The sequence below is a fragment of the Streptomyces goshikiensis genome (assembly GCF_014650555.1).
Taxonomy (GTDB): domain Bacteria; phylum Actinomycetota; class Actinomycetes; order Streptomycetales; family Streptomycetaceae; genus Streptomyces; species Streptomyces goshikiensis.
Genome location: NZ_BMVE01000011.1, coordinates 1 through 55,544, shown reverse-complemented (window position 1 = coordinate 55,544; position 55,544 = coordinate 1). Strand labels below are relative to the sequence as shown.

Sequence of the window (55,544 nt, the reverse complement as noted above, 5' to 3'; positions counted from 1 at the left end):
AATGGCCAGCCCGGGGAGGGCGGAGAGGCGGCGGGTGGTGTGCAGGTGGAGCCGGGCGTAGTGCCCCCGCCAGGAGGCGCCGACGCCGTCGGACTTCTCGACGACCACCGCGCGCACCCCTCGGGCGCGCAGCGCGGCGGCGACGGCGAGGCCGCCGGGCCCGGCGCCGATCACGTAGACGGGGCGGGGCTGGGTGCTGCTCATGTCGGGTGCTGCGGGGACTCCGGGCATGAGGTGTGAGCGTATCGCCACGCTGGGTTGATGGGTCTCGGACGGGCGGGGAATCGATTGCGGATCGATCACGGGACCCGCGGAGGGCCGGAGGTCTTGCGGGATCGCCCGGCATCCGGTGAACTGACGTACCGTCAGATCCAAGGCTAGTGGAGGGGTGGACGCCGATGCGGACCATCTGGCTCAGCGGGGCCGAATGGCTCGCCGTGCTCCGGATAGGCCTCGGCCTGTGGTGGCTGGAGAGCTGGCGGCACAAGGACAAGAAGGGCTGGTTCGAGCGCGGCACCGGCATCGCCTGGGCGGCCGACGTCGCGGGCAAGCACCGCTGGCCGTTCGTGAAGGGCGGCTTCGAGAAGGTCGTCCGGCCGAGGCCGCGCCTGATGGCGTACGTCGTCGTCTACGCGGAACTCGCCCTCGGGCTGGGCCTGGTGCTCGGGTTCCTGACCCCGGTCGCGCTGGTGGGCGGACTGCTGCTGAACCTGCTCTACCTGGTGCTGATGATCCACGACTGGGCCGAGCAGGGGCAGAACGCGATGATGGCGCTCATCTCGCTCGTCGCGCTCTTCGCGATCGCCTGGCAGACCTGGTCGCTCGACGCCGCGATCGGACTGTTCCGGTGAGCGCCGCCGGCGGCGGCTCCGCCGCCCGCTACGACCTGCCCGAGGTGGACGAGTTCACCCGCCCCTACTGGGACGCGGCCGCCGAGGGCCGGCTGCTGCTGCGCCGCTGCGGGGAGTGCGGGCGCGCGCACCACTACCCGCGGGAGTTCTGCCCGTTCTGCTGGGCGGGGGAGGACCGGGTGACGTGGGAGGCGGCGAGCGGCCGCGCCACGCTCTACACCTGGTCGGTGATCCACCGCAACGACCTCCCGCCGTTCGGGACGCGGGTCCCCTACGTGGCGGCCGTGGTCGACCTGGCGGAAGGACCCCGGATGATGACGGAGGTCGTGGAGTGCGAGCACGCCCGCCTGAGCGTCGGCATGCCCCTGGAGGCCACCTTCCGCGAGGCGGCCCCGGGGATCGCGGTGGCGGTGTTCCGGCCGGTGTGAGCCGGGGCGGTGGGGCCACGGCGACGGCGACGGCGACGGGCTACGGCCACGGCCACGGCTACGGCCAGAGGAGGTCGCGCGTCCAGGAGCCGTCACCGCCGCGCAGGTACCGCAGCCGGACGTGCCGTCGCATCGGGTCGCCCTGGAAGAACTCCACCTCGGCGGCGTCCAGTACGTACCGCGTCCAGGTCGGAGCCGGGGCGTCCGGCTCCGCGCCGGCCCGCTCCCACGCCGCCGCCGAGGCCTCGGCCAGCTCCCGTACGGAGCCCAGCACCTCGCTCTGCCGCCCGGTCAGCGCGGCCGCGAGCGCACCCCGCGACCGCACCGCGAGGTCGGCCCGGCTCTCCCGCGGGCCACAGGCGCCGACCCGGCCCCGGATCCGCACCTGCCGCGCCACCGTCGGCCAGTAGAACCCCAGCGCGGCGTCCGGATGCCCGGCCAGCTGGCGGCCCTTGGCGCTGGTGGCGTGCGTGGCGAAGTGCCAGCCGCGGGCGTCGGCGTCGTGCAGCATCAGCGTGCGTACGTCGGGCCGCCCGTCGGAGTCGACGGTCGCCAGGCTCATCGTGTGCGGCTCCTGCTGCCCGGCCCGCGCGGCGTGCACGAACCACTCCCGGAACAGGGGGAGCGGCTCGGCGGGCGCGACGTCGGTGTCGAAGCCGGGGAGGGTCCCGTCCCAGACGCGCAGGGAGTGCAAGGTGGCGTGGAAGTCGCTGGTCATGGGGTCAGGTTAGGGTGCGGGTCCATGAAGATACGCCGAGGTGCGGGGCTCGGGCTGATCGCCCTCGCCGGCATGTGCGCGGTGGCCGCGATCGCCGGCCGGCTGTACGAACGTCCGGGCGGCCTGGCCGTCGTGGCCGAGCTGAACAGCCCGTGGCTCCTCGTCCCCCTCGCCGGCGCCGCCCTCGCCACGGGCGCCGCGCTGCGCTCGCGCGGCCCCGGCGCCGACAAGGCGGTCGCCGCCCTGGCGGGCGCGGGGCTCCTGGCCGCCCTGCTCGTCCCGCTGGGGCTGATGGCGGCCGACCCCTTCCCCGCGCAGCAGTACGACGTCACGGCCCCGGGCGGCGCGGGCGCGCCCCGCCGCCTGGTGGTGGAACGCGTCTCGCCGCTGGCGGACCCGGGCTGGGAGGTCTACGTGGACCAGGGCCCGTTCCCGGCCACCCGCCGCTGGCCGGTGGCCCGGTACGACGACGCGGACTGGTCCAAGGGCATCCTCCACGCGCAATGGCTCACCCCCGACACGATCCGCCTGATCGACCTCGACCACCGCTCCCACGACATCCCCATAGCCCCGACGGGCCGCCCCCTGGCGCGCCTGGACTGGTAACGCGCCGCCGGGGCGGGGTTCCACGTGTGCCGGGACGGGGGCGGGGGCCCGGGACGGCCGTCGGCCGGGGTGGGGGTGTGCGGGGTCCACGCGGGGCGGGGTCGAACCGTGCTGGGGGCTTCCCGCCAGTCTCACTGTCCTTCCGGTTCGGTCCGGCCCGTCAAGGGCGCTCCCTTCGGTCGCGTCGCTTCGCGATGGCCTTCGGCCACCCTTGACAGCCCGGCCCGCCCCGGAATGCCAAAGACTGTCGGGAACCCCCCAAAGAACGGTCAGGGGGAAGGGTCCAACCAGACCATCGCGAGACGCCTGGGCGGGAGCCCTGGCCTGGCGGAAACGCCGCCCTCCGGGCGGAAACCCTCCCGGACCTGCACTCCATGGCATCCAGATCAACCAGGTCAGCGTTCAGGCGCATCAGATCGCTACCCGCCTACCACTCGGCTCAGCGGCTGCGACCCGTCTGTGGCTGGACATAAGCCGCCCACGGCCCGGACATGCTTCTCGCCCCACGCGGCTGCGGCTTGTCTGGGGCTGGACATAAGCCGCCCACGCTCGCCACGCGCGTCTCGCCCACGCGGCTGCGGCCTGGCCGTGGTTGAACACAAGCCGCCCACGGCCCCGGCATGCTCCTCATCTCACGCGGCTGCGGCTTGTTGGTGGCTTCTTGTAGCCAGAAGACGAAGAGATCAGCCTGGATTGCAGTCAGAGCGACAGACAGCCCACACCCACCCACCAAACCACCCCAATCCGGACAGGATTGGGGTGGATTGGGGTCTCTGGAGGTCCGATGGCCTCCAACCTGCACGAAATGACGCATCCGACCGTCTCAGGCCACACCACCCGACTACCTGCGGCCGCCGGCCGGTCTCCGCTGCGTTCCGGTCGTGGGCGGCCTATGCCCAGCCCCAGACGGGCCGCAGCCGCCAAGCCGAGAGGCAGGCGGGTAGCGATCGTGGGCGGCTTATGTCCAGCCCAAGACGGGCCGCAGCCGCCAAGCCGAGAGGCAGGCGGGTAGCGATCTGGGGCGCCTGACCGCTGCCTTGGTTGTTCTGAACGTCGTGGGGTGCAGGTTCGGAGGGGGTTCCGCCCGGAGGGCGGCGGTCTCCGCTGGGCAGGGCGCCCGCTCAGGCGTCTCAGCACAGCTGGGTGGTCATGGTCCCCCCTGACCGTTCTTTGGGGGGTTCCCGACAGTCTTTGGCATTCCGGGGCGGGCCGGGCTGTCAAGGGTGGCCGAAGGCCATCGCGAAGCGACGCGAACGCAGTGAGCGCCCTTGACGGGCCGGACCGACACGGAAGGACAGTGAGACTGGCGGGAAGCCCCCAGCGCTGTCCTGTCCCGCCCCGCGTGGACCCCGCACACCCCCACCCCGCCCCGCAGGGATCCCGCCCGTCTTGCCCCGGTCCGCCGGCGGCGCGTCATCGGTCCGGTCCCGGCCCGCGGGTACTCCCCGGCCCCGGCCCCGCCCCTACCCCCGCCCCAATATCACCGTGCCCGATGAGCAGAACCAGCCCCCCGTGCCCGAGGCGAGGGCCACTTCCGGGAGGTGGCCGTCGGGTTTGGTGACCTGGCGGTTCGGGCCCGCTTCGCCGCGGAGTTGGCGGACGGCCTCGACCAGGAGGAAGAGGCCGCGCATGCCCGGGTGGCAGGCCGACAGGCCGCCGCCGTCCGTGTTGACCGGGAGCTCGCCGCCGCGCAGGAGCCGGCCCTTCTCGACGAAGGCGCCGCCCTCGCCCTTCCCGCAGAAGCCGAGGTCCTCCAGCGTCACCAGGGTCATGTACGTGAAGGCGTCGTAGATCTCGGCGAGGTCCACGTCCGCCGGGGTCAGGCCCGCCCGTTCGAAGGCCAGGCGGCCGGAGACCGCGGCCGGGGAGACGGTGAAGTCCTCCCACTCCGACATCGTGGTGTGCGAGACGGCGGTGCCCGAGCCCAGGACCCAGACGGGGGCCTTGGCGGTGTCCGGTACGTAGTCCTCCGCCGCGAGCAGGACCGCGCAGCCGCCGTCCGAGCGGATGCAGCAGTGCAGCTTCGTGAAGGGGTCCGCGATCATCTCGCCGGACAGGACCTCGCCGACCGTCAGCGGGTCGCGGAACATGGCGTCCGGGTTCGCCGCCGCGTTCGCCCGGGTCTGGACGGCCACTTCGGCGAGCTGCTCCAGGGTCGTCCCGTACTCGTGCATGTGGCGGCGGGCCGCCATCGCGTACTTGGAGATCAGGGTGTGCCCGTACGGCACCTCGAACTGGAGCGGTCCCCGCGCTCCGAAGGAGAGGTTCGAGGTGCGGCGCCGGGCCTTGATGTCGGCCCGGGCCGTCGAGCCGTAGACCAGGAGCACGGCGTTCGCGTGGCCGGCGGCGATCGCGTCCGCCGCGTGCGCGGCCATGACCTCCCAGGTGGCGCCGCCGACCGAGGTGGAGTCGACCCAGGCGGGGCGCAGCCCCAGGTATTCGGCGACCTCGATCGGCGCGAGCGTGCCGAGGCCCGCCGAGGCGAAGCCGTCGATGACGCGGCGGTCGAGGCCGGAGTCGGCCAGGGCGCGGCGGGCGGCCTGCGCGTGCAGGGCGTAGGGGGTGGGGCCGTCCACGCGGCCGCAGTCCGACAGGGCGACGCCGACGACCGCGACCCGGCGGCGGCGCGGCGCGGCGGCGGGTTCGGCGGTGGGGCCGTGGAGGAGTCCAGACATGGAGCGACCGTACATCTGACGCTACGTCAGTTTCTAGTGCGCGGCGACCCGTCCCGCCCCCTGTGCATCTCGCTCCGCCCGCCCTAACATGACGCCCCGTCAGATACGGGGAGGAGCCCGACGATGGACGCCGCCTTCACCGCGGAGCAGGACGAGATGCGCCGCACCCTGCGCGAGATCCTGGGCAAACGCTGCGGTCCGGACGAGGTCAAGGCCGCCGTCCGCACCGCCGCCGGATACGACCTGGAGCTGTGGCAGCAGCTCTCCCGGCGGCTCGGCCTGCCCGGCCTCGCCGTCGCCGAGGAGTACGGCGGCGTCGGCTGCGCCCCCGCCGACCTGGCCCTGGCCTGCGAGGAGACCGGGAGGGCGCTGCTGCCCTCGCCCCTGCTGGCCACCGCCGCGCTCGCCGTGCCGCTGATCACCGCGCTCGGCACCGCCGCCCAGCGGGCCGCCCTGCTGCCGCCGCTCGCCACCGGAGGGCTCACCGCGGCCCTCGCCGTCCCCGGCCCCGCCCTCGCCACCGCCCTCGCGCTGACCGGCGACAACACCCCGGGCGAATGGGCCGGCGGCGGCCGCGCCGGCGGGGTCCAGGCCCGCGCCGGCACCGCCCCGGACGGCTGGCGGCTCTACGGAGAGGCCGCCCAGGTGCTCGACGGGCACAGCGCCGGCCTGCTCCTCGTCGCCGCGCACACCGGCGGCTTCGCCCGCAGCCGGATCCTGCTGTTCCTCGTACGGGAGGACGCGCCCGGCCTCGTACGGACCCGGCAGACCACCCTCGACGAGACCCGGCCGCAGGCGCGGGTGCAGCTGCGCGACGTCCCCGCCGAGCTGCTGGGCGACCCGGAGGGCGACGTACCGGGGGCGCTCGCCGCCACCGGGCGCACCGCCGCCGCCGTACTGGCCTCCGAGGCGGTCGGCGCGGCCGGGCAGGCCCTCGCCCGGACGGTCGAGTACGTCCGGGGGCGCGAGCAGTTCGGCCGGGCCATCGGCTCCTTCCAGGCCGTCAAGCACCGGCTCGCCGACCTCTACGTCCAGGTGCAGGCGGCCCGCTCCGCGGCCTGTTACGCCGCCTGGGACCCGGAGCAGGGCGGCCTCGCGCTCGCCCAGGCGCTGGAGGCGCTGCGGACGACCGCCGGCGAGGCGATCCAGCTGCACGGCGGCATCGGCTTCACCTGGGAGCACGACGCGCACCTCTACTTCAAGCGGGCCGCCGCGGACGAGCTGCTGTTCGGCCCCGTCCACCGGCTGCGCGCGCACGCCGCCGACCGGGCGGGCCTGTTCGGCGGTCCGCCGGACCGGGGCCACCGGCCGATCCTGGAAAGGGTGGCCGTCTGATGGCTCCCGGCGTCAAGCTCATGCAGAAGATCTCCTCGACCGTGCTGTTCGCCAAGCTCGCCCCGCACTTCATCCCGGCGCTGGACAAGGCGGTGCACAAGCTGAGCCGCGGCAAGGTCATGCTCAGCGCCCAGATGCTCCCCGGCGTGATCCTCACCGCCAAGGGCGCCAGGACCGGAGAGCCGCGCACCACGCCGCTCGCCTGCATGCCGGAGGACGGCGGCAGGACCTGGCTGCTGATCGGCTCCAACTTCGGCCGCCCGGGACACCCGGCATGGACCGGGAACCTGCTCAAGAACCCCGACGCGGACGTGAGTTGGAAGGGCCGGGACATCGCCGTACGAGCCCGCCTGCTGGAGGGCGAGGAGCGCGCGGCGGCGTGGCGGGCGGTGCTGGTTTTCTGGCCGCCGTACGCGACGTACCAGGCGCGCATCGAGCGCGAGATCCGGCTGTTCCGCCTGGAGCGTCGCTGATCGCAGGCGTCTGACCGCGGCGGACCCCCGGAGGTGATCCGGGGTCCGCCGTTACTTGGTCGGCTTCTTGCCGGTGATGCCCAGGTGCACGAGCAGCGCCAGGTTCGGCTTGAGCTCGGCCTGTTTCACGCCCCAGGTCTGGAAGCCCTTCTGGTGCGAGGCGACCGCGGCCAGCATCGCGACCAGGGATCCCGCCATCGCCGCCGGGCTGAGGTCCTTGTCGACCTTGCCCTTGGCCTGGAGCTCCTTCATCGATTCCGTGAGGGAGTTGGTGACGGAGTTCAGGATCTTCATGCGGATCTTGTAGAACCGCTTGTCGCCCTCGGCCGCGCCGAGGTCGACGACCCGGAGGATCGCGTCGTTGGCCCGCCAGAAGTCCAGGAATCCCTCGACGAGCTCCTCGGCGGCCGCCCAGCCAGCCTTGCCGACCCAGTTGCGGCCCTCGACGAGCGCCGTCAACTGCGCGCCCTCGGTGGCCATTTGCTCGGCGATCTCCAGGACGGCGCCTTCGACGTCCGGGAAATACTGGTAGAAGGTCGCGGGGGAGGTACCGGCCTTGCGCGCGACGTCGATCACCTTGACGTCGCGGTACGGCGAGGAGCTGAGCATCTCGCTGAGGCAGTCGAGCAGCTTCTGCCGCGTCGCCTGGCCGCGCCGGCCGGCGACACGCCCGTCGACGGTGCGTACTTGTCCTGTCATGCCGTCAGCTTACCGAGGGGTGATCCCGGCGCGATTCGGCCGCCTGCAAATGGGGTTGTCCGGGCTCAGACCCGGGCGGGGAGCGGCTCCGGGAGGACCGAGGGGGCGGATTCCGGCCTGCCCGGAGCGCCCCGCCCGGCCCCGGCCCGGCGCCCGGCACGCCCTTCGCCCGGCCCCCGCCCGCCCTCCGCCCGGCCCCGCTCGCGCGACAGTGGCATCCGGTACGTATCGTGGCGTATCCCCCGAATAGTCTTATCAACAGGCTGTGGACAAGTTTTCGGGCACATCCTGTTTCAGGGGCACGACGGAAGGAACCGGGCTCATGGCCGCATTCGCGGAAGGCGCACCCTGCTGGGTCGACGCCTCCCTCCCGGACGTCGAGGCGGGCAAGCGCTTCTACGGTGAGCTCTTCGGGTGGACCTTCGGCCCCGGCGCGGGGCCCCGGTACGGCGGCTACACCCAGGCCTACAGCCTCGGCCGCAACGTCGCCGCCCTCGCCCCCAAGCCCGACGGCCGGATGCCCACCGTCTGGGGGGTGTACCTCTACACCTCGGACGCCTACGCGTGCGCCGCCCGCATCCGCGCCGCCGGCGGCCAGATGGTGATGGACCCCCAGCCCGTCGGCCCCTACGGCACGGCCGCCATGGCCGCCGACCCCGGCGGCGCCGTCTTCGGCCTCTGGCAGCCCGGCACCCACCACGGGTTCGACGCCCAGCAGGAGCCCTACACGTACTGCTGGTCGGAGGTCTACACCCGCGCCCGCGACGCGGTCGACGTCTTCTACTCCAAGGTCTTCGGCTACGTCCCCGAGGACCAGGACGACCCCGGGAGCGGCGTCGAGTACCGGGTCTGGTCCCCGCCCGGCAGCGTGCCCGGCTCCGACACCGCCGTCCTCGGCCGGACCATGATCACCGACGCCTTCCCGGAGATCATGCCGGCCCATTTCCTGCTCTACTTCGCCGTCCCGGACTGCGACCAGACGGTCGCCACGGCCAAGCGCCTCGGCGGCCGGGTCACCGCCGATCCCTTCGATACGCCGTACGGGCGGATCGCCGTCCTCGCCGACAATCAGGGGGCCGTCTTCGGGATCCTCTCGGAGCCTCGTGCGAAAGCGCGGCCTGAGCAGGGACCGGAGCAGGCGCGGGCCTGACAGAATCGGGGTTGCGCGACCCGGGCGGCGTCCCGGAGTGAGACGCTGCACGGGGCCGACCGCCGCGTGCCGCCGCGCGACCGGTGGAACGACGGGCCCGGCGAGGGCCCGTACGGGGAGGTGTGGAGGCGAGTGGTGGAGCAGCTGACGCAGCACGACCCGAGACGGATCGGCCCCTTCGAGGTGCTGGGACGGCTCGGCGCCGGCGGCATGGGGCTGGTCTATCTCGCACGGTCGGCGTCCGGACGCAGAGTGGCGATCAAGACGGTGCGCACCGAGCTCGCCGAGGACCAGCTGTTCCGGGTGCGCTTCACCCGCGAGGTGGAGGCCGCGCGCGCGGTGTCCGGCTTCTACACGGCGGCCGTCGTCGATGCGGACCCGCGCGCCGCCGTGCCGTGGCTGGCGACCGCGTACGTCCCGGCGCCCTCCCTGGAGGAGATCGTCAACGAGTGCGGGCCGATGCCCGCCCAGGCCGTACGGTGGCTCGCGGCCGGCATCGCCGAGGCGCTGCAGTCGATCCACGGGGCGGGGCTGGTGCACCGCGACCTGAAGCCGTCCAACGTGCTGGTCGTCGAGGACGGCCCCCGCGTGATCGACTTCGGCATCGCGAGCGGTGTCTCCAACACCCGCCTGACCATGACGAACGTCGCCGTCGGCACCCCCGCGTACATGTCGCCCGAGCAGGCGAAGGACTCGCGCAGCGTCAAGGGCGCCAGCGACGTGTTCTCGCTCGGCTCCACGCTCGTCTTCGCGGCGACCGGACACCCCCCGTACCACGGGGCGAACCCGGTGGAGACGGTGTTCATGCTGCTCCGCGAGGGCCCCAACCTGGAGGGGCTCCCGGAGGAGCTGCGGCCGCTGATCGAGTCCTGCATGCAGATGGACGCCACGCAGCGGCCCACCCCGGCCGACCTCCAGGCGCAGCTGGCCCCGCACCTCTTCGACGGCGGAGACGACAGCGGCACCGCCTCCGCGTGGCTGCCCGGCCGGGCCGTCGCGATGATCGAGGCCCGCCGGGCCGGGCAGCGCACCGCTCCGGCGATGCCCGTCCCGCGCCGCCCGTCCCCGGGATCCGGGGCCGGTTCCGGTTCCGGCTCCGAGGTCGCCACGCACCGCCGCCCGCGCGGCGTCGAGCCGTACACGGACCCGCGCACGGGGCACGCCGCCCCGCCGCGCCCGCACCACCCGCCGATGTCCCCGGCGCCCTCGGGCGTGCCCGTGCGGCTCGGCGGTTCGCCGGTGCCGATCGGGCCCGGGCCGCGGGCGGGCGCCGTGGCTCCCTCCGGGCAGGCCGCGGCGGACTCGGCGACCGGGTGGGTGCGCCCGCCAGGCGGTTCCCCGGGGGCCGCGCTGGAGGCCGCCGCCGGCGTCCCCGGCCCGGCCTCGGGCATCGACGGCCGTACCGAAGCCCGTACCGGCCCGGCCCCCGACAGCGGACGCTGGCGGCCGTGGCGCTTCCGCATGTCCAACGAGGTGTGGGGCACCCCGACCGTCGCCGGTGACCTGCTGTACGTCACCTCCTTCGAGGTGCACGCCCTCGATGTGGCCAGCGGCCGGCGCCAGTTCAAGACGCGCGACGTCGCCTGGTCCATGGCCGTCGCGGACGGCCGTATCCACGCCTCCGACGGCCCCTCGCTCTTCGCACTCGACGCCACCGACGGCTCCGAGCGGTGGCGGGTGTCCGCCGACGCCTGGGTGTACGCGCTGCGCGCCGAGCACGGCACCGTCGTGACCGCCACGCGCGGCGGCGGAGTCCAGGGCTGGGAGGCCTCGGGCGGCCACAAGCTGTGGGAGCTGACCGGCGCGCAGACGGACTTCGAGACCCCGGAGGCGGCCCCCGTCCTCCACGACGGCACGGTGTACGTGTGGCAGGACGCCCGGCTGCGGGCCCTGGACGCCCGCACCGGCCGGGAGTCCTGGTCCTACCCCGTCGGCGACGCGGCGTCCTGCGCGAACGTGCCCGTACGGGTCACCCCGGCGCCGGACGGCAACGTGTACGTCGCTGCGGGCACCCGGGTGCTGTCGGTGGACCGGGCCTCGGGCCGGGTCCGCTGGCACTTCGAGGCGCCCGCGGTGTTCCTGGCGGCCCCGGCCTTCGCGCCGGGCGCGGCGGTGACGGGCGGCGGGGTCTACCTGGCCGACCACCTGGGCACCGTCTACGCCCTGGACGCGGTCACCGGCAAGGACCGCTGGCGCATCGCGACGGAGCCGCGGCCTTCGGCGGATCCGGTGCTGGTCGTCGCCGGCAACGTCCACCTCGGGGCGGGCAGCGCCCTGTACACGCTGGACGCGGTCACCGGCACCCCGAAGTGGCGGTTCGCGGCGGGCGGGGAGATCACCGGCCCGCCGGCGGTCGCGGACGGCCGGGTGCACTTCGGCTCGGCGGACCACTGCCTGTACACCCTGGACGCGGCGGGGGGCCAGCTGCGCTGGAAGCTCGCCACGGGCGGGGAGATCGCGGGCGCCCCGGTGGCGGAGGCGGGCGTGGTGTACGCGTGCAGCAAGGACCGCTGCGTGTACGCCCTGGACGCGGCCAAGGGGACGGGCACCCGCACCAGCACCTGACCTGGGACGTCGCCCGGCCCGGGCCCAGCTCTGGCCCCGTCCGGTGCCCGGTCAGGTGCCCGGCTCGGGCGGCGCCCGGGCCCCGCTGAGTCGCGTACGGCACCGGGAGTGACAGGATGGACCCCATGAGCAACGTTTACTTCGACATCAACATCAACGGCGCCCCGGCCGGCCGCATCGTCTTCCAGCTCTTCGACGAGGTCGTTCCGCAGACCGCGAAGAACTTCCGCGAGCTGGCCACCGGCCAGCACGGCTTCGGCTACGCGGGCTCCGGCTTCCACCGCGTCATCCCGCAGTTCATGCTGCAGGGTGGCGACTTCACCAACCACAACGGCACCGGCGGCAAGAGCATCTACGGCGAGAAGTTCGCCGACGAGAACTTCCAGCTGAAGCACGACCGCCCGTACCTGCTGTCGATGGCGAACGCCGGCCGCAACACCAACGGCTCGCAGTTCTTCATCACCACCGTCGTCACCCCGTGGCTCGACGGCAAGCACGTCGTCTTCGGCGAGGTCGTCTCGGGCCAGGAGCTCGTCGACCAGATCGAGGCCCTGGGCTCCCAGTCCGGCGCCCCCAAGGGCAAGGTCGAGATCGCCGCTTCCGGCGTCGTCGAAGCCGCCTGATCACGCTTCCGCCTGTCACGACTGGCCGGCCCCGTCCCCCCGTGGGACGGGGCCGCCGTCATGTCCGGGCGCGGGACGGATCACCTGCCGGGCGCCCGGAAGGCGTGGGCGTTCTCGCGGGCCCACTGCCGGAAGGTGCGGGCGGGCGCGCCGAGCAGGGTCTCGGTGGTGTCGGCGACGGCCACAGGCGTGACGGTGGCGGCGGCCCACAGGTCGAGGAGCGAGCCGGCCATCGCGGCGGGCATGTGGGCGGCCATCTCCTCGGCGGCCCGCTCGCGGGTGATCGGCTCGACGGGGACGGCGCGGCCGATGGCGTCGGAGACGACGGCGAGCTGCTCGCGGAAGGTCAGCTGCTCCGGGCCGGTGAGGGTCAGGGCGCGGCCGGCGAGGGAGCCGCCGTCGCCGGTCAGGGCGCGTACGGCGATGTCGGCGATGTCGGCGGGGTGGATCGGCGCGAGGGTGGCCTCGGGGTGGGCGAGCCGGACCGGCAGGTCCCGGCCGATGGGGTATGCCCAGCCGAGGGCGTTCGTGGCGAACGCGTCGGGGCGCAGCAGGGTGACGGTGAAGCCGGCTCCGGCCAGGGCGCGTTCGACCCGGAGGCTGTGGGAGGCCAGCGGGTCGGTCTCGGCGCCGGGCGCGAGGACCGAGGCGGAGGACAGCAGTACGACGTGTTCGACCCCGGCGGCCTCGGCGGCCTTGACCAGCTCGTGGATGCCGGCGGGCTCGGGGTAGAGGAAGACGCTGCGGACGCCGCTGAGCGCGGCGCCGAAGGTCTCGGGCCGGTCCAGGGCGAGTGCTGCGGTTTCGACGCCGGCCGGGACGGTCAGCTCGGCGGGCCGGGCGCTGGCGGCCCGGACGCGGGTGCCGGCGGAGTGCAGGCGCTGGATGACGGCTTGGGCGACCTTGCCGCGGGCGCCGGTGATGAGAGTGGTCAAGGGAATCTCCGCTCGGACGTTCAATACATCGCTGCGTACATATGCATGCTCGCATGCACACGTTTTCAGGTCAACACATGTCTGCGCGAACTCACGCAGGTAGGGTGAGCGCATGACGAGGAACGAGCCGGCGGACGCGCCGATGACGGCCGACGAACTGCTGGACGCCGTGGGCCCCGCGTTCTCCAAGCTGCGCCGCACCTCGCTGCTGGAGGTCGAGAACCCGATCTCGGCGAAGGACCTGAGCCGGACGCTGGTCCTCAACCACGTCCTGGAGGCCGAGGCCACGCAGGATCCCGACCGGGAGATCACCGTCGGCGGCATCGCCGAACTGCTCGGAGTGGACCCCTCGGTCGCCAGCCGCATGGTCAGCGACACCATCAAGGCCGGTTACGTCATCCGTGGCGCCTCACAGCGGGACGGCCGCCGCACGGTGCTCCACCTCAGCCCGGCCGGCCGGGAGCTCATGGCCCGCTTCCGCCGCCACCAGCGCTCCGCGTTCGAGTACATCACCGCCGACTGGCCGGAGCGGGACCGCCTCGACTTCGCCCGCCTGATGCTCAAGTACACCGACTCCCTGGCGGACCTGCGCACCCGCGGCCTGGCGGCGGACCCCCCGCGCTGAGCGCCGCACCGGGGCGCGAGCGCGCGCACCCGGGCCTGATAGCGTGGCCCGCCGTTAGCCGCGGGGGAGGGATTCAGGCCATGGTGGCTGGACGTCGGATCAGGTTCGCGGCGGTGCTCGCCTTCGTCGTACTGGCGCTGACGGGCTTCTCGTCGAGCGGCGGCAACGGCAGCGGCAGCGGGAAGAGCAAGAGCAACAGCAGCAGCGGCGGCGGATGCTCCAGTTCCAAGAGCGGCAAGCCGAAGAAGAAGTCCCACGGCGGCAGCGGCGGCGGCAGCGCGACCGCCTCGGCCACCCCCACCGGCTCGCCGGCCGCGCCGCCCGCTCACGCCGAGGTCGTCACCTGCGCCGGGCAGGGCCGGACGAAGGCCACCCTCAAGGTCACCTCCGACGTGACGGGCGCCCGCACCTTCCGGGTGCCGCTCGTCTTCGAGGGCGCGGCCGGGCCCGTCGACTCCGCCTCCGTCGAGGTCGCGCTGGAGTCGCGCGAGAGCCGGACCGTGGAGGTGGCGATGACCCTCCCGGCCCGGGCCGCGGACGTACGCGGCTGCGCCGTCGGCCGGATCGACACCGTCCCGGCCGCCACCCCGAGCCCATCCGGTACGTCCGACGGCTCCGGCTCCGACTCCGGCTCCGGCACTGGCTCCGGCTCCGGCGTCGGCAAGCCGGGTTCCAAGCCCAAGCCGAAGTCCACCTCCAGGCCGAACCCCAAGCGCACCCGCTGAATCACCGCACCCTGGGCTCCGGCGCCCCGCGCCGCCCCGCGAACAGTTCGGCCTGCCGCTCCGGCGCCAGGTTCCCCAGCGTGATCAGCGCCGGCGCCTGGTCCAGGGCCTGCCGCAGCGCCGCCCGCTTCGCCGACCACAGCGCCCGTACGGTGCCCTGCACCGCCTCCGTCGGGAACCCGGCCAGCGTCCGCGCCGCCCGCAGCGCCGCCGGGAGCAGCTCCTCGGGCGCCGTCAGCTCGGAGACCAGGCCGATCTCGTGGGCCCGGCGCGCGGAGAGCCGTTCCGCCGTGCCCATCAGGGACATCCGGGCGACCTCGCCGAACGGCATCCGCTGCGCCATGTAGACGGCCTCGTAGGCGCTGACCATCCCGTACGTGGTGTGCGGGTCGAAGAAGACGGCCGTCTCCGAGGCGATCAGGAACTCCGCCTCGCCCAGGACGTAGAAGGCGCCGCCGCAGGCCATGCCGTTGACGGCGGCGATCACCGGCTTCCACAGGTCGTTGGCCTTCGGGCCGATCTCCGTCAGCGGATCGTCGACGGAGTACGGGGAGCCCGGCTGCGGAACCTCCACCGCGCGGTCGATGCCGGTGCAGAACGCGGCGCGCCCGGCGCCCGTCACCACCACCGCCCGCACCGCGTCCTCGTAGCGCAACCCCCGCCACACGGAGGCCAGTTCGGCGGCGGTCTCCAGGTCGATGGCGTTGTGCCGGCGCTCGCGGTCCAGGGTGACGACCGCGACGCCGCTCTCCCCGTCCCGCTCGACCCGTACCGTCACGACCGCTCCAGCAGCCAGCGCGGCACGGCCATCCCGCCGACCTCGGTGAACGCGACCTGGACCTTCGCCCCGATGCGCAGCCGCCCCGGGTCCACCGAGTCGAGCGGGGCGTCGGCGGCGGCCACCAGGTTCCCGGCCAGCCGGATCCCCGGCGCGTCGGCGAGCTCCACGAGGATGACGTTGTACGGGGCCTGCGCCGCGTACGCGGGCAGCAGCGGCGGGTGCGGCCGGACGTACGACCAGATCCGGCCGCGCCCGCTCATCGGGCGCCACTGGGAGTCGAAGGACCGGCAGTGCGGGCAGCACGGCCTCGGCGGGAAGCGGAGCCTGCCGCACGAGGCGCAGGCCTGGATCCGCAGTTCGCCGCGGGCGGCGTACTCCCAGAACGGGGCACCGTCCTCGTCGGGTACGGGGAGCAGCAGTTCGTCGGCAGTGGCGGTCATCGTCGCTCGCTCCTCAGGCTCGCAGCAGGATCGCGGACGTCGGGACTCCCTCGCCCGCCGTCACCAGGCAGGTCGCGGCGTCCGGCACCTGCGCGGTGGAGATGCCCCGCAGCTGTTTGACGCCCTCGTTGATCAGGTTGAAGCCGTGCACGTAGGCCTCGCTGAGACCGCCGCCGCCGGTGTTGATGGGCAGCCGGCCGCCCATTTCCAGCGCCCCGCCCTCGGTGAAGGCGGCGCCCTCGCCGCGCCCGCAGAACCCGTAGCCCTCCAGGGACAGCGGGATCAGGGGGGTGAACGCGTCGTAGATCTGGGCGACGTCCACGTCCTGCGGCCCGAAGTCGGACTGCTTCCACAGGTGCCGGGCGGCGGTCCAGGCGGGCCCGGACAGCGGGTCGTCGTTCCAGTAGTTGACCATCCCGTGGTGCTGGGCGGGCAGCCCCTGGGCCACGGAGTGCACGTACACGGGCTTGTGCCGGCAGTCCCGGGCCCGCTCGGCGGAGACGATCACGCAGGCCAGCGCCCCGTCCGTCTCCAGGCAGTTGTCGAAGAGGCAGAGCGGTTCGCTGATCATGCGGGCGGTCATGTACATCTCGCGGGTCAGCGGGCGTTCGTACATCATCGCGGCCGGGTTCTCGTTGGCCCGGTTGCGGCAGGCCATCGCGACGTTGAAGAGGTGGTCGCGGGTGGCCCCGTACTCGTGCATGTAGCGGCGGGCGAGCATGCCGATCTCGTCGGCGGGGCGCAGCAGCCCGAACGGGCGGGTCCACTGGCCGGGGGTGGGCAGTTGGACGGCGGTGTTCTTCCACGGCCGGGGCCCGGAGCCGCGCTTGCGGGAGCGCCAGGCGACGCCCACGCTCGCCTGCCCGGTGGCGACGGCGGCCGCGAGGTGGCCGACGGTGGCGCAGGAGCCGCCGCCGCCGTAGCCGACCTTGGAGAAGAAGGTGACGTCGCCGGCGCCGATGGCCTTGGCGACCTCGACCTCGTCGGTCTCCTCCATCGTGTAGGAGGCGAAGGCGTCGACCTCGGACGGGGCGATGCCGGCGTCCGCGAGGGCGGCCAGAATCGCACGGCAGGCCAATTCCTTCTCGGATTGCGGGAGCCGTTTGGCAAAGGGGGTCTGGCCGATCCCGACTATCGCCGTAGCGTCCTTGAGTGTTGCCGCCATCGCCACCTCCGGGCCCGCGCCAGTACTGACAGCCGCGAAGGCTACAGCTAATCTGACGGATAGTCAGCTACTGGGAGGGGAGCGCGATGAGCGAAGACGTGCGGGGGGATCTGCGCTGGGGCAGCGTCGCCGAACTGGTGCGCGACGCCGCCGAACGCTACGCGGAGCGCGAAGCCGTCGTCGACGGCCGCGTCCGGATCGACTACGCCCAGCTCGGCGAGCGCGTCGAACGGGCCGCGGCCGCCTGCATCGCCGCCGGGGTCGAGGCGGGCGACCGGGTCGCCGTCTGGGCGCCCAACACCCTGGAATGGATCGTCAGCGCCCTCGGAGCCGTCTCCGCCGGCGCCGTCCTCGTCCCCCTCAACACCCGTTTCAAGGGCGCCGAAGCCGCGTACGTCCTGCGGCGCAGCCGCGCCAGACTCCTCTTCGTCACCGGCACCTTCCTCGGCACCTCCTACGTCGCCTCGCTGCGCCGCGCCGCCGCCGAAGGCCCCGGCACCGGCCCGCTCCCCGGCCTGGAACACCTGGAACAGGTCGTCGTCCTCGCCGAGGACGCCCCGGCCTCCTTCCGCACCTGGAAGGACTTCCTGGCCGGCGGGGACCGCGTACCCGCCGAAGCCGTCAGCGCCCGCGCCGCCGCGATCCGCCCCGACGCCCCCTCCGACATCATCTTCACCTCGGGCACCACCGGCAGCCCCAAGGGCGCCGTCATCACCCACGCCCAGACCCTGCGCTGCTACGACGTGTGGAGCGAACTCGCCGGACTCCGCGAGGGCGACCGCTACCTGATCGTCAACCCCTTCTTCCACACCTTCGGCTACAAGGCCGGGATCATCGCCTGCCTGACCCGCGGCGCCACCATGGTCCCGCAGCCCGTCTTCGACGTGGACACCGTCCTCGCCAACGTCGCCGCCGAACGGATCTCCGTACTCCCCGGACCGCCCACCCTGCACCAGTCCCTCCTCGACCACGCCCACCGCGACCACCACGACCTCTCGGCGCTGCGCCTCGTCGTCACCGGCGCGGCCGTCGTCCCGCTGCGCCTCGTCGAGCGGCTGCGCGGCGAACTGCGGATCGCCACCGTGCTCACTGCGTACGGACTCTCCGAGGCCAGCGGCATAGTCACCATGTGCCGGCGCGGCGACCCGGCCGAGGTCATCGCCGAAACCTCCGGACGGCCCGTCCCCGGCACCGAGGTACGCATCGCGGACCCCGAAGGGGCGCCCCTGCCGGCCGGCCGGGCGGGCGAGGTCTGGGTCCGCGGCCACCACGTCATGCGGGGCTACTTCGAGGACCCCGCCGAGACCGCGCGGGCCATCACCCCCGACGGCTGGCTGCGCACCGGCGACGTCGGCGTCCTCGACGCGGACGGCAACCTGCGCATCACCGACCGGATCAAGGACATGTTCATCGTCGGCGGCTTCAACGCCTACCCCGCCGAGATCGAGCAACTCCTCGGCCTGCACCCGGACATCGCGGACGTCGCGGTCGTCGGCGTCCCCGACCCGCGGCTCGGCGAGGTCGGCAAGGCGTACGCGGTGCGCCGCCCCGGCGCCACCGTCACCGCCGACGACCTGATCGCCTGGTCGCGCCGGGAAATGGCCAACTACAAGGTGCCCAGGGAAGTGGAGTTCGTCGGCGAACTGCCGCGCAACGCCGGCGGCAAGGTCCTCAAACGGGAGCTGAGGGCGCGCTGACCGCGGCCGGAGCCGGCGTCACGGGCGCCGGGCCAGGACCAGCCGCCAGTGCGGACTGCCGTCCTCCCGGCGCCCGAAGTGCTCCAGCGGGACCGTCTCCACCGTGAACCCCGCCGCCCGCAGGTCCGCGCGGACACCGCTCAGCGGGAACGTCCGGTAGTACATGACGAACGGCGGCCGCCACACCGCGTTGCGCACCCGCATCGCCGCGTCGAAGCCCGCCAGCATCCACCAGACCCGCGAGCTCGGCGGCAGCGGAGCCCCGATCGGGAAGGCGAACAGCCCGCCGGGGCGCAGCGCCGCGCGGACCCCGGCGAACAGGGCGGGCCGCTCGGCCGGCAGGAAGTGCCCGAAGGCCCCGAAGCTGACCGCCAGGTCGTAGGAGTTCCCGAGCGCGGGCGGCAGCGCCAGCGCGTCGGCCCGTACGAAGTCCACCCCGTCCGGGTGCGCCAGCGCGGCCTGCGCCAGCATCCCGGCGCTGACGTCCACCCCGGTCACCCGGTCCCGGCACAGCCGCCGCAGCATGCCCAGCCCGGCGCCGGTGCCGCAGCACACGTCGAGCCCGGCACCGAAGGAGCCCTCCCGCCCGGCCAGGGTCTCCTCGACGGCGTCGAGCATCCGGTCCGGGGTGCGGAAGGGCGTCCGGTCGAACTTGGGCGAGAGCAGGTCGTAGCCGCGCTCGACGGAGGAGAGGGCCTGCACGGCCAGCTCGCGGGCGGTGGGTCCCTGGGAGGTGAACACGCCTCCACCCTAGGGGCTCCGCCGTGTCCGGACACGCGGATACGACGGCCGCGGTGGCTCCCCCTCCGGGCCACCGCGGTCGTCGTCTTTCCCCCGTCGCCTTCTGGTCCCTTCGGTTCCCCCCGTAGGACCCGAGGCGCTTTCCCCCGTTGGTTCTGGTGGCCCGCGGCCGGAGCCCGGACCCGGCCGGTTACGGCTTGAACGGCTCGCTGGAGGCGTGGCTGTCCATGGCCTGGAGCGGCTCGCCGGACGCGTGGCTGTCCTGCGGCCCGACCGGCTTGACCGGCGGCTTGGCCGGCGTGAGCGGAAGGTCGATCGGCTCGCTGGAGGCGTGGCTGTCCATGGTCTGGATGTCCGTGACGGCCTCCGCGCCCGAGGCGTGGCTGTCGAGCGGCTTGGACGGGTCCTTCGGCGTCTGCGGCGTGGTCGCGTCAGTCATGGCGCACTCCTGAAAAGTATGTGGTTCGTCGTCCGGAGGATCCGCCCGGCGACTCCCCCGAGGGCCGCCGGACGGATCTTCGCGGATTCGGCACCTGGGAGGTGCCCTCCTGTTGTGTCGGGCCGTCCACCCGCCGTCTGCGCGGATCGACAACTACAGAGTGCCGCCCGGCGATAAACGAATGATGAACGCGTGCGTTCACGAGGCGGCGGCGAGCGCCAGCAGCATCCTGACCTCGGACGCCTCCGGCGACCCGAGCCCCTCGTAGATCGCCAGCGCCTCGCGCCAGCAGGCGCTCGCCCGGTCCGGCTGCCCCAGTACCGTCAGCGCCTTGCCGAGGACCTGGAGGACGGTACCGCGCCGCCACACCCCGCCGATGCCGCGCAGCGCGATGGCCTGTTCCGCGTGGGAGGCGGCCAGGGTGGCCCGGCCGGCGGCCAGGTGCACCTCGGCCAGCCGGAAGTGTGTCACGCCCTCCCACAGGGGCTGGCGGTTGTCGCGGAAGATCTCCAGCGCCTGTGTGAACTCGGCCAGCGCCTCCAGGAAGCGGCCGGCCTGGCTCAGCGCCAGACCCAGCGCGTACCGGCCGTTGGCGAGCCGCAGTTCCAGGCCGAGTTCGGCGTATATCTCGATGCCCTGCCGGGCCAGCTCCACGGCGCTGCCCGTGCGGTCCTGGGCGAGGTGGATCCGCGACAGGTTGCACAGGGCGCTGGCCTCGCCGGGGCGGTTCCCGTCGGCGCGGAAGGCCTCCCGGGCCTGGCTCAGGGCCTCCTCGCCGGCGGAGTGCTCCTTGCGGTAGATCGCGATGATGCCCCGCTCGTTGGGGGCGTTCCCGCTGGTCCAGGGGTCTTCGGCGAGCCGGCCGAGCTCCATGGCGGTATTGGCCTCGGTGGCGGCGGCGTCGAAGCGGCCGGCCGTGATCTGGGCCTGCGCCAGCGTGGTGCGGGCCCGGCCCTCGGCGCGGGCGTTGCCGAGGGAGCGGGCGGCGTCGCGGACCATGACGGCGGCGTTCTCGTACATGCGGGAACTGGCCCCGGACTCGGCGAGGTCCTTGGCGGCCATCAGCAGGCCGACGGAGCGGTCGAGCTGCCCCCGGCCCACGGACTGCTGGACGCAGGCGAGGAGGCAGTCGGCCTCGCCGTAGAGCCAGTCGAGCGCGGCGGGGCGGCCGGCGAAGACCAGCCCGGCGCGGTCGGTGGGCGGCAGGTGGTCCACCGTACGGTCGCCGGGGCGCTCCAGCGCGTACACCCGGGAGGCGGTGGCCAGGTAGAAGTCCAGCAGCCGGGACAGGGCGGTGTCGCGCTCGCTGGGCGGCTGCTCGTCGCGTTCGGCGCAGGCGCGGGCGTAGAGGCGTACGAGGTCGTGGAAGCGGTAGCGGCCGGGCGCGGCGGATTCGATGAGGGAGCAGTCGACGAGGGCCTCCAGGAGGTCCTCGGTGTCGTGCTCGGGCCGGTCCAGTACGGCGGCCGCGGCGGCGAGGGAGATGTCGGGGCCGTCGGCGAGGCCGAGGAGGCGGAACGCGCGCTGCTGGGCGGGTTCCAGCTGGCCGTAGCCGAGCTCGAAGGTGGCCTTGACGGCGAGGTCGCCGGACTGGAGCTCGTCGAGGCGCCGGCGTTCGTCGGCGAGCTTGGCGGCCAGGACGGAGACGGTCCAGGTGCGGCGGGCGGCGAGCCGGGAGGCGGCGATGCGGATGGCGAGCGGCAGGAACCCGCAGGCGCCGACGACGTCGAGGGCGGCCTGGCGTTCGGCGGCGACGCGCTCGGTGCCGACGATCCGGGTGAACAGCTGCAGGGCCTCCTCGGGGCTCATCACGTCGAGGTCGACGAGATGGGCCCCGGCGAGGCCCGACATGCGGACCCGGCTGGTGACGAGGGCGGCGCAGCCCGCGGTGCCCGGCAGCAGCGGCCGTACCTGGGCGGCGTCGCGGGCGTTGTCGAGCAGGACCAGGACGCGGCGGCCGTCGAGGGCGGAGCGGTAGAGCGCGGCGCGTTCGGCGGGGGAGTCGGGGATCGCGGTGTCGGGGGTGCCGAGGGCCCGCAGGAAGGAGCCGAGGACGGCCTCGGGTTCGGCGGGGCGCGGCTCGGTGCCCTGGAGGTCCACGTAGAGCTGGCCGTCGGGGAAGTGCGGGCGGGCGGCGTGCGCGACGTGCACGGCGAGGGTGGTCTTGCCGACGCCGCCGATGCCGGCGAGCGCGGAGACGGCCATGACCTGGCCCTCGGCGCCCGACAGGATCGCGCCGAGCTCGCTGACGAACGGGGTGCGTCCGGTGAAGTCGGGCACGGTGGCGGGCAGTTGGGCGGGCTTCATGTGGACGGCGGCCGCGGCCGGCGCGGGGTCCTCGGCGCGGGCGAGTTCGGCGTCGGCGCGCAGGATGCGCTGCTGGAGGGCGGAGAGCTCTGGGCGCGGGTCGACGCCGAGTTCCTCGGCGAGGAGCCGGCGGGTGTCGGCGTAGACGGCGAGGGCCTCGGCCTGGCGGCCGCTGCGGTAGAGGGCGAGCATCAGCAGCTCGCGCAGCCGCTCGCGCAGCGGGTGGGCGGCGGTCAGCGCGGTGAGCTCGGAGACGGCCTCGGCGTGGTGGCCGACCTCCAGGTCGAGGTCCAGACGGGTCTCCAGCAGCTGGACGCGCCATTCGGCGAGCCGGGTCCGCTCGGTCTCGGCGTGCGGGCCGGGGACTCCGGCGAGGGGTTCGCCGTCCCAGAGGTCCAGGGTGCGGGCGAGGAGGGTGCGGGCGAGGGCGCGGTCCCCGGCGGCGCGGGCCTTCTCGGCGTCGGCGGCCAGAGCGCGGGCGACGCCGAGGTCGAGGGCCTCCATGTGGCGCAGCCGGATGGCGTACCCGCCGGACTCGCTGACGAGCAGCCCGGGGTCGAGGACCTTGCGCAGCCGGGACGCGTAGGTGCGGATGGTGGCGAGGGCCTGCTGGGGCGGGTCCTCGCCCCAGATCGCGTCGATGAGCTCGGGCGCGGTGGCGGTCCGGCCGCCCCGGAGCAGGAGCACGGCGAGCAGGGCGCGCTGCTGGGGGCTGCCGGAGGGCAGGGCCTCGCGGCCGCGCCAGGCCCGGATGGGTCCGAGGACGGCGAACCGGGCGCCGCCGGGGGTGAGTTCGGCGGCCGCGGCCGGTTGGTGGGTGTCCGCGCGTACGGCCTGTACGGCCTGTGCCGCCTGTACTGCCTGGGGGGCTGCCTCGGGGTGGTTCCGCTGGTGCGGGATGGCCGGTATGCCGTCCATCTGTCGTCCCCCCTGCCTTCCGTCGGTGTAAGGGTCAGTCTGCCCTGTCTTGCGCGTACCCGTCAGCCCGTGGCGGAGCGATCCCTTCCCAACTAGCTGACGGTTCGTCAGATCGGCGCTACCGTAGACCACATGGAGACCTTCCCGAAGATCATCTCGGTGGATGACCACACGGTGGAACCGCCCCACGTCTGGCGGGACCGGCTCCCGTCCAGATACCGGGACACCGGACCCCGCGTCGTCCGCGCCCCCCTGAAGGAAATGACCTTCCTCGGCGGCAAGTTCGCCCCCGTCATGGGGGCCAAGGGCGACGACGGACCGATCGGCGACTGGTGGGTCTACGAGGACCTGCACCGCCCGCTCACCCGGCTGGACACCGCGGTCGGGTACGACCGCGACGAGATCAGGCTGGAGGTCATCACGTACGAGCAGATGCGCCCCGGGTCCTTCTCGGTTCCCGAGCGCCTCGCGGACATGGACGTCAACCACGTCCAGTCGGCGCTCTGCTTCCCGACCTTCCCGCGCTTTTGCGGCCAGACCTTCACCGAGGCCCGGGACCGCGAGCTGGGACTGCTCGGCGTACGGGCCTACAACGACTGGATGGTCGAGGAGTGGTGCGGCCCCGACGCGGCGGGCCGGCTGATCCCGCTCACCCTGATCCCGCTCTGGGACGCCGACCTCGCCGCCGCCGAGGTCCGCCGCAACGCGGCCCGCGGCGTGCGCGCGGTGGCCTTCTCCGAGATACCCCCGCACCTGGGCCTGCCCTCCGTCCACACGGACGAGTGGGACCCCTTCCTGCGGGCCTGCGACGAGACCGGCACGGTCATCGCCATGCACATCGGCTCCTCCTCGCGCATGCCGTCCACCTCGGCGGACGCCCCGCCGGCCGTCGGCTCCACCATCACCTTCGCCAACTGCTGCTTCTCGATGGTCGACTGGCTGATGAGCGGCAAGTTCGAGCGCTTCCCGAACCTGAGGATCATGTACGCGGAGGGCCAGATCGGCTGGATCCCGTACATCCTGGAACGGGCGAACGTGGTCTGGGAGGAGAACCGCGGCTGGGGCGGCGTCGCGGACAAGGTGCTGCGCCCGCCGTCGGAACTCTTCGCCGAGCACGTCTTCGGCTGCTTCTTCGACGACGCCTTCGGGCTGCGGAACCTGGACGCGATCGGCGTCGGGAACGTCCTCTACGAGACGGACTACCCGCACTCCGACTCGACCTGGCCGAAGTCCCGCGAGGTCGGCGAGGCCCAGATGGCCCACCTCCCGCCCGACGTCGTCGACCGCATCGTCCGCGGCAACGCCATCGACCTCCTGGGCCTGACCCCGGACGGCCTGTGGGCGGGGGCACGGCGACCCGGCGGGGTGTGACGGCCCCTACGCCGTCGCGGCGGGGCGGGCGGAGGCGGGGGCCGGGGGCGGGGTCAGGGCCGTGACCGGGGTCAGTGCCGGTGCCTGGGCCGGCGCCTGGGCCGGGGGCGTGATCGCCGGGAGGACGTGGGTCAGGAGGAGGTCCAGGAACACCTCCGGGTGGCGCAGGGCCGCCCAGTGGCTGGCGTCCTCGATCAGCGCGAACCCCTTGACCGGGGCCTCCACGTCCTCGAAGAACGCCCGGGCGCGCTCCGTCGGGGTGATCACGTCACTGTCGCCCTGGAAGAGGAAGAACGGCACCTCGAAGACCGTGCCGTCGGCCCAGTCGTCGAACCCGGCGGTCCCCGGGGTGATCCGCTCGGAGAAGGACTGACCGCGGAAGAAGTCCCGCAGGTCCCGCAGCGAGTGCAGCGGCGACAGCCACATCGACCCCAGGACCACCTTCTTGAGCGTGTCCAGGGTCAGCGGGTCGCTCGCCGTGCAGAGCTTGTCGTACGCCGCCCGCTGCCTCGCCGTCCAGCGGCGCCGGTCGGGACCCATCGCCGCCACCACCGCGGCGTCCTTCGTCCGGCCCGCCGCGCGCAGCCGCTCCAGCAGCGCCCGGTGGCCGCCGGTGTCGCGGCCGCCGTCGTGGACGTTCTGGTCGGTGCCGACGTACGCCGAGTACAGCTCGGGGTGGTCGCGGGCCAGGCGCAGCCCGAGGGTGGTGCCGAAGGAGTTGGCGAGCAGCACGACCCGCGCCACGCCCAGCCGCTCGCACGCGTGGCGGGTGACCTCCAGGGCGTCCTCGTAGAGCCGCTCGAAGGTGGTCTCGCCCTGCCCCTCGGGGCCGCCCCGGCCGAAGGTCTTGCCCGCGCCGCGCATGTCCCAGCGGACGATCGTGAAGTGCCGCTCCCAGGAGCGGGTGCGTATCCCGTAAGGGGAGTTGGTGGCGCCGGGCCCGCCGTGCACCTCCACGACGACCGGGTTGGAGCGGTCCTCGCCGCGCACCGAAACCCACTGCTCGATGCCGCCGATCCGGACGAAGCCCTGCTCGTCGATGCCGTCGGGGGAGTCGATCCGCATCAGGGCCGCGTTCCCCGACCGGCGCAGCGCCCGGTGCCCGAACAGCCCGGCACCGGGGACGGCGAGGGCGCCCGCGACGGTGGCGGCGGTGGTGAGGACGGTCCCGAGCATGGTCTCCCCTAAAACTGTGTCCGGTGTATGCGGTTTATTGTCGAGCCGGGGTCGCGGTCTGTCAACGCCTGTGCGTGAAGGGTGAGATGGGGGGTGTCCGGCGGCCGGCGCCCGCTCTGGCCTGACTGAGCCTTGCGGCGGAAGTGCCGCCGGGGCATGCTTCGCCAGAGCAAAGGTGGAGGGGTGTCTGTGGTGGACAAGCGGACCGTGGTGACCGCGGTGTTGTGCGTGGCGGCGGCGCTGGGGGCGTCGGCGGCCATGACGAAGGTGGTGCCACCGGTGGAGAGCCGGGTCACGGCCCAGTCGAAGACCGGCCCGAAGGGTACGCCCACCCCCACGGCATCTTCGCCATCGCAACCACCGAAACAGCCTCAACTCGCAGGCACGCCGAGCACCTCCCCGACGGCCTCCCCGGGCGCCTCTGTCACCCCGGGCTCGCCCGCCCCGGGAGCCGCCGCCACCTTCACCGGCGCGCTGTTCGCGGGCGGCCTGGAGGGCGACCACTTCTGCACGGCCACCGTCGTACGCAGCCCCGGGCGCAACCTGATCGTCACCGCCGGGCACTGCCTGCTCTCCGGCACCTCGGGCGTCGGCGGAGCCGTCTTCGCACCCGCATACGCGAACGGGAAGGCGCCGTTCGGTACCTGGAAGCTGGAGGAGGTCTACGAGGACTCCCGCTGGTCCTCCGGCGGCGACGAGGACTACGACCTCGCCTTCGCCCGCCTCGCCCCCGACGCCTCGGGCCGCAACATAGAGGACCTCACCGGCGGGGCGGACCTCGACACCTCGGGCCGCGCGGGCGAGGAGGTCACGGTGACGGGCTACCCCGCCGACCGCAAGGTCCCCCGCACCTGCACGGCCGTCGCGGTCCGCCAAGGGGCGAAGGAACAGCGCTTCGACTGCGCGGACTTCCCGGGCGGCACCAGCGGCAGCGCCTGGATAGCCCGCGACGGCAAAATCATCGGCATCCTCACGGGCGGCGACACCGACGACGTCTCCACCAGCACGATCCTGGGCCCGTACGCAGCCGACCTGTACAAAAAAGCATCAGCGGGCCCCCGCCCCTGACACCCGCCGGGCTTCGGCGCCGCCTGCTTGACGCCCGCCGGGCACCTGGCGCTGGCGGACGGGCGCCGGCCAGCTGCTGGCGGCCGCCCGTCCGCCGCTGACGGCCGCCGGGCTACGTTACGAGCCCCAGGTGCACCGGCTCCACTGGCGGCCCGGCGAGCAGGTCGGCGAGCCGCGGCGGCCAGATCGGCTCGCCGAGCCCGGCGAGCGCCTCGGGGGAGAGCCACCGCCAGTGCGCGTCGGGCGACTCCGGCACGGGGTCGCGCTCGGGGCCGCTGGTGACGTAGATGTGCTCGTGCTGACGTATGGGCACGCCCTGGTGGGTGAAGTCGTGCTCCCAGGTGCACAGCAGTCGCTGCGGGGCGAGATCGGTCCACCCGGTCTCCTCCCGCAGCTCCCGCCGCACGCACTGCTCGGGGCTCTCCCCGGGATCGATCCCGCCGCCGGGAGGCAGCCAGTGCACGCCGACCTCGATGTTGTTCTCCCGGAACAGGAACACGGCCCCACTGGGCGACAGCACGACAAGTCGTGCCGCCTGACGGGGAGTCCGGGAACGCGGGCGCAGGAATTTCGGTCGCATCACCGCAGCGTACGACGCCGCCCGGGGTGGCCGGGCGGCAGTTTCCCGGACCGGAATCGGCCAGTGTCGGAAACTCCCCCGAAGAAACGGTCAGGGGGGCCGCGTACGCCACCCGCCCCGCGTACGGCCTGCTCCCTCAGCCTGGCCTTGGCTCGTTCCCTCAGGGCGAGCGGAGGTGCGGGGTTGACGTCGTAGGCGGTCGGTGCCGTCGGCGAGCCGTCTACGGGGCCGGTGGCTGGCAGCCCAGCAGCCGTCCGCTGGTCACCAGCTCCGGAAACGCCCAGGGCGCCGTTGTCGGCAAGACGTTCATCGACGACGACGCCGGTGCCACCGGGGTGTCTGCTCTTCTATCCTGGCGGCGCCACCACTCATCGCAAGCCGCTGAAGGTGGGCAACAGCGGCTGGAGTTACTCCATCACCAGTCTCTCCTGAGGGTTCTTGATGCGAGATGGCCCGTGGCCCCGCTTGGCCGTGGGGGCCGCGGGCCGTTTCGTCGGGCTTCGGCCGCGGGTTTCGGCACCTCAGAACGACAGGCTCCCCATGGGGCGCCTTACCGGAAAGTCAGGTCTCGTTGAACAGAAGTTTCCGCAGAGCGGCGTCGATAGCCACGGCGACGGCGGCCGTGGCGGCCGGCCTCGCGGCGGTGGCCACCCCTGCGCTGGCCGTTGACTCCAACCCCGTGTTCGCCACGCCCGGGGAAGAGGTGCTGGCGCCCGGCCAGGGGTGGAACACGGGGGCCGCGCTCATCTCCGGCATCGCCCGGGGAAAGATGATCTACGCGTTCTCCACGAAGCCGCTGACGGGTCCGGTGGCCGCGGCTGACGGGCTGCCCGCCTCGCTGCGGCGGAAGTCGGACACGTGCGAGGAGGTCGAGGGGGCGGTCTCCGTCTACGTCTGTGACGTGCGGGACGGGTACCCTCCCAGCTTCGCCGTCGCCCAGGACGCCGCGGACATGACGACGGCCTACGAGGGCTACGCCTACGTGCCGCGCGACGGGGATCTGAAGGCCGCGGTCGCGATGGCGCAGAGCGCCGGTACCCGGCCCGGTGACGCGACCAGCGGGTCGTCCAAGGTGACGGTGAAGACGCTGGAGCGGGCCGCCCGCAACACGGTGTCGTTCGAGCTGCCCGACGTCGCGGCGGGCGCCTCCGTGCGCCAGCGTGTCCGTCTCCACGCCACGGATGCCGGGGAGCAGCACTTCGTGTTCCTGCAGGGCCAGGGGGCGCCGTACTGGTCGTACGGCCCGATGGCCCGCGTGAGTGAGGTGACCACCAGCGCCGGCATGTCCTGCAAGATCGAAGATCCGAAGGTCACGCTCTACACGGGCAACATGAGCTGCAAGAACACCGTCCCCGGTGAGCACTGGATGGAGTACACCTTCACCGTGCCGGCGGGCACCGGTGTGTCGAACCTGTCGCTGCACTCCACCAGCACCATCTACACCGGTACCCCCAACGAGGGCTGGCAGCGGGCCAAGGCGACCTTCAGCACGGGCAGCGGGGCGCCGCGCCGGTTGTACGACCTCCTGGCCCGTGATGCCAGTGGTCAGCTGTTCCAGTACTGGGGGGACGGGGAAGGCTCGCTGGCCGGTGACCGGGTTCTGATCGGGGGCGGCTGGAACACGTACGACCAGCTCACCAAGCTGACTTCGGTCAGCCAGTCCCTGAACTACGGGGTCGGGACTCCGGCGAGTGCGATGACCGGGCTGGGTGAGCTCGTGGGCCGGGACAGCGCCGGTGTGCTGTGGCACTACCAGCGGCAGTTCTCCAACGTCAGCGGCTACGCGGACCGCACCCGGGTCGGCGGCGGCTGGGACATCTACGACCAGCTGATCGGCGCCGGTGACATCTACCGGGACGGGAAGCCGGACCTGCTGGCGCGTGACAAGGCCGGTGTGCTGTGGCTGTACAAGGGCACCGGCAACCCGGGCAGCCCGTTCCAGGACCGTGTCCGCGTCGCGGGCGGCTGGAACGTGTACGACCAGCTGATCGGCTCCGCCGACGTTACGGGCGATGGCCGCCCCGACCTGCTGGCCCGTGACAAGGCCGGTGTGCTGTGGCTCTACAAGGGCAACGACAACCCGACGGTCCCGTTCGACGACCGCACCCGTATCGCCGGTGGCTGGAACGTCTACGACCAGTTCAGCCTCGTCGGTGACATCACGGGTGACAACCGCGCCGACCTCGTCGCTCGCGACGCGGCGGGCGTGCTGTGGCTCTACAAGGGCAACGGCAACCAGCCCGTCCCCTTCGACGACCGCACCCGCGTCGGCTCCGGCTGGAACACCTACCAGCAGCTCCTCTGAGCGGTGGGGGGTGGCGGTGCGGTGCGCGCCGCCGCCCACCCCGTCCGGAGCGCCGGCGTCGGGGAGGGGCCGGGCCCTCGCGCCGCTGACCGTGACCGGCGGCCGCGCGCTGCTGGGCCATCTGGTGGGAAGCTGCCGGCCGGCGCGCGGTACGCCACAACCGCCCGGGCGGCCGGATCGGGCCGGCCGCCTCCGCTGACGGAGTGCCGGCCGTGGTCCCGCTTCGGTTGAATCGCGGGTTCGCGACACCCGGGAGTTCGCGCCCACCGGGGAACTGGGGATCGGCTGTGTACGGTCGGAACAATGAGCCAGCACGTCCGAGCCCGCTCCCGTACGTCGAAGCGCGTCGCCGTCGCGGCCGCGCTCGGCCTGCTCGCCGCCACGGCGGCCTGGGTCAACGCCCCGCACGACAAGCCGGACGGTGCGCGCGGCTCCCGCGCGCTCGACGACCGCCCGACGGCGGCCGCGGCGTCGGTGGCCGCGGCCGACCGCGCGGCCGCCCGCACCGCGCGCGACCCCTCCCAGGGCCTGACCGGCGTCAGTGACGAGACCCTGGCCAGGATCCCGGGGAACGCCCGCCAGCTGGTCCTGGTCACCGGAAAGGCGGAGGACTCCTCGGAGTCCACCCTGACCCTGTACAGCCGGCCCGGGCCGGGCTCCGACTGGGCCCCGGACGCGACCTGGCCGGCCCGCAACGGGGCCCACGGATGGTCCCCGCCCGCCGAGCGCACGCAGGGGGACCTGACGACCCCGATGGGCGTGTTCTCCCTGACCGACGCGGGCGGCCTGCTGCCGAAGCCGCCCGGTACGAAGTTCCCGTACGACCGCAGCCGCCTCTTCGTCCCCTCGGGGCAGGGCGTGAACGGCGAGTCCCTGGCCGGTGCCTTCGACTACGTCGTCGCGATCGACTTCAACCGTGAGCGCGGGGTGTCCCCGCTCGACCCGAGGCAGCCGGACGGCGAGGACAAGGGCGGCAACATCTGGCTCCACGTCGACCACGACGGCCCCTCGCAGGGCTGCGTCGGCATTCCGAAGGAGGCCATGAAGGCCCTTCTGCAGTCCCTGGACCCGGCGGCCCACCCGGTCATCGCGATGGGACCGGCCGGCTTCTGAGCGGGGCTCAGGGGGTGGGGGCCGGGATGATCAGGACCCGTCCCCCCGCCTCTCCCGCCCCCCGCCTCTCCCACCTCTCCCGTCTCTCCCGCCCATCCCCCCGGGCCGGTCCGGGGCGGGGGCGACGCCGCGTTCCCCCAGCGCGGTCCGTCGGCCCCCTTGCCTGACGGACCGTCAGCTACGACGATGGCCCCCGGAGCCGATGGGACGAATCGGCGGACGCAGGCGACGGGACCGGCGACGGCGGAAGCGGGGCGGGGACGGCATGGCGCGCGTGTTTGCGGAAGGCCGGCTGGAGTACGGGATGCAGCTCCCGATCCAGTCGCAGAGCACCATCTACGCCGAGCCCTGGGAGGCGACGGCCACCGCCGCCGACCTCGCCGGGGTGGCCAGGGCCGCCGACCGGGCCGGGTTCGGATACCTGGCCACCTGCGACCACGTGGCCATCCCGCGCCGCCTCGCCGGCCCCATGAGCACCGTCTGGTATGACCCGGTCGCCACCCTCTCCTTCCTCGCCGGGATCACCGAGCGCGTCCGGCTGCTGAGCCACGTCGCGATCGTCGGCCTGCGCCACCCGCTGATCAGCGCCAAGCAGTACGCCACCCTCGACCACCTCAGCGGCGGCCGCCTGATCCTCGGCGTCGGCGCCGGGCACGTCCAGGAGGAGTTCGAGGTCCTCGGCATCGACTTCGCCCGCCGCGGCGCCCTCCTCGACGAGACCCTCGACGCGCTGCGCGCCGCCCTCGGGCCCGAGGAGTACCCGCGGTTCGAGGGCGAGCTGTTCGCGTTCCGCGACCTCGGCCAGCTGCCCCGCCCCGCCCAGCCGCGGATCCCCGTCTGGGTCGGCGGCTCCTCGCCCGCCGCCCTGCGCCGGGCCGCCGTCCGCGGCGACGGCTGGCTCCCGCAGGGCGACCCGCGCGAGCGGATCCCGGCACAGATCGCCCGTATCAGGGAGCTGCGGCAGGCCGCCGGGGTCACCGCCCCGATCGAGATCGGGGCGATCACCGAGCCGCTCTACGTGGGCGAGCCCGGCTGGGACACCGGCCGCCGGGCCCTCACCGGGAAGGCGGAGGCGCTCGCCGAGTCCCTGCGCGCGTACAAGGCGCTCGGCGTGGACCAGATCCAGGTCCGCTTCCGCAGCCGCGACCGCGCCGAACTCACCGACCAGATCACCGCTTTCGGAGACGGGGTCGCCCCGCTTCTCAACGACTAGGAGCAGGGGGCAGGGCCATGGGCAAGCTGGACGGGCGCGTCGTCGTCATCACCGGTGCGGCGCGCGGCCAGGGCGAGCAGGAGGCCCGCCTCTTCGCCGCCGAGGGCGCCAGGGTGCTGCTCGGCGACGTACTGGACGAGCGGGGAGCCGCCGTCGCCAAGGACATCGGGGAGGACCGCGCCCGGTACGTACGGCTGGACGTGAGCCGCGAGGAGGACTGGGCCGCCGCCGTCGCCACCGCGAAGGAGGCGTTCGGGGGGTCGGTCGACGGCCTGGTCAACAACGCCGGCATCCTCCGGTTCAACGAGCTGACCGCGACGCCGCTGGCGGAGTTCCAGCAGGTCGTGCAGGTCAACCAGGTCGGTGCCTTCCTCGGCATCAAGGCGGTCGCGCCCGAGATCGAGGCGGCGGGCGGCGGCACGATCGTCAACACCTCCTCCTACACGGGGCTCACGGGCATGGCGTACGTCGGCGCGTACGCGGCCACCAAGGCGGCGATCCTCGGGCTGACCCGGGTCGCCGCGCTGGAGCTGGCCGCGAAGAACATCCGGGTCAACGCGATGTGCCCCGGCGCCGTCGACACCCCGATGGCCAATCCGGGGCTGCTGGATCCGGCCGGGCCGACCGCCGAGTCCCGGGACGCCATGGCGGAGCTCTACCGGCGGGTGGTGCCGATGGGCCGGGTCGGGCGGCCGGAGGAGATCGCCCGCCTCGCCCTGTTCCTGACCAGCGAGGACTCCTCGTACATCACGGGGCAGCCGTTCGTGATCGACGGCGGCTGGATGGCGGGCGTCAGCATCCTCTGACCCGACCAGATCTGATGAGGCGTCAGGTATTGACGCTCCCGCCCCGGCGGTGGAACAGTCGGGGCATCAAATCTGACGACACGTCAGAAACCTAAGGACGGTGAACCCCTTGGAATTCGGGCTCTTCGTGCAGGGATACGTGCCTGAGGCGCGGTCCAAGGTCGACCCCGAGGCGGAGCACAAGGCGCTCGTCGAGGAGACCGAGTACGTCATCCAGGCCGACAAGTCCGGCTTCAAGTACGCCTGGGCCTCCGAGCACCACTTCCTGGAGGAGTACTCGCACCTGTCGGCGAACGAGGTGTTCCTCGCCTACCTCGCCCACGCCACCGAGCGCATCCACCTCGGCTCCGGCATCTTCAACCCGCTCGCCCCCGTCAACCACCCGGTGAAGGTGGCCGAGAAGGTCACCATGCTCGACCACCTCTCCCGGGGGCGCTTCGAGTTCGGCACCGGGCGCGGCGCCGGCAGCCACGAGATCCTCGGCTTCATGCCCGGCATCACGGACATGAACCACACCAAGGAGATCTGGGAGGAGACCATCGCGGAGTTCCCCAAGATGTTCCTCCAGGAGGAATACGAGGGGTTCCAGGGCAAGCACTGGTCGCTCCCGCCGCGGAAGATCTTCCCCAAGCCGTACGGCAAGGCCCACCCGGCCATGTGGTACGCCGCCGGGTCGCCCTCCTCGTACGCGATGGCGGCGAAGAAGGGCCTCGGGGTCCTGGGGTTCAGCGTCCAGAAGGTCTCCGACATGGAGTGGGTGCTGGAGCAGTACAAGACGGCCATCCAGGAGGCCAAGGCGATCGGGGCGTTCGTCAACGACAACGTCATGGTCACCTCGACGGCGATCTGTGCGGAGACGCACGACAAGGCGGTCGAGATCGCGGTCAACGCGAACATGAACCGCTTCCAGTCGCTGGTCTTCCGCTACCACGACACGTTTCCGCGGCCGGAGGCGATCCCGCAGTGGCCGGAGATCCTGCCGGAGTACAACGCGGAGATCATCGAACTCCTCATCGCCGAGGAGCTGCTGATCTGCGGCGATCCGTCCGAGGTCAAGGCCCAGTGCAAGCGGTGGGAGCAGGCGGGCGCGGACCAGCTGTCCTTCGGCCTGCCGACGGGGGTGTCGTACGAGGACACGATGACGACGATCAGGCTGATCGGGGAGCACGTCATCCCGGAGATCGACACGGATCCGGTGCACCGCACCACGCGCTTCCGCCAGGCCGTCTGAGCCGGCGGGGGAACGGGGGCGGCGGTTTCCCGGACCGCCGTACCCGGACCGGCCGGAGGCGCGGGCAGCGGCCTGCCCGTGCCTCCGGCCGGACCACCCTTGGCCTGGCCGGCCCCTTCAGCCGTGCCGACACCCTCGGGCGTGCCGGCAACCCCGGCCGTGCCGGAGCCCCCGCCTGGCCGGCGCCCCCCAGCCTCGCCGGGGCAAGTTCAGCCTCGCCGGCGTTTGAGGCGCGGGGGTTTGGGGGCTGGCCCCCAACAGCGGCGCCGCACCCGCCCCTAGCCTCGCCGGCGTTTGAGGCGCGGGGTCTGGGGCGGCACCCCAGGGAACCCGGCTCCGCCGGGCACCGGGCTCCGCCCGGACCCTCCCCCAGACTCCGTCCGGGGGGACCCCCACTCAAACGCCGGCGAGGCTGGAATTGGCCCCGGCCGGACCGGATGGTGCGGGCAGGGCAGGGGCGCCGGCGAGGCTGAACTTGGCCCCGGCGGGACCGGAAGGCGCCGGGAGCCGGGAGCCGGGCGGCTGGGGGTGGCGCAGGGGTGCGGAGGCGTCGGGGTTTCTTGAGGAGCAGCGGTAGCGGAGCGGTAGTGGAGGAGGAAGGGACGTCATGCTCGACCACCTGATCAAGGGAGCCACCGTCGTGGACGGGACCGGCGCGGCCGGGTACGTCGCCGACGTCGGGATCCGGGACGGGCGGATCGCCGTCATCGCCGGGCCCGGCACCGTCACCGAGGGGGCGCGGACCGTCGAGGACGCCACCGGTCTCGTCCTGGCCCCCGGGTTCGTCGACCCCCACACCCACTACGACGCCCAGCTGTTCTGGGACCCGTACGCCACCCCCTCCATGAACCACGGCGTCACCACCGTCGCCGCCGGCAACTGCGGCTTCACCCTCGCGCCCCTCAATCCGGCCCGCCCCGAGGACGCCGACTACACCCGCCGGATGATGAGCAAGGTCGAGGGCATGGCCCTCAAGGCCCTGGAGGAGGGCGTCGACTGGTCCTGGTCCACCTTCGGGGAGTACCTCGACGCCCTCGACGGCCGGATCGCCGTCAACGCCGGTTTCATGGTCGGCCACTGCGCGCTGCGCCGGCACGTGATGGGCGAGGACGCCATCGGCGGGCAGCCGACCCCCGAGCAGCTCCGGGCGATGCTCGACCTGTTCCACGACGCCATGAACGCCGGCGCCTGGGGCCTGTCCACCACCCAGTCGGCCACCCACTCCGACGGCGCCGGCGCCCCCGTCGCCTCCCGCCACGCCCGGCCCGCCGAACTCCTCGCCCTGTCGAGGGCCGTCGGCGAACACGAGGGCACCCAGCTGGAGGCGATCGTCGCCGGCTGTCTCGACCAGTTCTCCGACGAGGAGATCGACCTGTTCGTCGAGATGAGCGCGGCCGCCGGGCGCCCCCTGAACTGGAACGTCCTCACCATCGACGCCTCCGTCCCCGAACGCGTCCCGCGCCAGCTGACACCGAGCGAGCGCGCCCGCGCCCGCGGCGGCCGGATCGTCGCGCTGACCATGCCGATCCTGACCCCCATGAACATGTCCCTCGGCACGTTCTGCGCGCTCAACCTGATCCCCGGCTGGGGCGAGGTCCTGGCCCTGCCCGTGCCCGAGCGGATCGAGAAGCTCCGCGACCCCGCCATCCGGGCCGAGATGCTGCGCCGTGCCGACAGCAAGGAGGCCGGGGTGTTCCGCCGCCTCGCCAACTTCGGGCGCTACGTCATCGGTGACACGTACAGCAAGGAGAACGAGGGCCTCTCCGGCCGCGTCGTGAACGACATCGCCGCCGAACGCGGCCAGGACGCCTTCCACTGCCTCGTCGAGATCTGCGCCAACGACGACCTGCGCACCGTCCTGTGGCCGATGCCGACCGACAACGACCCCGCCAGCTGGGCCCTGCGCGCCGAGACCTGGCAGCACGAGGACGTCATGCTCGGCGGCTCCGACGCCGGCGCGCACCTGGACCGCATGTGCGGCGCCCCGTACACGACCCGCTTCCTCGGGGACTGCCTGCGCGGCCGCAAGCTGGTGCCGCTGGAGCAGGCGGTACGGATGCTCACCGACGACCCGGCGCGGCTGTTCGGCCTGCGCGAGCGCGGCCGGATCGCCGAGGGGTTCCACGCGGACCTGGTGCTCTTCGACCCGGAGCGGATAGAGGCCGGCCCGGCGACGCTCGTGCACGACCTCCCCGGGGACAGCCCCCGGCTCGACGCGCGGGCGATCGGCATCGTCTCCGTACGCGTCAACGGCGTGGAGACCATCCGCGACGACGAGGTGACGGGCGCGGTCCCCGGGATCGTGCTCCGCTCGGGCCGCGACACGAGGACGGTGAGCACCCGATGACCACGCAGGAACCGCAGGAACCGCAGCGACCGCAGCGGCTGTACATCGGCGGGGAGTGGGTGGAGCCCGCCGGCGGGCACTACGAGGTGGTCAACCCGGCCGACGAATCGGTGGTGGGCCTGGCCCCCGAGGCCTCCCGCGACCAGGTGGCGGAGGCCGCCCGCGCCGCCGCCGAGGCGTTCGAGGGCTGGTCCCGTACGAGTCCCGGGGCGCGGGCCGCGATCCTCGACCGGGCGGCCGACGTCATGCAGCGCGAGTTCGAGCCGTGGGCCGCCCTCGCCCAGGCCGAGACGGGCGCGCCGCCGGGCATCGCCCGCGGGATGCAGGTCGGCGTCGGGGTCTCGCGGTTCCGGCGCTACGCCAGGGGCGCCCTGGAGCCGGTGGAGCGGGGCCTCGCGCCGCAGGTCACCGAGGCCGGCCCGATGGGGAGGGCGAGCATCCTGGGCGCGCTGGAGGTGCGCCAGCCGGTCGGTGTCGTCACCTGCGTGACCTCGTACAACAACCCGTGGGCGAACCCGGCGGGCAAGGTGGCCCCGGCGCTGGCCATGGGCAACACGGTGGTGGTCAAGCCGGCCCCGCAGGACCCGCTGTCGGTGTTCCGGATGGCGCAGGCGCTGCACGAGGCGGGTGTCCCGGCGGGCGTGGTGAACGTGGTGTCCGGCGCCTCGGTCGAGGTGGGCGAGGCGGCCGTGGCCTCCCCGTACGTGGACATGGTGTCGTTCACCGGCTCCACGGGCGTCGGCCAGCGCATCGCCGAGGTCTGCGGCCGGACCATGAAGCGGCAGCTGATGGAGCTGGGCGGCAAGGGCGCGGCGATCGTCTTCGAGGACGCGGACCTGGACGCGGCGGTGCTGGGGATCGGGACGACCTTCTCCTTCTACAGCGGCCAGATCTGCACCGCCCCGACCCGGGTGATCGTCCACCGGGCGGTCTACGAGCGGCTGGTGGAGAAGCTGACGGGCTACCTGGCCTTCATGAAGGTCGGGGACCCGGCCGTGCGCGGCACGGTGGTCGGCCCGGTGATCTCGGCGGCGCACCGGGACCGGGTGGAGTCGTACGTGGAGCTGGGGCGGAAGGAGGGCGCGCGGATCGCGTACGGCGGCGAGCGCCCGGTGGTGGGGGAGGCGGGCAAGGGGTTCTACGTCGCCCCGACGCTCCTCGTGGACTGCACGAACGAGATGCGGGTGGTCCGGGAGGAGATCTTCGGCCCGGTCGTGGTGGTGGTCCCCTTCGAGGGCGGCGAGGACGAGGCGGTGGCCCTCGCCAACGACAGCGATTTCGGCCTGCTGAGCTACGTCTGGTCCGGGGACTCGGCGCGCGCGTTCCGCGTGGCGCGGCGGCTGCGGGCGGGCGGGGTCGGGATCAACACGATCGGCCGGAACATGGAGGCGCCGTTCGGCGGCTTCAAGCGGTCGGGGGTCGGCCGGGACGTGGGCTCGTACGCCCTGCACGCCTACAGCGAGCTCCAGTCGATCGTCTGGCCGGGCTGACCGCCCCGCCCCGGCCGCGCCTCGGCCGCGCCCTGGCCCGCGCCGCCGTCGGCCGGGTTGCTGCCGACGCCGCTGCCACCGCTACCGCAGGCGGTCAGGGATGGTGATCCCCCATGTCCACTGCAAGATCGTCAGAAATTGGCGCGGGAAAGTTTGGAAACGCCCAAAACGGACATGAGTGCGGTTTCCGTATAACGGAACCGCTTGTCCGGCGCCTGTCGAATCGTGGCCGGATCCCGAAACGAACCTTGCATTAAGTGCGTGTGAACTCCCTCAACCCTCAAGATTCAAGGCACTTGGCCGCGTCACGATTCGGACTAAAGCCGTCCGGATGTGGAAACCGCACCGTCTACCGTCCATACCCATGACTCAGCTGGACGTTCGGCCTCAGGTCGCAGACACGGTAATCGGCGCGGCCGAGGGCGACGTCCGGGGCAAGGGCCTCGGCAAAGGGTCCGTCGGCCTGGTCGGAAGCGCGGTCATCGGCATCTCCACCGTCGCCCCCGTCTACTGCCTGACCTCGACCCTCGGCTCCACCGCCGGCGAGGTCGGCCTCCAGATGCCGGCCGTCTTCCTCGCCGGGTTCCTCCCGATGCTCCTGGTCGCCTTCGCCTACCGCGAGCTCAACAAGGCCGTGCCGGACTGCGGCACCTCCTTCACCTGGACCGTCAAGGCCTTCGGCCCCCGGGTCGGCTGGATGTGCGGCTGGGGCCTGGTGATCGCCACGATCATCGTCCTCTCCAACCTGGCGGGCGTCGCCACCTCCTACTTCTGGCTGCTGGCCGGCGAGATCACGAACAACCCCTCGATCTCCGCGCTGGACGACAACAAGCTCGTCCACATCGCCACCTGCCTCACCCTGATCGCCGCCGCCACCGCCATCAGCTACCGCGGCATGACCGCCACCAAGGGCGTCCAGTACGCGCTGGTCGGCCTCCAGCTCGCCGTCCTCGGCCTCTTCGTCGCGATGGCCTTCCAGAAGGCCTCGGCCGGCAGCTTCGACACCGGCCTGGACTTCTCCTGGCAGTGGATGAACCCCTTCGCGGTCGAGTCCATGGCGGCCTTCACCGCCGGACTCTCGCTCTCGATCTTCATGTACTGGGGCTGGGACGCCTGCCTCGCCACCAACGAGGAGACCACCGGCTCCGCCAAGACCCCCGGCCGCGCCTCGCTCATCGCGATGGTCGTCCTGGTCGGCTCGTACCTGGCCACCGGCGTCGCCGCGCAGATGGCCGTCGGCTCCGGGGTCGACGGCCTCGGCCTCGGCAACCCGGAGACCTCCGACAACGTCTTCGCCGCCCTCGCCGGCCCCGTCATGGGCCCGCTCCTAGGCATCCTGCTCTTCGTCGCCGTCCTGGCCTCCGCGACCGCGTCGCTCCAGACCACCTTCATCCCGGTCGCCCGCACGGTGCTCGCGATGTCCACGTACGAGGCGCTGCCGTCCTCCTACGCCAAGGTCCACCCGCGCTTCAAGACGCCCGGCCGCGCCACCGTCATGGCGGGCGTCGCCACCGGCGTCTTCTACACCGTGATGACCCTGGTCAGCGAGAACGTCCTCACCGACACGATCTTCGCGCTCGGCCTGATGATCTGCTTCTACTACTCGCTGACGGCCTTCGCCTGCGCCTGGTACTTCCGCGGCGAGCTGCGCCGCTCCGCCCGCGACCTGTTCTTCAAGGGCGTCTTCCCGGTGCTGGGTGGACTGCTGCTGGCCACCGTCTTCCTCAAGACCCTCATCGACATGTGGAATCCGTCGTACGGCTCCGGCTCCACCGTCCTCGGCGTCGGCAGCGTCTTCGTGATCGGCGTCGGCCTGCTGGCCCTCGGCCTGGTGATCATGTTCGTCACCGAGCGCCGCAGCCCCGCCTTCTTCCGCGGCCAGGTCCTGACGAAGTCCACCCCGGCCCTGGTGGTCGAGGACTGACCCCCGCCGTCCCCCGATCCGGGGCCGGCGCCGTTCCCCCGGTGACCCCCGGGGCGGGCGGGTCGTTGGGCCGGGCATGAATCCCATCAAGCGCGGCCTCGCCGCCCTGGTCCTGTCCGGCGGCGCCGCCCTCGCCCTGACCCCCGTCGCCGCGCACGCCGCCGACGCGCCCGCCATCGAGGGGCCCCCGATCACCGCGCGCGTCGGCGACATCGTCGACCACCCCGGCTCCGCCATCCACGACACCAAGACCGCCGTGGGCACGGCCTCGACGGCCGTCGGCTCCGCCGCGCAGGCCACGGGCTCCTCCCTCACGGGCGCCGCCCCGGCCCTCGGCTCCGGCCTCCCCCACGCCCCCAAGGTCGGCTAGGGCCTGCTGCGAAATCGTGTGCGGCGGCGGGTGTGCCGTAGTACTTGTGGAGGGTTCGCAGGCATGTCCGTTCTCACCTGGAGTCGTCGATGGCCGCTCGCCGTGTCGTGCCCAACGTTCAGTCAGCGGCTGTGCAGGAGAGCCGGGAGTTCTACGGTCTGCTGGGCTTCGAGGAGGTCATGAACCACGGCTGGATCATGACGCTCGCCTCCCCGTCCAGTCCGGCGGCGCAAGTCAGCTTGATGACCAGGGACAAGACTGCTCCCGTCGCGCCCGACATGAGTGTCGAAGTGGACGACGTGGACGCGGCCTACGCGGCCGTGCGGGACAGCGGCGCGGAGATCGTCCACCCCTTGCAGGACGAGGAGTGGGGTGTGCGGCGGTTCTTCGTCCGCGACCCCAACGGCCGGGTGGTCAACGTGCTCGGCCACCTCTGAGGCCGCTCCCGCACGACCGTTCTTACTCGCGGGCCAGCATGGCCTCGGCCTCGCGTTCGAGGTCGATGTACGGTTCGCCGCTGACGTCGACCGCGACCCGGTGCAGGGTGCCGCCGGTGAAGGCCCAGGGGGCGGTCCCGGGGTAGTCGGCGGTGACGGCGTCGCCGCTGTCCTTGCCGACGTTGAGGCCTTCGCCGGCCAGGGTGAACCGGCCGGGCTGGGTCCTGATCCGGCCTTCGCCGACCTTCCTGTCCCCGTGGTGCAGGCTGAGGATGCCGGTGGCGAGGCCGGGGGACACCTCGCCGTCCTTCTCGAACGACGCGGCCAGGATCAGCTTCTCCCCGACGGGCAGGGGCTCGGTCGCGGTGATCCGCTGTTCCTCGCTGCCCAGGAAGTTGTACGCGTACGTCAGCCGCCCGTCCTTGACGTACAGCGCGTGCCCGCCGAAGCGGCCGCCGTGCGAGAACAGCACTCCGGACGCGCCGGGGCCGGGCAGGTCGACGAGGGCGCCGATGGAGTAGGAGCGGTTGCGGATGTTGACCGCGACGGACTCGGGGACCTCGGAGCCGCCCGGCCGGTACACGTACCGGTTGCGGGCCGGGGTGAGCTCGGGCCGGGGGGTGGAGAGGATCTCCAGGGCGGAGCGGTCGTCGAGGGGGAAGGCCTGGTTGACGCCGGCCTCGTAGAACCACAGGCCGATCAGCTGCTGGAGCCGCTCCGGCTCCTGCCCGGCGAGGTCGGTGAGCTCGGCCCGGTCGGTGTCGGTGTGGTAGAGCTCCCAGGTGTCCTTGTGGAAGTCGCTCCAGCCGCTGATGGCGGGGTGGGTGGTGACCGCCTTCCAGCCCTGGTGCCAGATGCCGCGGGTGCCGAGCATCGAGTAGAACTGGGTGGTCTTCGCGGACGGCAGCGAGGCGGAGTCGAAGCTGTAGCGCATGCTCAGGCCCTGGAGCGGGGTCTGCGGGTAGCCCTTGACGGTGGCCGGGAGTTCGAGGCCGAGGCAGTCGAGGACGGTGGGGACGATGTCGACGGCGTGGTGGTACTGGTCGCGGACCTCGCCGCGGGCGGCGATCCCGGCCGGCCAGGAGATGACGCAGGGGTCGCAGGTGCCGCCGTTGAAGGAGTACCGCTTCCACATCTTGAACGGCGTGTTGAAGGCCATGGCCCAGCCGTTCGGGTAGTGCCCGTACGTCTCCACACCGCCCAGCTCGTCGAGCATGGCGAGGTTCTCGGCGAGGTCGTCGGCGACGTTGTTGAAGAACTTGTTCTCGTTGACCGAGCCGTTGGGGCCGCCCTCTCCGCTGGCGCCGTTGTCGGACACCACGACGAAGATCGTGTTGTCGAGCTGGCCGATGTCCTCCAGGTAGTCGACGATCCGGCCGATCTGGTCGTCGCAGTGGGACAGGAACCCCGCGTACACCTCGGCCATGCGCGCGAACAGCCGCTGCTCGTCCGCGCCCAGGTCCGCCCAGGGGCGGGTGAAGTCGAGCGGCGGGAACGGCAGGCCGCCGGGACCGGTGCGGGTGTCAGGGGTGCCGATCGGGTTGACCGGGGGGAGCTCGGTGTTCTCGGGGACGAGCCCGAGCGCCTTCTGGCGCGCCAGGATCTCCTCGCGCATCGCCTCGTACCCGGCGTCGAACCGGCCCCGGTAGCGTTCGATCCACTCCGGCGGCGCCTGGTGCGGGGCGTGCGCGCAGCCGGGCGCGTAGTAGAGGAAGACGGGCCGCTCGGGGGCGATGGCCTTGACGTCGTCGATGTACTGGATGGCCCGGTCCGTGATGTCGACGCCGAAGTGGTAGCCCGCCTCCGGCGGGGCCGGCTGTTCCACGGGGTGCTGGTCGTGGACCAGGTCGGGGTACCACTGGCTGGTCTCGGCGCCGAGGAATCCGTAGAAACGCTCGAAGCCGCGGCCGGTGGGCCAGTTCCGCTTCGTGGAGGCGAGGTTCATCTCGCCCTCCGGGCACAGGTGCCACTTCCCCGTCAGGGCCGTGCTGTACCCCTTCTCGACGAGGATCTCGGCGAGCGTGGCGCACTCGGAGGGGATGTGTCCGTTCGCCCCGGGGAACCCGATCGCCGCCTCGCTGATGCAGGCCATCCCGTTGGTGGTGTGGTTCCTCCCGGTCAGCAGCGCCGAGCGGGTCGGCGAGCACAGGGCCGTGGTGTGCCACTGGGAGTAGCGCAGGCCGTTCGCGGCGATCCTGTCGATGTTCGGCGTCTCGATCGGGCCGCCGTAGCAGCTCATCGCGCCGAACCCGACGTCGTCCAGGACGACGTACACGACGTTGGGAGATCCCTCCGGGGCCTTCGGCTGCTCGTAGGGGGCCCAGTCGGGCACCGAGTCGCGGACGTCGAGATTGATCACACCACGGAACGTGTCGGACATGGACCGGCCCCTCGCGAGTGGAAGTCGTGCCCGCCCGCAGCAGGACTTCGGGCGCCTCCTCGCAGTCTGTGCCCGGATCCGCGCGGCGGCCCGCCCTGTCGTCCGGACAGGTGACCGGCGACCGTCAGCGGACGACGCAGCGGAAGCCGAGGTGGCAGGTGGCGGTGTCCTCGCTCTGCCCGGTCCGGGCGGCGGGGCGGTAGCGCAGGCAGTAGTTCGGGGCGCACAGGTGCGAACCGCCCTTGGTGACCCGGCGGGGAAAACGCTCCCCGCCGGCGCGCGCGTCGCCCGGCGCGCAGCAGGCCCCCGGCGCCGGATCGGGACGCCGATCGGCGTAGGCGTCGCAGGTCCACTCCCACACGTTGCCCGCCATGTCGTACAGGCCGTATCCGTTGGCCGGGTAGGAGCGGACCGCACTGGTACCCGGGCGCGGGGACTTCGCGGAGGCGCGCAGGTACTCCCAGGGGAAGGCGCCGTGCCAGGTGTTGGCCATCCGGCGCCCCCTCGGGGTGAACTCGTCGCCCCACACGAACACCGCGCCCTCAAGGCCGCCGCGGGCGGCGAACTCCCACTCCGCCTCCGTGGGCAGCTCCTTGCCCGCCCACGCCGCGTACGCGACGGCGTCCTCGAACGCCACCTGCGTCACCGGATGGAGCTCCCGGCCGTGCGTCGTGCTGCCCCCGCCCAGGGGCCGGCGCCAGCAGGCCCCGGGCTCGTACGACCACCAGCGGCGCCAGTCGTCCAGATCCACCGGCCCCGGCGTCATCGTGAACACCAGCGCCCCGGGCACCAGCGCGCCGCGCTCCGCGCCGGGAAAGTCCCGCGGGTCGAGTTCCCGCTCGGCGACCGTGACGTGGCCCGTCGCCTTCGTGAACCGCCGGAACTCCGCGACCGTCACCGGGTGCGCGTCCATCCAGAACCCGTCGACCGTCACCGGGCGCACGGGCCGCTCCTCCGGATAGAACGCCTCCGACCCCATCCGGAACGTCCCGCCCGGAACACGGACCATGCCGTGGGGAGGAGCCGTCGTCCGGGCCCGAACCGTGCCGCTCATGCCACCACGTTGCACCACTCCCGCCCGCGCCGTGCGCAACGACGCGTCGCGTCACGCACGATCGACCGGGCGGGCCCTCCGGCCACGGAGATCGTTGAACAGCGCATGACCCTCTGGCTGCTCAACCACCTCAGCACCTTCACGCTCGGCCTCGTCCTCGTCGGCGGCTTCGTCGCCCTCGCCGTCCTCGGCAGCCTCGCCGCCCGCCGCCGCTTCCCGCACCTCGCGGGCGGCGAGCACAACGAGATGGTCGGCGTCGCCCTCGGCATGTTCGGCGCGATCTACGGCATCATCCTCGCGTTCGTCGTCGTCACCCTGTGGACGCAGCTGGAGAACACCCAGACCGTCGTGGCCACCGAGGCCACCGACCTGGCCCTCGTCGTGCGCAGCTCCGAGGCGTTCCCGCCCGCCGACCGCGCCCGCGTCGAAAGGGCCGTCGGGGACTACGCCCACGCCGTCGTCGAGGTCCAGTGGCCGCTGATGCGCCAGGGCGAGCCGAGCTACGAGGCGACCGCCCGGCAGACGCACGCCATGTACACCGCCCTCCAGGCGTACGAACCCGTCGGCGCGCGCAGCGAGACCTTCTACCAGGAGGCCGCCACGCACCTCAACGACGTCGCCGCGCAGCGCCGGGCCCGCATCACGATGGCCGAAACGTCCCTGCCCGTGCTGTTGCAGGTGCTGGTGTACGGGGGCGCGCTGGTGATCCTGCCGCTGACGTTCCTGTTCGGGCTGCGGAGCCTGCGGATGCAGCTGCTGTTCGTGTCGGCGGTGGCCGGGCTGATCGGCTTCAGCCTGCTGCTGGTGATGGTGCTGGACCGCCCCTTCGCGGGCGAACTGAGCGTCACCCCGGCCCCGTACAAGGAGGCGGCGCTGGCCCAGTTCTGGCCGGCGTCGTAGCCGGATTCCGTGAACCGCCCGGAACCGCTGATCGAAAAGCAGGTGCGGGTGCGGGCGGACGCGGCCTAGCTTGAGGCCGTGAGCAGCGACTATCCATTCGCCGACGGGTACAACCTCGTCTGGGACCTGACCGGCTTCGGCGCGGACGAGGAGATAGCGCAGTCCCTCTCGTTGGACCGGGACCAGTTCCTGGAGATCCGGCACCTGTTCGTGCTGGGCGACGATCCCTGGATGGTGGCCGGCGAGTACCACGTGGGGCCGAGCATCTGGCCCCACCTGTGCCGGGCCGTCCCGGGTCTCGTGTTCCAGCGCGATGTGGACTACTTCCTCGGCGCCCGTCAGGCTCTGCCCGACGGGCGCTTTTGGCGTCCGGCGCCCGGTGCGACCTCCCCGGGGCCGGTTCCGCCGCCCTAGCGGGTGACGCCGCCCAGGAACGCGGTCCAGGAGCCGGGCCGGACGGCCAGCTCGGGGCTCGCGGTGAGCTTGGAGTCACGGACGTGGACGGTGTCGGCGCAGGAGGCGACCTCGACGCAGTCGTCGCCATCGCCACTGCTGTACGTCGACTTGTGCCAGGAGAGGGCCACCTCGACGCAGTTGTCGCCCTCGCTGCTGCTGTAACTGCTCTTGAACCACCGGAGCCGGGAGTCGTTCACAGTCTTCCTCGCATTCGCATCAACAGGCCCACGCTGTCCGCAGGATTGAGGGCCTGGATGCGAAGTTTGGCATACCGCTGGTCGAGGATGCTGATGTCCCGCACGTCGGTGATCACCTTGCCGGACTGCTGCCCCTCGCTGTAGGCGACCCATTCGTGTTCCTCGGTGACGAGGAGGCGAAAGGGGCCGCCGAGACCCGCATGCTGGGGGCTGGCCGTCGGCATGATCTGAATGTCGACGTTGGGTAACCGGGAGCATTCCAACAGGTGGTCGATCAGCTCAAGAGTCACCTCGCGGCCGCCGGTCTGCCGCTCGATCACGGACTGTTCGATGATGAAGCTGAAGACCGTGTACGGAGTACGAGTCAGCAGTCGCTGCCGACCCAGGCGGGCGACGATCCGGGCTTCCGCTTCCTCTGGCGTGGGCGGCGGCAGAACGCTCTCGATCAAGGCTCGCGCATACGCCTCCGTCTGTAACAACCCGGGGACCGAGCGGGACTCGTACGTGTTGAGCGTGACGGCACCCTCCTCCAGCTCCGCCCATCTCTGGAACCACGAAGCCAAGCCACGCCGTCGGTTCAAGTGTCGCGCCGCGATCCGGATCACGCTGAACGAGTCCAGGTGTTCTTCGGCCCGGTCGACAAACCTCTTGGACGGATGGCGGCGGCCCTGCTCAACAGAACCCACGTACTGCACCGAGTACCCGACCAGGGGCGCGAGTTGCTCCTGTGTGAACCCTGCCCGTTTACGGAACGCCTTGACGGTCTCCCCGAAATTCCGGAGATTCTCGTCGGGCCTGACCTCGCCGTCGCCGCTGTCGTCGCTCATTATGGCGGTCACCTCCCCGGCGGAAATTCTCACTGACAGTGACTCCGCCTGTCCAGGGAGTGAACTCGTACAGTTGGAAAGTAGTAGTTGGGGTGCTGGCAACTCGACAGGTCAGGCGGGACGTTGGGCGCCATGACCGCACCCGCCGGCCCCTCCCGGCCCCTCGTACGCGTGTTCACTCAGCGTTTCAGCGCCACCCGTCGGGGTGCCCGGCTCGCCCGGCAGCTGGTGCTCGTCGAGCTGCACGACTGGGGGATCCCGGAGCGGACCCGGGTCTGCGACGACGCCGGGCTGATCGTCGCCGAGCTCGCCGCCAACGCCGTCGTCCACGGCTGGGTTCCCGGGCGGGACTTCGAGCTGCGGATGACGCTCCTGGAGGGGACGCTGCGCATCGAGGTCTCCGACGCCTGCCAGGAGCGGCGCCCGGAGGTCGCGCCGCGCGCGTACCAGGCGGAGTCGGGGTACGGGCTGCGGCTCGTCGACGCGGTCGCCGCCTGCTGGGGCGTCCGCGACCGCGTCGTCGGCAAGACGGTGTGGGCGGAGCTCACCCTCGGGTGAACTCCGGCCCCCCGGTCAGGAACTCGGCAGCGCCGTCGGCAGCTTGCCCGCGTCGCTCTTCTGGAAGGTGTCGGTGCCGGCGCCCTCCCAGGTGATCTTCAGGCTGGTGGCGTCGACGGAGTCCACGGTGCCCTTGGTGCGCTTGCCGCCGGACGGGCAGACCAGGGTCAGGTCCTTCCCGCTGACGGCGCCCTTGCAGGTCTTGCCGCCGTCGATGACGATCGCCACCGGGCTCTTGACCGTGAGGATGACGATCTCCCCCGGGTTGGCCGCCGAAACCCAGGCGCCGTCCAGGCTGCCGGCCTTCGCCGCGCCGCCCGCGCCGGAGGCGCTCGGCGTGCCGGCCGCCGGGGTCGCGGCGGGCTTCTTGTCCGGCGCGGCGCCGTCGGAGTCACCGCCGCTGCCGCAGCCCGTCAGGGCGAGGGCGGCCGCCACCCCGGCGGCGGTGACGCAGACGGCACGGATGTTCTTGAGCACGGGAAGTCCCCCTGGTGGAGCGAGTTGATCAGCGGAGCGCAAAGTACCAGGGGGCCGCCGCGCGAGGGGTCAGAGGTACTGCGCGAAGCCGTCCAGCACCGGCAGCAGTTCGTCCTCGGTCGCCGACGGCAGCTGGAGGACGACCTCCTCGATGCCGAGCTCCGCGTAGTGCGCCAGCTTGCCCGGGCTCGGCTGGACGGCGTACGGGACCACCTGGAGGGACTTGGGGTCGCGGCCCGCCGTCTCCCAGACCTGCCGCAGCGCCGGCAGGGACTCGCTCAGGCCGCCCCCGCCGATCGGGAGCCAGCCGTCGCCGTGGTCGGCGATCGCGGCGAACAGCTTCGGGCCGGCCGCGCCGCCGAGCAGCGTGCGCGGGCCGTGCAGGGCGAGCCCGCCGCCGAGGTCGCGCGGGGCCTGCACCGGCTTGGGGTACGCCGAGCTCGCCTGGACGGAGGAGAACTGGCCCACGTACGCGGTGGGTTCCGGAGCCCACAGCGCCCGCATCAGCGCCATCTTGTCCCGGACCAGTTCGCGGCGGGTGCGCCACTCGACGCCGTGGTCGGCGGCCTCCTCGACGTTCCAGCCGTAGCCGATGCCGAGGGTGAGGCGGCCGCCGGAGAGGTGGTCCAGCGTGGCGGCCTGCTTCGCGAGGCCGATCGGGTCGTGCTGCGCGACCAGCGTGATGCCGGTGCCCAGCCCCAGCCGCTCGGTCACGGCGGCGGCCTGCCCGAGGGCGACGAAGGGGTCGAGGGTGCGCCCGTACATCTGCGGCAGCTCGCCGCCCATGGGGGCGGGCGTCTCGCGGGAGACGGGGATGTGCGTGTGCTCGGGCAGGTAGAGGCCGCAGAAGCCGCGCTCTTCGAGCGTCCGGGCGAGGCCGATGGGGGAGATGGTGCGGTCGGTGAGGAAGATGGTCGCGGCGATCCGCATGGGCGATGGCACCTCCGATACGTGGAGCGGCCAACGTACGGCGTTCCGCCTACGGGTGACAGGGGGCGAGCGAGGGAGTGGCGGGCATGGGTGACAGGACGGACGCGAAGACCATCACGGTGCCGGAGCGGCTGCACGGCTATCCGGGCGTGGCGTTCGGCGGGTACGTGGCCGGGGTCCTGGCGGCCCGGGTGGACGCGGCGGCGGTACGGGTGGACTTCCGCCGGCCGGTGCCGACCGGGACGGCGGTGTCGTTCGCCGACGCCCCGGACGGCGGCAGCGCGCTGATGGACGGGGAGCTGCTGCTGGCCGCCGCCGCCCCGGCGCCGTGGGAGGCCGGGGAACTGCCCGGGATGCCGTCCTGGGAGGAGGCGTCGGCGGCGGCCGAGGCGTACCGGGCGGCGCCGCCCGAGGGGCAGGTCGACTGCTTCGGGTGCGGGCTGGACCGGACCCCGGGGACGGGGCTGCGGCTGCACTGCGGACAGGTGGCCGGGCGGGACCTGGTCGCCACGGCGTGGACGCCGGGCGCGGAACTCGCCACGGCCGAGGGCGTGCTGCCGGACGAGCTGGTGTGGGGGGCGCTGGACTGCCCGGGGAACGCGGCCGGCCGGCTGCTCGACGGACGGCCCGCCGGGGCGGTGACGGCGGCGCTGACCGCGCGGCTGCTGCGGCCGGTGCCGGTCCTCGCGGGGGCGGGGCTGGTCTCGTACTCCTGGATGCGGGAGAGCGGCGGCCGCAAGTACGGCGTGGGGACGGCGCTGGCCACCGCGGCGGGGGAACTCTGCGCTGTGGGCGAGGCGCTGTGGGTGGTGCCGCGCGGGTAGCGCCCCGTACGGCGGGCGCGCGGCGGTCAGCCGCGGGGGTAGCGGGCGAGCCAGGCCGGGGTGACGAGGGCCGGGCCGTGGAGGGCGGGGCCCTGGGTCATCTCCAGGGCGAGGTCGTCGGCCAGTTCCAGGACGGCGGCGCGGCCTTCGAGCGCGGTGAGCCAGGCGGGCGGCAGGGCGGTCTCGCCGTGCAGCGCGCCGAGCAGGGCCCCGCAGAGCGCGCCGGTGGCGGTGGAGTCGCCGCCCTGGTTCACGGCGAGGCGCAGGCCGTGCGGGACGTCCTCGGCGACGAGGGCGCAGTAGACGGCGACGGCGAGGGCGTCCTCGGCGCCCCGGCCGTCGCCCGAGGTGAGGGAGGCGACGGTCTCGGGCCCGGGGGCGGCGCCGGTGACGGCGGAGGCCGCGCGAAGGAGGGCGTCCGTGACGGGCTGGTGCCCCGGGCGGGCGCCGAGCAGGCCGAGGGCGCGCCGGACGGCGGCGTCGAGGGACTCGCCCCGGGTCAGGCCGTGCACGATCACGGCGAAGGCCCCGGCGGAGAGGTACGCGGTGGGGTGGCCGTGGCTCTGGACGGCGCACTCCACGGCGAGCTGGAGCACCAGGGCGGGCTCCCAGCCCACCAGCAGCCCGAACGGCGCCGAGCGGGCGGCGGCGGCCGCGTCGCGGGCGGTGGGGTTCTTCGGCTGGTCCAGGGTGGCGAGGGTGTCGTCGGCGAAGCCGGTCAGGCAGGGCCGGCCGGGGCCGCGGCGGGCGTAGAGCCACTCCTCGCGGGCCAGCCAGCCGTTGTCCGCGCGCCGCTCGTCGGGGCCCCAGTCGCGCTGGGTCGCGGCCCAGCGGAGGTAGGCGCGGTGGACGTCGGTGGGCGGGTGCCAGGTGCCGGTGTCGCGGCGTACGTGGGCGCGGATGAGGCCGTCGACGGTGAAGAGGGTGAGCTGGGTGGCGGCGGTGACGGCGCCGAGGCGGCCGTAGGCGGGGGCGAGTTCGGTCAGGCCCCGAGGACCGTGGGTCTCGCGGATGCCGTTCAGGGAGAGGCCGGCGACGGGCGCGCCGAGGGCGTCGCCGATGGCGGAGCCGAGGAGGGCGCCGCGGACACGGCTACGGAAGTCCTGCTGCTCGGCCCGCCCCCAGAGCACAAGCGCGGAACCCCCCGCGGCGCCCGCCGTACGCCCCGCCGCCGGTGCGCTCGCCGCGCCTGTCGCCGGTGCGCCCGCTGTACCTGCCGCCGGTGCGCTCGCCGCGCCCGCCGCCGGTGCCCCCGCCGCGCCTGCCGCGGTGCTCGCCGGGCCCGCCGTCGTCGCCGGGCCCGCCGAGCCTGCCGCCGGTACGCCCGCCGCCGTGCTTGCCGTCGCGCCCGTCGCCGGTGCGCCTGCCGCGCTCGCCGTCGTCGCCACGCCCGCCGGTACGCCTGCCGCGCCAGCGGCCTGTGCTCCCGCCACGTTCGCCGTCGTCGCCGGTGCGCCTGCCGCGCTCGCCGTCGTCGCCACGCCCGCCGGTACGCCTGTCGCGCCAGCGGCCTGTGTTCCCGCCACGTTCGCCGCCGCCGCCGGTGCGCCCGCCGCGCCCGCCGCGCCTGCCGCGCCCGCCGCGCTCGCCGCGCCTACCGCGCTGGCCGTCGCCGTCGTGTCCATGCCGATCCTCCCCCGCTGGCTCTGGCGCGCACTGTAGTGGACATGCCTGATCAGATCCGGAAGGAGAACGACACGCCGACCAATTCTCGTCACGTAATGATCAAGTGGCACGTTTTGCCACTGTCCGTCGATCCGGTTGTTTTCGGCCACGCCTCGTTCACGTGAGGTTTCCCCCGGGGGCCCAGCCTCATCGGCATGAAGAAGGCACTCCTCGCCGCGACCGCCGTCGCCTCCGCGCTCACCGCATCCCTGGTCGCGGCCCCCGCCGCCACGGCCGCCACCGCCTCCGGCCGGGACGGCCGGCCCGCCATCCCGTTCACGGAGGCCACCGTCACCGCCGGATCCGACGGCTCCTACACGCTGACCTGGAAGGCCAAGGGCACCGCGCGCGTCGCGATCAAGGCGAACGGCAAGGTCGTCGCCAAGGGCGGAGCCCAGGGCCGGGCCGTGGTCAAGGGGCTGCCCGCCGCCGACCGCCAGTGGTTCGACTTCACACCCGAGCGCGGCCAGCGCCTGCGCCTCGCCGACCGGCTCATCACGCTGGAGGGCACCGCCAACTTCCGTGACGCGGGCGGCTACCGCACCACCGACGGCCAGTGGGTCAAGATGGGCCGGATCTACCGCTCGGACGCCCTGAACAAGCTCACCGCGAACGACCTCGCCAAGCTCCGGCGGCTGCGCGTCAAGACCGTCTTCGACCTGCGCATGCAGGACGAGCGGACCAAGGACGCCGACAAGGTCCCGGCCGGCGCGCGGTACGTCGTCGCCGACGTCTTCGCGGGCTCCCCGTCCTTCCAGACCCTGCCGAAGTCCCCGGACGAGGCCGTCAAGAGCATGATCGACGCCGAGAAGACCATGGTCAGCGGCGACGGCGGCAAGAAGGCGTACACGCGGGTCTTCGAGGGCGTCCAGAGCGACCGCGGCCGCGCCGCCCTCTTCCACTGCACCGCCGGCAAGGACCGCACGGGCTGGGCGAACGCCACCCTGCTGACCGCCCTCGGCGTCCCGCAGGAGACCGTCATGGCCGACTACCTGGCCAGCAACGACTACCGCAAGGCCGCCAACGAGGCGATCCTCTCGCACCTCCCCGCCGCCCAGGCCGCCGTCTACAAGCCGCTCCTCGACGTCCGCCCCGAGTACCTGAACTCCGGCTACGACGAGGTCAAGGCCACGTACGGCACCTTCGACCGCTACCTGAAGGACGGGCTCGGCATCGACGCCCGCGAGCTGAAGGAGCTGAAGCGGGACCTGCTCGCCGGCTGACGCCGCTCGAAGCGGGCGAGGACCCGGCCGGACACACCCGGCCGGGCCCCCCGCCCGTCAGTCCAGGACGGGCAGCAGCTCCGGCAGGTGCCCGTCCGAGGCCGCGGCCGCCCGCTGCCGCTCCTGCGGCACCTCCCCGTACAGCGTCGTACGGGCCTTCGCGGGCCGCCCGGCCGCCTCGGCGACCGCGATCAGGTCCCGCACCGACTTGTACGAGCCGTAACTCGATCCGGCCATCCGCGAGATGGTCTCCTCCATCAGCGTCCCGCCCAGGTCGTTCGCACCCGACCGCAGCATCTCCGCCGCGCCCTCCGCGCCCAGCTTCACCCAGCTCGTCTGGATGTTGGTGATGTGCGGGTGCAGCAGGATCCGGGCCATCGCCGTCACCGCCCGGTTGTCGCGGACCGTCGGGCCCGGGCGGGCGATGCCCGCGAGGTAGACCGGGGCGTTGGTGTGGATGAACGGGAGCGTCACGAACTCCGTGAACCCGCCCGTCCGCTCCTGGATCCGGGCCAGCGTACGGAAATGGCCGAGCCAGTGCCGGGGCTGGTCCACGTGCCCGTACATCATGGTGGACGAGGAGCGGATGCCCAGCTCGTGCGCCGTGGTGATCACGTCGATCCAGTCCGCCGTGGGCAGCTTGCCCTTGGTCAGCACCCAGCGGACCTCGTCGTCCAGGATCTCCGCCGCCGTCCCCGGGATCGAGTCCAGCCCGGCCTCCTTCGCCGCCGTCAGCCAGTCCCGTACCGACATGCCCGTCCGCGTCGCGCCGTTGACGACCTCCATCGGCGAGAACGCGTGCACGTGCATCCCCGGGACCCGCTCCTTCACCGCCCGCGCGATGTCGAAGTACGCCGTGCCCGGCAGGTCCGGATGGATGCCGCCCTGCATGCAGACCTCGACCGCGCCCACGTCCCACGCCTGGGCCGCGCGGTCCGCGACCTGGTCCAGGGAGAGGGTGTACGCGTCGGCGTCCGTACGGCGCTGCGCGAACGCGCAGAACCGGCAGCCGGTGTAACAGACGTTGGTGAAGTTGATGTTCCGCGTGACGATGTAGGTGACCTCGTCGCCCACCACCGACTTGCGCAGGTCGTCCGCGATCTTGCACAGCGCGTCCAGCGCCGGGCCGTCCGCGTGCAGCAGGGCGAGGGCCTGGTCGTCGCTCAGCTTCGTCGGATCGTCCGCGGCCTGCGCGAGGGCCGCCCGCACGTCGGTGTCGATGCGCTGCGCCACCATGCCGGGGGCCGCCGCCTCGCGCAGCGCCTCCCAGTCGCCGTAGACGTGGTCGAAGTCCTCGCGGCGGTCACCGGTGCGGCCCTCGGTGTCGATGGCGCTGTGCAGGTCGGTGCGCCCGTACGCGGTGAAACCCTCGTCGGGCTCCTGCCACGGACGGCCCTCCACGGCCGCCGACTCGTCCGCCAGAGCGGTTTCCGGGTCGGCCAGCGCGCGTACGTGCGGCAGCAGACGGGGATCCAGCCAGGGCTCACCGCGCTGGAGGAACTCCGGGTAGATGGTGAGCCGCTCGCGCAGCGCGAAGCCCGCGGCGGCGGTGCGCTCCGCCAGCTCCTCGATGTGCGGCCAGGGCCGCTCCGGGTTGACGTGGTCGGGGGTGAGCGGCGAGACCCCGCCCCAGTCGTCGATGCCGGCGCCGATCAGCAGCGCGTACTCGGCGTCGACCAGGTTCGGCGGGGCCTGGATGCGGGCCGACGGGCCGAGGATGTGGCGGGCCACGGCGATGGCGGCGGCCAGCTCCTCCAGCTCGGCGTCCGGCATGCCGCGCATCGCGGTGTCGGGCTTGGCCCGGAAGTTCTGGACGATGACTTCCTGGATGCCGTGGTAGCTGCGCTGGATCCGGCGCAGCTCGAAGAAGGCGTCGGCGCGCTCCTCGTAGGACTCGCCGATGCCGATCAGGACCCCGGTGGTGAACGGCACGTTGGAGCGGCCCGCGTCCTCCAGGACGCGCAGCCGGACGGCCGGGTCCTTGTCGGGCGAGCCGTGGTGGGGGCCGCCGGGCTCGGACCACAGGCGGGTGGCGGTGGTCTCCAGCATCATCCCCATCGAGGGCGCGACGGGCTTGAGGCGCTGGAGCTCGGACCAGGACAGCACCCCGGGGTTGAGGTGGGGGAGCAGCCCCGTCTCCTCCAGGACCCGGATGGCCATGGCCCGTACGTAGGCGAGGGTGTCGTCGTAGCCGTGCGCGTCGAGCCACTCGCGGGCCTCGGGCCAGCGGTCCTCGGGGCGGTCGCCGAGGGTGAACAGGGCCTCCTTGCAGCCCATGGCCGCGCCCTGGCGGGCGATGTCGAGGACCTCGTCCGGGGAGAGGTACATGCCGTGGCCGGCCTTGCGGAGCTTGCCGGGGACGGTGACGAAGGTGCAGTAGTGGCACTTGTCGCGACAGAGGCGGGTGAGCGGGATGAAGACCTTGCGCGAGTACGTGATGACGCCGGGCCGCCCGGCGGCCGCCAGGCCCGCGTCGCGCACCCGGGCGGCCGAGGCGGCGAGGTCGGTGAGGGCCTCGCCGCGCGCCCGCAGGAGCACGGCCGCCTCGGTCGCGTCGAGCGCGACGCCGTCGCGGGCCCGCCGGAGCGCGCGGCGCATCGCGTTGTCGGTCGGAGCGTCACTCGGAGTGGTCATGGGCCGAGCATACGATCCGCTCGTGCGGGGGCGGAGCGGGTCACCGCATCAGCTCACCGGCGTTGACCAGCAGCGACTGGCCGGTTATCGCCCTGGCCCGGTCCGAGGCGAGGAACACGGCGGCGTCGGCGACGTCCCCGTCGGTGGCGAGGTCGGGCAGCGCCATCCGCTCGGTGAGACGGGCGTGCACCTCGGCCTCGGGGACGCCCTCGGTGTGGGCGGTGAAGGTGACGAACGCCTGTACCGGCGGCCCCCACATCCAGCCGGGCAGCACGGTGTTGACCCGGATCCGGTGCGGGCCGAGCTCGCGGGCCATCGAGTACATCGCGGAGGTCAGCGCGCCCTTGGAGGCGGCGTAGGCGGCCTGCCACACCTCGTTGGGGGCGGCCACGGCGGACTGGGTGCCGATGATCACGACGGACCCGCCGCCGGCGTCCTTGAGCGCGGGCAGGCAGGCGCGGGTCATCCTCAGCGTGCCGAGCAGGTTGACGTCGATGATCTGCTGCCAGGTCCCGAAGTCGGCGTCTTCGAGCCCGCCGAAGTACGAGTCCCAGGCCGCGACGTGCACGACGGCGTCGACCCCGCCGAAGCGCTCCCGCGCGAGGGCGACCAGGGCCTCGCACTGCGCCTCGTCGGCGATGTCGGTGGGCAGGTGGGCGGTGTGGGCCCCGTCGGGGTCGATCTCGGTGGCGGACTTCACCAGGTTCGCCTCGGTCCGCGCCCCGAGCACGGCGTTCCCCCCGTCCCGCACGACGGCGGCGGCCACCTGATGCCCGAGCCCGGCCCCGACGCCGGAGACGATGACGGTCTTCCCTCGCAACAACGGCATGACGGTGCCTCCGATGGGCGGAATCAACAGATCTGACGGCGCGTCAGAATATGGCGTCGACGAAAAGGAGGGAAGGGGCGAGCGGCGTGGGGGCGTGCGGGGTCCACGCGGGGCGGGGGTGGGGCGGGGGTGGCGGCGCCCGTCGGGCCGGGGTGCGTGCGGGCCGGTGGCGCCCGTCGGGCGGGGTGGGGGTGTGCGGGGTCCACGCGGGGCGGGGTCGAACCGTGCTGGGGGCTTCCCGCCAGTCTCACTGTCCTTCCGGT

At 73.0% G+C, this 55,544-nt stretch carries 52 protein-coding genes (1 of these 52 running past the window's edge); 30 read left to right on the top strand and 22 right to left on the bottom strand.

Annotated features, from left to right (window positions below; genetic code table 11):
- Positions 1-204: the start of a flavin-containing monooxygenase gene (locus tag IE248_RS26860; protein WP_229895555.1), read on the bottom strand. Its footprint begins 1,068 nt before the window's first position; 204 of the gene's 1,272 nt are visible here — the first part of the coding sequence; the start codon lies at positions 202-204; its stop codon lies beyond the left edge, outside the window.
- A gap of 194 nt (positions 205-398) precedes the next feature.
- Here IE248_RS26860 and IE248_RS26855 point away from each other — a divergent pair, with 194 nt between their 5' ends.
- Positions 399-851, top strand: a complete 453-nt coding sequence (locus tag IE248_RS26855; RefSeq protein ID WP_190031978.1) for a DoxX family membrane protein — start codon at positions 399-401, stop codon at positions 849-851.
- Positions 848-1,279, top strand: coding sequence for a Zn-ribbon domain-containing OB-fold protein (locus IE248_RS26850; protein WP_107419613.1), 432 nt, complete (start codon positions 848-850; stop codon positions 1,277-1,279). Before IE248_RS26855 ends, IE248_RS26850 begins: the two co-directional genes overlap by 4 nt.
- Before the next feature lie 58 nt (positions 1,280-1,337).
- Here IE248_RS26850 and IE248_RS26845 read toward each other — a convergent pair whose 3' ends face one another.
- The gene (locus tag IE248_RS26845) at positions 1,338-1,997 is read right to left on the bottom strand and encodes a pyridoxine/pyridoxamine 5'-phosphate oxidase (protein WP_037797781.1); all 660 of its coding nucleotides are present in this window, start codon (positions 1,995-1,997) and stop codon (positions 1,338-1,340) included.
- Between the two features lie 24 nt (positions 1,998-2,021).
- On the opposite strand from IE248_RS26845, the gene IE248_RS26840 reads away from it, so the two are divergent.
- Positions 2,022-2,603, top strand: coding sequence for a hypothetical protein (locus tag IE248_RS26840; protein WP_190031977.1), 582 nt, complete (start codon positions 2,022-2,024; stop codon positions 2,601-2,603).
- Between the two features lie 1,463 nt (positions 2,604-4,066).
- Here IE248_RS26840 and IE248_RS26835 read toward each other — a convergent pair.
- Positions 4,067-5,278, bottom strand: a complete 1,212-nt coding sequence (locus tag IE248_RS26835) for a thiolase C-terminal domain-containing protein (protein WP_073799682.1) — start codon at positions 5,276-5,278, stop codon at positions 4,067-4,069.
- A 123-nt stretch (positions 5,279-5,401) separates the two neighbouring features.
- Between IE248_RS26835 and IE248_RS26830 the strand changes: the two genes are divergently transcribed.
- Both IE248_RS26830 and IE248_RS26825 read left to right on the top strand, forming a co-directional pair.
- Entirely contained in the window at positions 5,402-6,613 is a 1,212-nt protein-coding gene (locus IE248_RS26830; protein WP_100582892.1) for an acyl-CoA dehydrogenase family protein, read from the top strand.
- Positions 6,613-7,086 (top strand): nitroreductase family deazaflavin-dependent oxidoreductase, encoded by a 474-nt coding sequence (locus tag IE248_RS26825; protein WP_100582893.1) that lies wholly within the window; start codon positions 6,613-6,615, stop codon positions 7,084-7,086. Before IE248_RS26830 ends, IE248_RS26825 begins: the two co-directional genes overlap by 1 nt.
- Positions 7,087-7,137: 51 nt before the next feature.
- Here IE248_RS26825 and IE248_RS26820 read toward each other — a convergent pair whose 3' ends face one another.
- Entirely contained in the window at positions 7,138-7,785 is a 648-nt protein-coding gene (locus tag IE248_RS26820; protein ID WP_037797775.1) for a TetR family transcriptional regulator, read from the bottom strand.
- A gap of 322 nt (positions 7,786-8,107) precedes the next feature.
- Here IE248_RS26820 and IE248_RS26815 point away from each other — a divergent pair, with 322 nt between their 5' ends.
- From IE248_RS26815 to IE248_RS26805, 3 genes are all read left to right on the top strand, one after another.
- Entirely contained in the window at positions 8,108-8,935 is an 828-nt protein-coding gene (locus tag IE248_RS26815; protein WP_037797773.1) for a VOC family protein, read from the top strand.
- Between the two features lie 135 nt (positions 8,936-9,070).
- Positions 9,071-11,500, top strand: coding sequence for a protein serine/threonine kinase AfsK (gene afsK / locus IE248_RS26810; protein WP_190031976.1), 2,430 nt, complete (start codon positions 9,071-9,073; stop codon positions 11,498-11,500).
- A gap of 125 nt (positions 11,501-11,625) precedes the next feature.
- Positions 11,626-12,123 (top strand): peptidylprolyl isomerase, encoded by a 498-nt coding sequence (locus IE248_RS26805; protein ID WP_037797770.1) that lies wholly within the window; start codon positions 11,626-11,628, stop codon positions 12,121-12,123.
- Between the two features lie 80 nt (positions 12,124-12,203).
- Here the strand turns inward: IE248_RS26805 and IE248_RS26800 are convergent, their stop codons facing one another.
- Entirely contained in the window at positions 12,204-13,058 is an 855-nt protein-coding gene (locus IE248_RS26800; RefSeq protein ID WP_190031975.1) for an NAD(P)H-binding protein, read from the bottom strand.
- 112 nt (positions 13,059-13,170) lie between these two features.
- On the opposite strand from IE248_RS26800, the gene IE248_RS26795 reads away from it, so the two are divergent.
- Positions 13,171-13,683 (top strand): MarR family winged helix-turn-helix transcriptional regulator, encoded by a 513-nt coding sequence (locus tag IE248_RS26795; protein WP_073799567.1) that lies wholly within the window; start codon positions 13,171-13,173, stop codon positions 13,681-13,683.
- Positions 13,684-13,763: 80 nt separating this feature from the next.
- Positions 13,764-14,408, top strand: a complete 645-nt coding sequence (locus IE248_RS26790) for a hypothetical protein (RefSeq protein ID WP_190031974.1) — start codon at positions 13,764-13,766, stop codon at positions 14,406-14,408.
- Position 14,409: 1 nt separating this feature from the next.
- On the opposite strand, the gene IE248_RS26785 is transcribed toward IE248_RS26790, so the two are convergent.
- The 3 genes from IE248_RS26785 to IE248_RS26775 are packed head-to-tail and all read right to left on the bottom strand — an operon-like array spanning position 14,410 to position 16,794.
- A complete protein-coding gene (locus IE248_RS26785; RefSeq protein ID WP_037797767.1) occupies positions 14,410-15,186 on the bottom strand; it encodes an enoyl-CoA hydratase/isomerase family protein in 777 nt (258 codons plus the stop codon).
- Positions 15,183-15,629, bottom strand: a complete 447-nt coding sequence (locus tag IE248_RS26780; RefSeq protein WP_190031973.1) for a Zn-ribbon domain-containing OB-fold protein — start codon at positions 15,627-15,629, stop codon at positions 15,183-15,185. Before IE248_RS26780 ends, IE248_RS26785 begins: the two co-directional genes overlap by 4 nt.
- 13 nt (positions 15,630-15,642) lie before the next feature.
- Positions 15,643-16,794 carry a lipid-transfer protein gene (locus IE248_RS26775; RefSeq protein ID WP_037797762.1) on the bottom strand — a complete coding sequence of 384 codons (1,152 nt, stop codon included), beginning with the start codon at positions 16,792-16,794 and terminating at the stop codon, positions 15,643-15,645.
- 86 nt (positions 16,795-16,880) lie between these two features.
- Between IE248_RS26775 and IE248_RS26770 the strand changes: the two genes are divergently transcribed.
- Positions 16,881-18,491, top strand: a complete 1,611-nt coding sequence (locus IE248_RS26770) for a FadD3 family acyl-CoA ligase (RefSeq protein ID WP_190031972.1) — start codon at positions 16,881-16,883, stop codon at positions 18,489-18,491.
- 18 nt (positions 18,492-18,509) lie between these two features.
- On the opposite strand, the gene IE248_RS26765 is transcribed toward IE248_RS26770, so the two are convergent.
- The 3 genes from IE248_RS26765 to afsR form a co-directional block, all read right to left on the bottom strand.
- Positions 18,510-19,232 carry a class I SAM-dependent methyltransferase gene (locus IE248_RS26765; protein ID WP_190031971.1) on the bottom strand — a complete coding sequence of 241 codons (723 nt, stop codon included), beginning with the start codon at positions 19,230-19,232 and terminating at the stop codon, positions 18,510-18,512.
- A 190-nt stretch (positions 19,233-19,422) separates the two neighbouring features.
- Positions 19,423-19,671, bottom strand: coding sequence for a hypothetical protein (locus tag IE248_RS26760; RefSeq protein WP_073799562.1), 249 nt, complete (start codon positions 19,669-19,671; stop codon positions 19,423-19,425).
- Positions 19,672-19,869: 198 nt separating this feature from the next.
- Positions 19,870-22,896 carry an SARP-family global regulator AfsR gene (gene afsR / locus IE248_RS26755; RefSeq protein WP_190031970.1) on the bottom strand — a complete coding sequence of 1,009 codons (3,027 nt, stop codon included), beginning with the start codon at positions 22,894-22,896 and terminating at the stop codon, positions 19,870-19,872.
- A gap of 132 nt (positions 22,897-23,028) precedes the next feature.
- Here afsR and IE248_RS26750 point away from each other — a divergent pair, with 132 nt between their 5' ends.
- Positions 23,029-24,267 (top strand): amidohydrolase family protein, encoded by a 1,239-nt coding sequence (locus IE248_RS26750; RefSeq protein ID WP_190031969.1) that lies wholly within the window; start codon positions 23,029-23,031, stop codon positions 24,265-24,267.
- Positions 24,268-24,273: 6 nt separating this feature from the next.
- Here IE248_RS26750 and IE248_RS26745 read toward each other — a convergent pair whose 3' ends face one another.
- Positions 24,274-25,443, bottom strand: coding sequence for an alpha/beta fold hydrolase (locus tag IE248_RS26745; RefSeq protein ID WP_229895554.1), 1,170 nt, complete (start codon positions 25,441-25,443; stop codon positions 24,274-24,276).
- Between the two features lie 183 nt (positions 25,444-25,626).
- Between IE248_RS26745 and IE248_RS26740 the strand changes: the two genes are divergently transcribed.
- Positions 25,627-26,511 carry a trypsin-like serine peptidase gene (locus IE248_RS26740; RefSeq protein WP_229895553.1) on the top strand — a complete coding sequence of 295 codons (885 nt, stop codon included), beginning with the start codon at positions 25,627-25,629 and terminating at the stop codon, positions 26,509-26,511.
- 112 nt (positions 26,512-26,623) lie between these two features.
- Here the strand turns inward: IE248_RS26740 and IE248_RS26735 are convergent, their stop codons facing one another.
- Complete coding sequence (locus IE248_RS26735; RefSeq protein ID WP_190031967.1) at positions 26,624-27,091, bottom strand: NUDIX hydrolase; 468 nt, start codon at positions 27,089-27,091, stop codon at positions 26,624-26,626.
- 571 nt (positions 27,092-27,662) lie between these two features.
- Here IE248_RS26735 and IE248_RS26730 point away from each other — a divergent pair.
- The 10 genes from IE248_RS26730 to IE248_RS26685 all read left to right on the top strand — a co-directional run bounded on the left by IE248_RS26730 (position 27,663) and on the right by IE248_RS26685 (position 40,327).
- Positions 27,663-29,396, top strand: coding sequence for an FG-GAP-like repeat-containing protein (locus IE248_RS26730; protein ID WP_190031966.1), 1,734 nt, complete (start codon positions 27,663-27,665; stop codon positions 29,394-29,396).
- 303 nt (positions 29,397-29,699) lie between these two features.
- A complete protein-coding gene (locus IE248_RS26725) occupies positions 29,700-30,509 on the top strand; it encodes a L,D-transpeptidase family protein (protein WP_073799557.1) in 810 nt (269 codons plus the stop codon).
- A gap of 265 nt (positions 30,510-30,774) precedes the next feature.
- Positions 30,775-31,722 carry an LLM class F420-dependent oxidoreductase gene (locus IE248_RS26720; protein ID WP_190031965.1) on the top strand — a complete coding sequence of 316 codons (948 nt, stop codon included), beginning with the start codon at positions 30,775-30,777 and terminating at the stop codon, positions 31,720-31,722.
- Between the two features lie 17 nt (positions 31,723-31,739).
- A complete protein-coding gene (locus IE248_RS26715) occupies positions 31,740-32,528 on the top strand; it encodes an SDR family NAD(P)-dependent oxidoreductase (protein ID WP_190031964.1) in 789 nt (262 codons plus the stop codon).
- A 109-nt stretch (positions 32,529-32,637) separates the two neighbouring features.
- Positions 32,638-33,759 carry an LLM class flavin-dependent oxidoreductase gene (locus IE248_RS26710; RefSeq protein ID WP_037792459.1) on the top strand — a complete coding sequence of 374 codons (1,122 nt, stop codon included), beginning with the start codon at positions 32,638-32,640 and terminating at the stop codon, positions 33,757-33,759.
- A gap of 607 nt (positions 33,760-34,366) precedes the next feature.
- Entirely contained in the window at positions 34,367-36,106 is a 1,740-nt protein-coding gene (locus tag IE248_RS26705; RefSeq protein WP_190031963.1) for an N-acyl-D-amino-acid deacylase family protein, read from the top strand.
- Complete coding sequence (locus IE248_RS26700; protein WP_190031962.1) at positions 36,103-37,596, top strand: aldehyde dehydrogenase family protein; 1,494 nt, start codon at positions 36,103-36,105, stop codon at positions 37,594-37,596. The genes IE248_RS26705 and IE248_RS26700 overlap by 4 nt, the downstream gene beginning before the upstream one ends.
- 364 nt (positions 37,597-37,960) lie before the next feature.
- Positions 37,961-39,520: an APC family permease gene (locus IE248_RS26695; RefSeq protein WP_190031961.1), complete on the top strand. Its 1,560-nt coding sequence runs from the start codon at positions 37,961-37,963 to the stop codon at positions 39,518-39,520.
- Between the two features lie 76 nt (positions 39,521-39,596).
- Positions 39,597-39,890 carry a hypothetical protein gene (locus IE248_RS26690; protein WP_008740705.1) on the top strand — a complete coding sequence of 98 codons (294 nt, stop codon included), beginning with the start codon at positions 39,597-39,599 and terminating at the stop codon, positions 39,888-39,890.
- 89 nt (positions 39,891-39,979) lie between these two features.
- Complete coding sequence (locus tag IE248_RS26685) at positions 39,980-40,327, top strand: VOC family protein (protein WP_100582909.1); 348 nt, start codon at positions 39,980-39,982, stop codon at positions 40,325-40,327.
- 22 nt (positions 40,328-40,349) lie between these two features.
- Here IE248_RS26685 and IE248_RS26680 read toward each other — a convergent pair whose 3' ends face one another.
- Both IE248_RS26680 and IE248_RS26675 read right to left on the bottom strand, forming a co-directional pair.
- Positions 40,350-42,707: an arylsulfatase gene (locus IE248_RS26680; protein WP_190031960.1), complete on the bottom strand. Its 2,358-nt coding sequence runs from the start codon at positions 42,705-42,707 to the stop codon at positions 40,350-40,352.
- Between the two features lie 124 nt (positions 42,708-42,831).
- Complete coding sequence (locus IE248_RS26675) at positions 42,832-43,761, bottom strand: formylglycine-generating enzyme family protein (protein ID WP_190031959.1); 930 nt, start codon at positions 43,759-43,761, stop codon at positions 42,832-42,834.
- Positions 43,762-43,866: 105 nt separating this feature from the next.
- On the opposite strand from IE248_RS26675, the gene IE248_RS26670 reads away from it, so the two are divergent.
- Both IE248_RS26670 and IE248_RS26665 read left to right on the top strand, forming a co-directional pair.
- Positions 43,867-44,661, top strand: a complete 795-nt coding sequence (locus IE248_RS26670) for a bestrophin-like domain (RefSeq protein ID WP_073799550.1) — start codon at positions 43,867-43,869, stop codon at positions 44,659-44,661.
- Between the two features lie 78 nt (positions 44,662-44,739).
- Positions 44,740-45,075, top strand: coding sequence for a hypothetical protein (locus tag IE248_RS26665; protein ID WP_008740696.1), 336 nt, complete (start codon positions 44,740-44,742; stop codon positions 45,073-45,075).
- Here IE248_RS26665 and IE248_RS26660 read toward each other — a convergent pair.
- Complete coding sequence (locus IE248_RS26660) at positions 45,072-45,314, bottom strand: DUF397 domain-containing protein (RefSeq protein WP_190031958.1); 243 nt, start codon at positions 45,312-45,314, stop codon at positions 45,072-45,074. The genes IE248_RS26665 and IE248_RS26660 overlap by 4 nt on opposite strands.
- On the bottom strand, positions 45,311-46,141 hold the full coding sequence (locus tag IE248_RS26655) for a helix-turn-helix domain-containing protein (RefSeq protein ID WP_190031957.1): 831 nt from the start codon (positions 46,139-46,141) through the stop codon (positions 45,311-45,313). Before IE248_RS26655 ends, IE248_RS26660 begins: the two co-directional genes overlap by 4 nt.
- A gap of 132 nt (positions 46,142-46,273) precedes the next feature.
- On the opposite strand from IE248_RS26655, the gene IE248_RS26650 reads away from it, so the two are divergent.
- Complete coding sequence (locus IE248_RS26650) at positions 46,274-46,699, top strand: ATP-binding protein (protein WP_073799548.1); 426 nt, start codon at positions 46,274-46,276, stop codon at positions 46,697-46,699.
- A 15-nt stretch (positions 46,700-46,714) separates the two neighbouring features.
- Here IE248_RS26650 and IE248_RS26645 read toward each other — a convergent pair whose 3' ends face one another.
- Positions 46,715-47,176, bottom strand: a complete 462-nt coding sequence (locus tag IE248_RS26645; protein WP_229895552.1) for a hypothetical protein — start codon at positions 47,174-47,176, stop codon at positions 46,715-46,717.
- Positions 47,177-47,245: 69 nt separating this feature from the next.
- The gene (locus IE248_RS26640; RefSeq protein WP_008740691.1) at positions 47,246-48,106 is read right to left on the bottom strand and encodes a TIGR03619 family F420-dependent LLM class oxidoreductase; all 861 of its coding nucleotides are present in this window, start codon (positions 48,104-48,106) and stop codon (positions 47,246-47,248) included.
- An 86-nt stretch (positions 48,107-48,192) separates the two neighbouring features.
- Between IE248_RS26640 and IE248_RS26635 the strand changes: the two genes are divergently transcribed.
- Positions 48,193-48,930: a hotdog fold domain-containing protein gene (locus tag IE248_RS26635; RefSeq protein WP_037792447.1), complete on the top strand. Its 738-nt coding sequence runs from the start codon at positions 48,193-48,195 to the stop codon at positions 48,928-48,930.
- A gap of 26 nt (positions 48,931-48,956) precedes the next feature.
- Here IE248_RS26635 and IE248_RS26630 read toward each other — a convergent pair whose 3' ends face one another.
- Positions 48,957-50,060: an ADP-ribosylglycohydrolase family protein gene (locus IE248_RS26630; RefSeq protein WP_100582912.1), complete on the bottom strand. Its 1,104-nt coding sequence runs from the start codon at positions 50,058-50,060 to the stop codon at positions 48,957-48,959.
- A 139-nt stretch (positions 50,061-50,199) separates the two neighbouring features.
- Here IE248_RS26630 and IE248_RS26625 point away from each other — a divergent pair, with 139 nt between their 5' ends.
- Genes IE248_RS26625 through IE248_RS26620 form a run of 3 tightly spaced genes read left to right on the top strand, consistent with a single transcriptional unit; the run spans position 50,200 to position 51,818 of the window.
- Entirely contained in the window at positions 50,200-50,592 is a 393-nt protein-coding gene (locus IE248_RS26625) for a hypothetical protein (protein ID WP_190031956.1), read from the top strand.
- Between the two features lie 5 nt (positions 50,593-50,597).
- The gene (locus tag IE248_RS38275) at positions 50,598-50,720 is read left to right on the top strand and encodes a hypothetical protein (protein ID WP_268254106.1); all 123 of its coding nucleotides are present in this window, start codon (positions 50,598-50,600) and stop codon (positions 50,718-50,720) included.
- A gap of 30 nt (positions 50,721-50,750) precedes the next feature.
- A complete protein-coding gene (locus tag IE248_RS26620; RefSeq protein WP_190031955.1) occupies positions 50,751-51,818 on the top strand; it encodes a tyrosine-protein phosphatase in 1,068 nt (355 codons plus the stop codon).
- A gap of 57 nt (positions 51,819-51,875) precedes the next feature.
- On the opposite strand, the gene IE248_RS26615 is transcribed toward IE248_RS26620, so the two are convergent.
- Entirely contained in the window at positions 51,876-54,452 is a 2,577-nt protein-coding gene (locus tag IE248_RS26615; protein WP_073799543.1) for a bifunctional FO biosynthesis protein CofGH, read from the bottom strand.
- A 40-nt stretch (positions 54,453-54,492) separates the two neighbouring features.
- Complete coding sequence (locus IE248_RS26610) at positions 54,493-55,281, bottom strand: SDR family oxidoreductase (protein ID WP_100582916.1); 789 nt, start codon at positions 55,279-55,281, stop codon at positions 54,493-54,495.
- Positions 55,282-55,544: the final 263 nt, after the last annotated feature.

What these genes read in the sequence shown, in the direction of transcription:
- IE248_RS26815 (WP_037797773.1), top strand. Translation starts at nt 8,108, where the DNA reads ATGGCCGCATTCGCGGAAGGCGCACCCTGCTGGGTCGACGCCTCCCTC.
- IE248_RS26780 (WP_190031973.1), bottom strand. Translation starts at nt 15,629, where the DNA reads ATGACCGCCACTGCCGACGAACTGCTGCTCCCCGTACCCGACGAGGAC.
- IE248_RS26620 (WP_190031955.1), top strand. Translation starts at nt 50,751, where the DNA reads ATGAAGAAGGCACTCCTCGCCGCGACCGCCGTCGCCTCCGCGCTCACC.
- IE248_RS26775 (WP_037797762.1), bottom strand. Translation starts at nt 16,794, where the DNA reads ATGGCGGCAACACTCAAGGACGCTACGGCGATAGTCGGGATCGGCCAG.
- IE248_RS26805 (WP_037797770.1), top strand. Translation starts at nt 11,626, where the DNA reads ATGAGCAACGTTTACTTCGACATCAACATCAACGGCGCCCCGGCCGGC.
- IE248_RS26705 (WP_190031963.1), top strand. Translation starts at nt 34,367, where the DNA reads ATGCTCGACCACCTGATCAAGGGAGCCACCGTCGTGGACGGGACCGGC.
- IE248_RS26670 (WP_073799550.1), top strand. Translation starts at nt 43,867, where the DNA reads ATGACCCTCTGGCTGCTCAACCACCTCAGCACCTTCACGCTCGGCCTC.
- IE248_RS26715 (WP_190031964.1), top strand. Translation starts at nt 31,740, where the DNA reads ATGGGCAAGCTGGACGGGCGCGTCGTCGTCATCACCGGTGCGGCGCGC.
- IE248_RS26745 (WP_229895554.1), bottom strand. Translation starts at nt 25,443, where the DNA reads ATGCTCGGGACCGTCCTCACCACCGCCGCCACCGTCGCGGGCGCCCTC.
- IE248_RS26655 (WP_190031957.1), bottom strand. Translation starts at nt 46,141, where the DNA reads ATGAGCGACGACAGCGGCGACGGCGAGGTCAGGCCCGACGAGAATCTC.
- IE248_RS26830 (WP_100582892.1), top strand. Translation starts at nt 5,402, where the DNA reads ATGGACGCCGCCTTCACCGCGGAGCAGGACGAGATGCGCCGCACCCTG.
- IE248_RS26855 (WP_190031978.1), top strand. Translation starts at nt 399, where the DNA reads ATGCGGACCATCTGGCTCAGCGGGGCCGAATGGCTCGCCGTGCTCCGG.
- IE248_RS26725 (WP_073799557.1), top strand. Translation starts at nt 29,700, where the DNA reads ATGAGCCAGCACGTCCGAGCCCGCTCCCGTACGTCGAAGCGCGTCGCC.
- IE248_RS26610 (WP_100582916.1), bottom strand. Translation starts at nt 55,281, where the DNA reads ATGCCGTTGTTGCGAGGGAAGACCGTCATCGTCTCCGGCGTCGGGGCC.
- IE248_RS26690 (WP_008740705.1), top strand. Translation starts at nt 39,597, where the DNA reads ATGAATCCCATCAAGCGCGGCCTCGCCGCCCTGGTCCTGTCCGGCGGC.
- IE248_RS26635 (WP_037792447.1), top strand. Translation starts at nt 48,193, where the DNA reads ATGGGTGACAGGACGGACGCGAAGACCATCACGGTGCCGGAGCGGCTG.
- IE248_RS26650 (WP_073799548.1), top strand. Translation starts at nt 46,274, where the DNA reads ATGACCGCACCCGCCGGCCCCTCCCGGCCCCTCGTACGCGTGTTCACT.
- IE248_RS26685 (WP_100582909.1), top strand. Translation starts at nt 39,980, where the DNA reads ATGGCCGCTCGCCGTGTCGTGCCCAACGTTCAGTCAGCGGCTGTGCAG.
- IE248_RS26735 (WP_190031967.1), bottom strand. Translation starts at nt 27,091, where the DNA reads ATGCGACCGAAATTCCTGCGCCCGCGTTCCCGGACTCCCCGTCAGGCG.
- afsR (WP_190031970.1), bottom strand. Translation starts at nt 22,896, where the DNA reads ATGGACGGCATACCGGCCATCCCGCACCAGCGGAACCACCCCGAGGCA.
- IE248_RS26795 (WP_073799567.1), top strand. Translation starts at nt 13,171, where the DNA reads ATGACGAGGAACGAGCCGGCGGACGCGCCGATGACGGCCGACGAACTG.
- IE248_RS26760 (WP_073799562.1), bottom strand. Translation starts at nt 19,671, where the DNA reads ATGACTGACGCGACCACGCCGCAGACGCCGAAGGACCCGTCCAAGCCG.
- IE248_RS38275 (WP_268254106.1), top strand. Translation starts at nt 50,598, where the DNA reads ATGCCTGATCAGATCCGGAAGGAGAACGACACGCCGACCAATTCTCGT.
- IE248_RS26640 (WP_008740691.1), bottom strand. Translation starts at nt 48,106, where the DNA reads ATGCGGATCGCCGCGACCATCTTCCTCACCGACCGCACCATCTCCCCC.
- IE248_RS26720 (WP_190031965.1), top strand. Translation starts at nt 30,775, where the DNA reads ATGGCGCGCGTGTTTGCGGAAGGCCGGCTGGAGTACGGGATGCAGCTC.
- IE248_RS26680 (WP_190031960.1), bottom strand. Translation starts at nt 42,707, where the DNA reads ATGTCCGACACGTTCCGTGGTGTGATCAATCTCGACGTCCGCGACTCG.
- IE248_RS26700 (WP_190031962.1), top strand. Translation starts at nt 36,103, where the DNA reads ATGACCACGCAGGAACCGCAGGAACCGCAGCGACCGCAGCGGCTGTAC.
- IE248_RS26770 (WP_190031972.1), top strand. Translation starts at nt 16,881, where the DNA reads ATGAGCGAAGACGTGCGGGGGGATCTGCGCTGGGGCAGCGTCGCCGAA.
- IE248_RS26840 (WP_190031977.1), top strand. Translation starts at nt 2,022, where the DNA reads ATGAAGATACGCCGAGGTGCGGGGCTCGGGCTGATCGCCCTCGCCGGC.
- IE248_RS26675 (WP_190031959.1), bottom strand. Translation starts at nt 43,761, where the DNA reads ATGAGCGGCACGGTTCGGGCCCGGACGACGGCTCCTCCCCACGGCATG.
- IE248_RS26615 (WP_073799543.1), bottom strand. Translation starts at nt 54,452, where the DNA reads ATGACCACTCCGAGTGACGCTCCGACCGACAACGCGATGCGCCGCGCG.
- IE248_RS26695 (WP_190031961.1), top strand. Translation starts at nt 37,961, where the DNA reads ATGACTCAGCTGGACGTTCGGCCTCAGGTCGCAGACACGGTAATCGGC.
- IE248_RS26835 (WP_073799682.1), bottom strand. Translation starts at nt 5,278, where the DNA reads ATGTCTGGACTCCTCCACGGCCCCACCGCCGAACCCGCCGCCGCGCCG.
- IE248_RS26825 (WP_100582893.1), top strand. Translation starts at nt 6,613, where the DNA reads ATGGCTCCCGGCGTCAAGCTCATGCAGAAGATCTCCTCGACCGTGCTG.
- IE248_RS26790 (WP_190031974.1), top strand. Translation starts at nt 13,764, where the DNA reads ATGGTGGCTGGACGTCGGATCAGGTTCGCGGCGGTGCTCGCCTTCGTC.
- IE248_RS26750 (WP_190031969.1), top strand. Translation starts at nt 23,029, where the DNA reads ATGGAGACCTTCCCGAAGATCATCTCGGTGGATGACCACACGGTGGAA.
- IE248_RS26820 (WP_037797775.1), bottom strand. Translation starts at nt 7,785, where the DNA reads ATGACAGGACAAGTACGCACCGTCGACGGGCGTGTCGCCGGCCGGCGC.
- IE248_RS26845 (WP_037797781.1), bottom strand. Translation starts at nt 1,997, where the DNA reads ATGACCAGCGACTTCCACGCCACCTTGCACTCCCTGCGCGTCTGGGAC.